General features: G+C 69.0%; 49 protein-coding genes. 38 read left to right on the top strand and 11 right to left on the bottom strand.

Translation table 11 applies throughout. The features are described from left to right. Window positions 1–51: 51 nt before the first annotated feature. The 6 genes from ACWGI8_RS04585 to ACWGI8_RS04560 form a co-directional block, all read right to left on the bottom strand. Window positions 52–825, bottom strand: coding sequence for an SDR family oxidoreductase (locus ACWGI8_RS04585; RefSeq protein ID WP_453658621.1), 774 nt, complete (start codon window positions 823–825; stop codon window positions 52–54). Between the two features lie 16 nt (window positions 826–841). Beyond that, complete coding sequence (fabG, locus tag ACWGI8_RS04580; protein ID WP_453658620.1) at window positions 842–1,603, bottom strand: 3-oxoacyl-ACP reductase FabG; 762 nt, start codon at window positions 1,601–1,603, stop codon at window positions 842–844. Between the two features lie 164 nt (window positions 1,604–1,767). Then, a complete protein-coding gene (locus tag ACWGI8_RS04575) occupies window positions 1,768–2,151 on the bottom strand; it encodes a DUF3037 domain-containing protein (protein ID WP_453658619.1) in 384 nt (127 codons plus the stop codon). Continuing rightward, window positions 2,148–3,002 carry a HipA family kinase gene (locus tag ACWGI8_RS04570; protein ID WP_453658618.1) on the bottom strand — a complete coding sequence of 285 codons (855 nt, stop codon included), beginning with the start codon at window positions 3,000–3,002 and terminating at the stop codon, window positions 2,148–2,150. Before ACWGI8_RS04570 ends, ACWGI8_RS04575 begins: the two co-directional genes overlap by 4 nt. A gap of 76 nt (window positions 3,003–3,078) precedes the next feature. Then, entirely contained in the window at window positions 3,079–4,347 is a 1,269-nt protein-coding gene (locus ACWGI8_RS04565) for a tyrosine-type recombinase/integrase (RefSeq protein ID WP_453658624.1), read from the bottom strand. Window positions 4,348–4,390: 43 nt separating this feature from the next. Then, window positions 4,391–4,702, bottom strand: coding sequence for a helix-turn-helix transcriptional regulator (locus ACWGI8_RS04560; RefSeq protein ID WP_453658617.1), 312 nt, complete (start codon window positions 4,700–4,702; stop codon window positions 4,391–4,393). Between the two features lie 859 nt (window positions 4,703–5,561). Between ACWGI8_RS04560 and cutA the strand changes: the two genes are divergently transcribed. Next, entirely contained in the window at window positions 5,562–5,888 is a 327-nt protein-coding gene (gene cutA / locus ACWGI8_RS04555) for a divalent-cation tolerance protein CutA (RefSeq protein ID WP_361370203.1), read from the top strand. A 66-nt stretch (window positions 5,889–5,954) separates the two neighbouring features. On the opposite strand, the gene ACWGI8_RS04550 is transcribed toward cutA, so the two are convergent. Further along, complete coding sequence (locus ACWGI8_RS04550; RefSeq protein ID WP_453658616.1) at window positions 5,955–7,196, bottom strand: helix-turn-helix transcriptional regulator; 1,242 nt, start codon at window positions 7,194–7,196, stop codon at window positions 5,955–5,957. Window positions 7,197–7,450: 254 nt separating this feature from the next. Here ACWGI8_RS04550 and ACWGI8_RS04545 point away from each other — a divergent pair, with 254 nt between their 5' ends. Continuing rightward, complete coding sequence (locus tag ACWGI8_RS04545) at window positions 7,451–7,837, top strand: ATP-binding protein (protein WP_453658623.1); 387 nt, start codon at window positions 7,451–7,453, stop codon at window positions 7,835–7,837. Between the two features lie 62 nt (window positions 7,838–7,899). Here ACWGI8_RS04545 and ACWGI8_RS04540 read toward each other — a convergent pair whose 3' ends face one another. Both ACWGI8_RS04540 and ACWGI8_RS04535 read right to left on the bottom strand, forming a co-directional pair. Then, window positions 7,900–8,400, bottom strand: coding sequence for an SAM-dependent methyltransferase (locus ACWGI8_RS04540; protein ID WP_329159780.1), 501 nt, complete (start codon window positions 8,398–8,400; stop codon window positions 7,900–7,902). 72 nt (window positions 8,401–8,472) lie between these two features. After that, on the bottom strand, window positions 8,473–9,861 hold the full coding sequence (locus tag ACWGI8_RS04535; RefSeq protein ID WP_453658615.1) for a Tat pathway signal protein: 1,389 nt from the start codon (window positions 9,859–9,861) through the stop codon (window positions 8,473–8,475). Window positions 9,862–10,116: 255 nt separating this feature from the next. Between ACWGI8_RS04535 and ACWGI8_RS04530 the strand changes: the two genes are divergently transcribed. The 34 genes from ACWGI8_RS04530 to ACWGI8_RS04365 all read left to right on the top strand — a co-directional run bounded on the left by ACWGI8_RS04530 (window position 10,117) and on the right by ACWGI8_RS04365 (window position 43,768). Then, on the top strand, window positions 10,117–10,545 hold the full coding sequence (locus ACWGI8_RS04530) for a DUF6415 family natural product biosynthesis protein (protein ID WP_453658614.1): 429 nt from the start codon (window positions 10,117–10,119) through the stop codon (window positions 10,543–10,545). A 233-nt stretch (window positions 10,546–10,778) separates the two neighbouring features. Continuing rightward, window positions 10,779–12,623: a glycoside hydrolase family 15 protein gene (locus ACWGI8_RS04525; protein ID WP_453658613.1), complete on the top strand. Its 1,845-nt coding sequence runs from the start codon at window positions 10,779–10,781 to the stop codon at window positions 12,621–12,623. Further along, on the top strand, window positions 12,623–14,086 hold the full coding sequence (locus ACWGI8_RS04520; protein WP_453658612.1) for an ATP-binding protein: 1,464 nt from the start codon (window positions 12,623–12,625) through the stop codon (window positions 14,084–14,086). The genes ACWGI8_RS04525 and ACWGI8_RS04520 overlap by 1 nt, the downstream gene beginning before the upstream one ends. Then, window positions 14,083–14,493 (top strand): roadblock/LC7 domain-containing protein, encoded by a 411-nt coding sequence (locus ACWGI8_RS04515; protein WP_329159790.1) that lies wholly within the window; start codon window positions 14,083–14,085, stop codon window positions 14,491–14,493. The genes ACWGI8_RS04520 and ACWGI8_RS04515 overlap by 4 nt, the downstream gene beginning before the upstream one ends. Continuing rightward, entirely contained in the window at window positions 14,490–14,846 is a 357-nt protein-coding gene (locus ACWGI8_RS04510) for a DUF742 domain-containing protein (RefSeq protein ID WP_453658611.1), read from the top strand. Before ACWGI8_RS04515 ends, ACWGI8_RS04510 begins: the two co-directional genes overlap by 4 nt. After that, window positions 14,824–15,426 carry a GTP-binding protein gene (locus tag ACWGI8_RS04505; protein ID WP_175309475.1) on the top strand — a complete coding sequence of 201 codons (603 nt, stop codon included), beginning with the start codon at window positions 14,824–14,826 and terminating at the stop codon, window positions 15,424–15,426. The genes ACWGI8_RS04510 and ACWGI8_RS04505 overlap by 23 nt, the downstream gene beginning before the upstream one ends. Next, window positions 15,423–16,601, top strand: coding sequence for a cytochrome P450 (locus ACWGI8_RS04500; RefSeq protein WP_453658610.1), 1,179 nt, complete (start codon window positions 15,423–15,425; stop codon window positions 16,599–16,601). Before ACWGI8_RS04505 ends, ACWGI8_RS04500 begins: the two co-directional genes overlap by 4 nt. A 13-nt stretch (window positions 16,602–16,614) precedes the next feature. Continuing rightward, complete coding sequence (locus ACWGI8_RS04495) at window positions 16,615–17,847, top strand: cytochrome P450 family protein (protein WP_453658609.1); 1,233 nt, start codon at window positions 16,615–16,617, stop codon at window positions 17,845–17,847. A gap of 24 nt (window positions 17,848–17,871) precedes the next feature. Next, window positions 17,872–18,351, top strand: a complete 480-nt coding sequence (locus tag ACWGI8_RS04490; protein WP_453658608.1) for a LuxR C-terminal-related transcriptional regulator — start codon at window positions 17,872–17,874, stop codon at window positions 18,349–18,351. A 143-nt stretch (window positions 18,352–18,494) separates the two neighbouring features. Further along, window positions 18,495–19,088 (top strand): HAD family hydrolase, encoded by a 594-nt coding sequence (locus tag ACWGI8_RS04485; RefSeq protein ID WP_453658607.1) that lies wholly within the window; start codon window positions 18,495–18,497, stop codon window positions 19,086–19,088. After that, window positions 19,085–20,932, top strand: a complete 1,848-nt coding sequence (locus ACWGI8_RS04480; protein WP_453658606.1) for a hypothetical protein — start codon at window positions 19,085–19,087, stop codon at window positions 20,930–20,932. Before ACWGI8_RS04485 ends, ACWGI8_RS04480 begins: the two co-directional genes overlap by 4 nt. Beyond that, on the top strand, window positions 20,929–21,885 hold the full coding sequence (locus ACWGI8_RS04475; protein ID WP_356050328.1) for a thymidylate synthase: 957 nt from the start codon (window positions 20,929–20,931) through the stop codon (window positions 21,883–21,885). Before ACWGI8_RS04480 ends, ACWGI8_RS04475 begins: the two co-directional genes overlap by 4 nt. A gap of 8 nt (window positions 21,886–21,893) precedes the next feature. Further along, window positions 21,894–23,612, top strand: coding sequence for a carbamoyltransferase family protein (locus ACWGI8_RS04470; RefSeq protein WP_453658605.1), 1,719 nt, complete (start codon window positions 21,894–21,896; stop codon window positions 23,610–23,612). Beyond that, window positions 23,609–24,661, top strand: coding sequence for a glycosyltransferase family protein (locus ACWGI8_RS04465; RefSeq protein ID WP_453658604.1), 1,053 nt, complete (start codon window positions 23,609–23,611; stop codon window positions 24,659–24,661). Before ACWGI8_RS04470 ends, ACWGI8_RS04465 begins: the two co-directional genes overlap by 4 nt. A gap of 96 nt (window positions 24,662–24,757) precedes the next feature. After that, window positions 24,758–25,267, top strand: a complete 510-nt coding sequence (locus ACWGI8_RS04460) for a P-loop NTPase family protein (protein ID WP_385040530.1) — start codon at window positions 24,758–24,760, stop codon at window positions 25,265–25,267. A 31-nt stretch (window positions 25,268–25,298) separates the two neighbouring features. Next, entirely contained in the window at window positions 25,299–26,144 is an 846-nt protein-coding gene (locus ACWGI8_RS04455) for a class I SAM-dependent methyltransferase (RefSeq protein WP_453658603.1), read from the top strand. Next, window positions 26,141–26,908, top strand: coding sequence for a phosphotransferase (locus ACWGI8_RS04450; RefSeq protein WP_453658602.1), 768 nt, complete (start codon window positions 26,141–26,143; stop codon window positions 26,906–26,908). The genes ACWGI8_RS04455 and ACWGI8_RS04450 overlap by 4 nt, the downstream gene beginning before the upstream one ends. After that, window positions 26,905–27,561 carry a histidine phosphatase family protein gene (locus tag ACWGI8_RS04445; RefSeq protein ID WP_453658601.1) on the top strand — a complete coding sequence of 219 codons (657 nt, stop codon included), beginning with the start codon at window positions 26,905–26,907 and terminating at the stop codon, window positions 27,559–27,561. Before ACWGI8_RS04450 ends, ACWGI8_RS04445 begins: the two co-directional genes overlap by 4 nt. Beyond that, on the top strand, window positions 27,558–28,394 hold the full coding sequence (locus ACWGI8_RS04440; protein ID WP_453658600.1) for an aminoglycoside phosphotransferase: 837 nt from the start codon (window positions 27,558–27,560) through the stop codon (window positions 28,392–28,394). The genes ACWGI8_RS04445 and ACWGI8_RS04440 overlap by 4 nt, the downstream gene beginning before the upstream one ends. A 37-nt stretch (window positions 28,395–28,431) precedes the next feature. Next, window positions 28,432–29,430, top strand: coding sequence for an NAD-dependent epimerase/dehydratase family protein (locus tag ACWGI8_RS04435; protein ID WP_385040521.1), 999 nt, complete (start codon window positions 28,432–28,434; stop codon window positions 29,428–29,430). A gap of 31 nt (window positions 29,431–29,461) precedes the next feature. After that, window positions 29,462–30,583, top strand: coding sequence for an adenosylhomocysteinase (locus ACWGI8_RS04430; protein ID WP_453658599.1), 1,122 nt, complete (start codon window positions 29,462–29,464; stop codon window positions 30,581–30,583). A 4-nt stretch (window positions 30,584–30,587) separates the two neighbouring features. Beyond that, window positions 30,588–31,136, top strand: a complete 549-nt coding sequence (locus ACWGI8_RS04425) for an NUDIX hydrolase (RefSeq protein ID WP_453658598.1) — start codon at window positions 30,588–30,590, stop codon at window positions 31,134–31,136. A 33-nt stretch (window positions 31,137–31,169) separates the two neighbouring features. Beyond that, window positions 31,170–32,006, top strand: a complete 837-nt coding sequence (locus tag ACWGI8_RS04420; protein WP_453658597.1) for a 3-deoxy-manno-octulosonate cytidylyltransferase — start codon at window positions 31,170–31,172, stop codon at window positions 32,004–32,006. A 386-nt stretch (window positions 32,007–32,392) separates the two neighbouring features. After that, window positions 32,393–32,860 carry an NUDIX domain-containing protein gene (locus ACWGI8_RS04415; RefSeq protein ID WP_453658596.1) on the top strand — a complete coding sequence of 156 codons (468 nt, stop codon included), beginning with the start codon at window positions 32,393–32,395 and terminating at the stop codon, window positions 32,858–32,860. Next, on the top strand, window positions 32,857–34,839 hold the full coding sequence (locus tag ACWGI8_RS04410) for an ABC transporter ATP-binding protein (protein ID WP_453658595.1): 1,983 nt from the start codon (window positions 32,857–32,859) through the stop codon (window positions 34,837–34,839). Before ACWGI8_RS04415 ends, ACWGI8_RS04410 begins: the two co-directional genes overlap by 4 nt. Window positions 34,840–34,860: 21 nt before the next feature. Beyond that, the gene (locus ACWGI8_RS04405) at window positions 34,861–35,817 is read left to right on the top strand and encodes an NUDIX hydrolase (protein WP_453658594.1); all 957 of its coding nucleotides are present in this window, start codon (window positions 34,861–34,863) and stop codon (window positions 35,815–35,817) included. Window positions 35,818–35,907: 90 nt separating this feature from the next. Then, window positions 35,908–38,247, top strand: a complete 2,340-nt coding sequence (gene fxlM / locus ACWGI8_RS04400; RefSeq protein ID WP_453658593.1) for a methyltransferase, FxLD system — start codon at window positions 35,908–35,910, stop codon at window positions 38,245–38,247. Then, window positions 38,240–39,109, top strand: a complete 870-nt coding sequence (locus ACWGI8_RS04395) for an NUDIX domain-containing protein (RefSeq protein WP_453658592.1) — start codon at window positions 38,240–38,242, stop codon at window positions 39,107–39,109. The genes fxlM and ACWGI8_RS04395 overlap by 8 nt, the downstream gene beginning before the upstream one ends. 26 nt (window positions 39,110–39,135) lie before the next feature. After that, window positions 39,136–40,344 (top strand): bifunctional class I SAM-dependent methyltransferase/NUDIX hydrolase, encoded by a 1,209-nt coding sequence (locus ACWGI8_RS04390; protein WP_453658591.1) that lies wholly within the window; start codon window positions 39,136–39,138, stop codon window positions 40,342–40,344. Beyond that, window positions 40,341–41,591: an MFS transporter gene (locus ACWGI8_RS04385; RefSeq protein ID WP_453658590.1), complete on the top strand. Its 1,251-nt coding sequence runs from the start codon at window positions 40,341–40,343 to the stop codon at window positions 41,589–41,591. Before ACWGI8_RS04390 ends, ACWGI8_RS04385 begins: the two co-directional genes overlap by 4 nt. 113 nt (window positions 41,592–41,704) lie before the next feature. Further along, the gene (locus ACWGI8_RS04380) at window positions 41,705–42,172 is read left to right on the top strand and encodes an NUDIX domain-containing protein (protein WP_453658589.1); all 468 of its coding nucleotides are present in this window, start codon (window positions 41,705–41,707) and stop codon (window positions 42,170–42,172) included. Window positions 42,173–42,233: 61 nt separating this feature from the next. Further along, entirely contained in the window at window positions 42,234–42,869 is a 636-nt protein-coding gene (locus ACWGI8_RS04375) for a M15 family metallopeptidase (protein ID WP_453658622.1), read from the top strand. A gap of 101 nt (window positions 42,870–42,970) precedes the next feature. Beyond that, window positions 42,971–43,204, top strand: coding sequence for a hypothetical protein (locus tag ACWGI8_RS04370; protein WP_453658588.1), 234 nt, complete (start codon window positions 42,971–42,973; stop codon window positions 43,202–43,204). Window positions 43,205–43,282: 78 nt separating this feature from the next. Then, window positions 43,283–43,768 (top strand): hypothetical protein, encoded by a 486-nt coding sequence (locus tag ACWGI8_RS04365; RefSeq protein WP_453658587.1) that lies wholly within the window; start codon window positions 43,283–43,285, stop codon window positions 43,766–43,768. A gap of 31 nt (window positions 43,769–43,799) precedes the next feature. Here the strand turns inward: ACWGI8_RS04365 and ACWGI8_RS04360 are convergent, their stop codons facing one another. Beyond that, entirely contained in the window at window positions 43,800–44,210 is a 411-nt protein-coding gene (locus ACWGI8_RS04360) for an NUDIX hydrolase (protein ID WP_453658586.1), read from the bottom strand. Window positions 44,211–44,363: 153 nt separating this feature from the next. On the opposite strand from ACWGI8_RS04360, the gene ACWGI8_RS04355 reads away from it, so the two are divergent. Continuing rightward, the gene (locus ACWGI8_RS04355; RefSeq protein ID WP_453658585.1) at window positions 44,364–45,047 is read left to right on the top strand and encodes a phosphotransferase family protein; all 684 of its coding nucleotides are present in this window, start codon (window positions 44,364–44,366) and stop codon (window positions 45,045–45,047) included. A gap of 233 nt (window positions 45,048–45,280) precedes the next feature. On the opposite strand, the gene ACWGI8_RS04350 is transcribed toward ACWGI8_RS04355, so the two are convergent. Continuing rightward, window positions 45,281–46,009 (bottom strand): hypothetical protein, encoded by a 729-nt coding sequence (locus ACWGI8_RS04350; protein ID WP_453658584.1) that lies wholly within the window; start codon window positions 46,007–46,009, stop codon window positions 45,281–45,283. A 191-nt stretch (window positions 46,010–46,200) separates the two neighbouring features. Here ACWGI8_RS04350 and ACWGI8_RS04345 point away from each other — a divergent pair. Further along, on the top strand, window positions 46,201–46,597 hold a 397-nt coding region (locus tag ACWGI8_RS04345), incomplete at its 3' end, for a hypothetical protein (RefSeq protein ID WP_453658583.1).

Here is a 46,597-nt window from a genome sequence, read left to right as displayed (position 1 = left end):
GGTCCGGCGGGGCACTTAAGTTAATCCCTGGTCATTCAGGCATAAACCGGTTCAGTGAACTCCGGCATTCAGGAAAATACCGCCATCGACCACGAGCGTCTGTCCCGTGATCCAATCCGACTGGTCGGACGTGAGAAACGCGGCCGCTCCTCCGATGTCCGCCGGAACACCGAGCCGGGCCAGCGGATAGGCCGCCGCCGCTTCGGCCTCCCGGCCCTCGTACAGCGCTTCCGCGAACTTCGTCTTGATCACGGCGGGGGCGATGGCATTGACCCTGACGGCCGGGGCGAATTCGTGCGCCAGCTGGAGGGTCAGATTGACCATCGCCGCCTTGCTCATGCCGTACGCCCCGATGAAGGGGGATGCGGAGATACCGGCGACCGACGCGATGTTCACGATCGCACCGCCGTTCTCCTTCTGCCAGGCCTTCCAGGTCTGCTGGGCGAAGCCGAGCGCGGAGATCACATTGGTCTCGAAGACCTTGCGGGCCACGTTGAGGTCGAGCTCCGCGATGGGGGCGAAGACCGGGTTCGTGCCGGCGTTGTTGACGAGGAAGTCGACGCGGCCGAACGCCTCCATGGTGCGCTCCACGGCAACCGCCTGGTGCGCCTCGTCATGGGCCTTGCCCGCGACGGCGATCACACGGTCCCCGCCGAGCTTCTCGACGGCCTCTTTGAGGGCATCCTCGCCGCGGCCGGTGATGCACACCCGGTCGCCGCGCGCGACGAGCGCCTCCGCGATGCCGTAGCCGATGCCCCGGCTGGCGCCCGTGACCAGGGCGACCTTTCCGGACAGCGGGGGAAGTTCCTGCTCCTGAGCGGTCATGTCAGTCACCTCCGGTTCAGTTGAGCGGGCCGCCGGCCACGTACATGACCTGGCCGGAGACGAAGCCCGCATCGTCGCCCGCGAAGAAGGCGATCGCGTTGGCAACGTCCTCCGGCCTGCCGACCCGCTGCACCGGGATCTGCGTGGCGGCCGCGGCCTGGAACTCCTCGAAGCCCATGCCGACGCGCGCGGCCGTCTGGGCCGTCATCTCCGTGACGATGAAGCCGGGCGCGACGGCGTTGGCGGTGATGCCGAACTTGCCGAGCTCCTTGGCGAGGGTCTTCGTGAAGCCCTGCAGGCCGGCCTTGACCGCGGAGTAGTTGGCCTGGCCGCGGTTGCCCAGGGCCGAGCTGGACGACAGCGAGACGATCCGCCCGAAGCCCGCGTCCACCATGTGCTTCTGGCAGGCCTTGGCCATCAGGAACGCGCCCTTGAGGTGCACGTTCACCACGGTGTCCCAGTCGGACTCGCTCATCTTGAACAGCAGGTTGTCGCGGAGCACGCCCGCGTTGTTGACGAGGATCGTCGGCGCGCCGAGCTCGGCGGCGACGCGCGCCACAGCGGCCTCGACCTGGGTGGAGTCCGAGACGTCACAGCCGACGGCGATGGCCTTCCCGCCGGCCGAGGTGATCTTCTCGACGGTGTCCTTGCAGGCCGCCTCGTCGAGGTCGAGTACGGCGACGGCACGGCCCTCGGCCGCCAGGCGTACGGCGGTGGCGGCGCCAATGCCTCGCGCCGCTCCCGTCACGATCGCGACGCGCTGCTCGGTGGTGGACATGGTTGGTTCTCCTCGCCCTTGGATCCCGTTGGAAGCGGCCGCCCGGCACGGCCCAGATGGATGAGCGACCGCTTAGTACCTTCCGTGGACGAGACGCTAGAAGCCCTGGCACCCGGTGTCAACGTGCCCCCCTCTTTCCAGGGCCCGGTTCACCTCCGGGGCGCTCATCGCACCAGCACATCCAGCAGCCGCTCGACCTCGGCCTCCGGGTCGGCCGTGAGTCCGGTGTGTACGGGGCCGGGCTGGACTACCGTCGAGCGCGGGGCGATCAGCCAGCGAAAGCGCCGCCCGGCGTCGTCGCGCGCGGCCTGGCCGGCGTCCTCGCCGCCCCGGCAGACGCCCTCGACGGCGTGCAGCGCGGCCCGTACGCCCAGGACATCGGCCTGCGGGTCGAGCGCCCTGAGCTTGCTCTCGTCGAGGTGGGTGCGGGCGGCCACGTAGGACTTGGCGCGGCAGTACACCACCACGCCCGCGTTGAAGCACTCGCCCCGCTCGACGCGGGGTACGACGCGCAGCAGCGCGTACTCGAAGACATCGCGCTCGGTCACCGGACGTCGCCCTTCTTGCTCTTCTTGGTCGGGTGCGGCCAGGGCGTGAGGTGCTCGGCCAGCCAGCCGGGTGCCTGGGAGGGCCGGGGCCTGGACGGGGCGCTCAGAGTGATCCGGTCATGGATGGTGGCCGCGCGCGGCAGCAGGGCCTCCACATAGGCGCTTCGCACGGCGTCGGTGGAGTCGAAGCCCGGCTCGTCGACCAGCCACTCGTCCGGGACGTCCGCCGTGACCTCGGTCAGCAGCTCTTCGGTGACCAGCGGAGCAAGCTCGGCGGCAGCCGTGGCGATGTCGGGCCGGAAGGGCGCGAGGGCATGGTCGGAGGCGTCGTAGGGCTTGGCCACGGAGGCCTGGGCACCCGGCCAGTTGTGGTGCCAGATCATGGTGGCGCCGTGGTCGATCAGCCACAGGTCGCCGTGCCAGACAAGCATGTTGGGGTTGCGCCAGGACCGGTCGACATTGTTGATGAGCGCGTCGAACCAGATGACCCGGCCCGCCTCCGCCGGACTCACTTCGTACGCGAGCGGATCGAAGCCGAGGGAGCCGGGCAGGAAATCCATCCCCAGGTTCAGCCCACCGCTGGCCTTGAGCAGCTCCTGCACTTCCTGGTCCGGCTCGGAGAGCCCGATGACGGGGTCGAGCTGGATCTGGACGAGCTCCGGGACCCGCAGCCCCAGCCGGCGACCCAGCTGTCCGCAGATGACCTCGGCGACCAGGGTCTTGCGTCCCTGTCCTGCCCCGGTGAACTTCATGACGTACGTACCGAGATCGTCGGCCTCGACGATGCCCGGGAGCGACCCGCCTTCACGTAGGGGTGTGACGTAGCGGGTCGCGGTGACCTCATTCAGCATATTCCCAGGCCACCCATCTCTACAGCCTTGCAATCCACGGTCAACCCTGGAGGGGCGTAACAGCGGGAATCACCCGTCAACGGGCCTGGGGAGAATCTGGGGAGTTTCGGCTGGCATCCCGATCTCCCCGCTCCCCCAGCAGTCCGTCGATGGCGATGCGCCCCTTGCTTCCGGCCTCCGGCATGAAGTGAGCATAGTAACCGAGGGTGATCGCGGGCGAGGAGTGCCCGAGCCACCGTGCCAAGGTCACGACGGACTCTCCAGCCTCCAGCATGAGCGAGGCATAGGTGTGCCGCAGCACATGGAAGCCGTCCTTCGGGGCCGCCGCCCACTGCCAGGGTTTCGCTCTCTCGGCGCGCGGTGGGATGATGCCGGCCTCTGCCAGCGCGGGCTTCCAGGTGTAGGTGTTCCACGTGTTCACCGCGATGGCGTTGCCGAATCGTGTGGTGAGCAGCAGCGAGAACTTCCTCGCCTGACCCTCCGGCTTCCCCCACGGAAGCTCCACTTCCACCGGTGGGAACGCTTCGACATGACGCTTCAACTCCTCGGCCACTGCGGTGGGCATGTCGACGGTACGTGTCTTCTTCCCTTTCGGCAGTGCGAAGTACAACCTTCCACGGATCACCTGGATTTGGCGGCGGACGTGCAGGACGCCTCGCGCGTAGTCGATGTCCTCCGGGCTCAGCCCAAACACCTCGCCCTGACGGAGCCCGCATCCCAGGCCAACTACGACGGCTATCCGGTTTCGTGGACTGATGACGTCGCGAACTCGCAGCGCCGTCTCCAATCGCCACGCGTCGCGTCGCTCTTGCGGCGCCTTCGGCCACCGCACGGACTTCGCGTGCATCGGGTTCCTGGCCAGCCGCTTGTCGTCAACAGCCGCTTCCAGAATGGAGGAGAGCTCGGACAGAATGCCGCGCTGGTAGTCGACCGAGGAGACGGTTGACTGCAACTTGGCTATGTAAGCGCGCAGATCCGCCGCCGTGATGTTCCTGAGGGGGAATTGACCCAGGTGCGGAATGATGTGAAGGCGCGCTCTCCGCTCCTGGTTGTCTTGGGTCTTCGGAACTCCGCCCCTGCCCGGCGCCCAGTGCATCGCGATGTAGTCGGCAAGTGTTATGGATCCGTCGCGCGGGTCCACAAACTCGCCCCGCTCTTCGTCCGTGGCTGCTCGACGAAGCCACGCCTTGGCGTCCTCCAACGTGTCGAAGGAGCGATCCCGGACTCCGGGGATACCGGCGACCTTGTACCGCTTCCCCTTGCCGTAGCGAGCGGTTCTTTCCCTCTGCCCGGTTATCGGGTCCTTCTTCTTCTTGATCCAACGATCTTCGATGTAGCCGGCCAGGTGATACTCCTTGTCGAGGGGGGCGCTCTGAGGCGTGGGAGCGTCAGGCGTTGGGGATTCGGCTGGGCCGTTGCTGAGGAGTGGCGCTCAGCGGGCTCAGGACGGCGTTGGAGCGGGAGTCGGCCTGCTCCTGTTCACGGATCCAGGCGTCGACGGCTTCTCGGCGGTACATGACGCGACCGCGAGGACCCATGCGGAAGCTCGGCGGCCCCTGCCGCCGGTGCCGCCAGACGTAGAGCGTGTGCGGTGAAAGGCCGAGATACTCGGCGGCATCCTTGACGTTGAAGAATGCGGCGCGTGCGGCGCCAGCAGGAGCGGGTGCGGCAGATGGAAGGAGCAGCGATCGTGCAGGCATGGAAGTAATAGTCACCACGATCAACGGTTTGGCTAACCGGCGATCGTGGCCTATGTTGCGCTCGCGCTCCGCTAGAGGCTTGTCCCGCGCTGCCAGTCACGCCCCCGAGTTTCCCCACCACGAAACGCTCAGGAACCCCGATGGCACGGGGCCACATGCCGAGTTGCAGCTCCGGGTGCACCGCAGCATGTGCGAGGACTGCCCTATCGCGGCGGTAGCCGCATTGCAGCAAGTCCTCGCCGAAGGGGCCGGCAGTGCGTACGCACAGCCCGGTGGAGACGGCGCCATAGTCGCCCGCCGCCTGGCCGTACCAGGCGTTCAGTGCGCCGAGGGCAAAGAGAGCGGGTGACGTGAAGTGAGCGGATCGAATAGCGGGGTCAGACAGGCGAACCTCCCAAGTAGGGGCCATGCCAGCAAGGCAGTCACACGCTGTGCAGGATTCCGAGATATTTCGCAACCCGGGCCGCAGTGGAGTATCTGCGCAACCTGGCCTGGTGTTTTCGGGGACGTTGTACGTTGACATGGTCCCGGCGGAGGTTTCCAGTCCTGTCGTCCTATTTCTCGTCTGCCGTGAGCGAATGCCCGCCGACCGCCTGCATGAAGTCCTCCCGTCGTGGACTTATGGAGGCGCAAGGAATGCGCCGACGCCTGCATCATGCAGCCGCACCACCTCGTTGATGAGTGGACCTGCCACCGCAGTGCCGAAGCGACGCGCAACCCCGATTGACACGCTGCCGTCTGACTGATCCACGTCGTGGTCGAGCTCCACTCACCTTCACGGCCGTCACCGGCGACCGGCTTTCGGTGTGCCCTGAACGGCTGGGTAGGGTCGCGGTACCCGAGCTGGAGAGGTAGTTGCATGGCCAACGATATTGTGATTGCGCAGACGACCAGCGACGACGAGGATCAGGCGAAGGCACTGGCCCAGGGCGCGGTCGAGAGCAAGCTGGCAGCGGGCGTTCACATCGATGCGCCGATCACCGCCTTCTACTGGTGGAAGGGGAAGGTCGAGGCGGCGCAGGAGTGGCGGATCTCGTACATGACTACGACGGACCGTCTACCGGCGCTGGAAGCGTGGCTGCACGAGAGGCACCCGTACGACGTCCCCCAATGGATCACACTGCCCGTGACCGGCGGGTCGGAGGCGTACCTGTCCTGGGTTGTCGAGGAGACGGCACAGGGCTGAGGAGCGACGGGCCGGACGTACGACAGCATTCGCGTCCCGGGTTTGCCGCGTACCGCCGGAGGGGGCTCAGGATGCGAACTGCCGCAGATAGACGGCGAGTTCTCGCTCTCTGTCGGGGAGCGACGCTGCGATAGTCTCTGCGCGCTCCTTGCCCATCGTGTTGGGCTTGGCCTGTGCCGCTGTAGCGAATTGGCGTGACACGTAGACGCCTTGGTCGACGTCGCCTCCACGCAGTAGGGCCGACGCGAGATCGCCGAGAACCACCACGCCCCCGTCCGGTAGTTCGTCCCCTAGACGGTCGACTGCGGTATCTGCTGTGGACGTGAGTTCGGGACGCCCCAACTGGCCGTAGACGGAGAGGGCCAACGAGTCCATGCGGTACGGGGTCACGAACCGGACCCACGCCTGCTCGCTGGTGTGATCCGCGAAGTCGTAGGCGAAGCGCGCTCGCTCCAAGGCCCGGAGTGCCCCCGTCTCGTCGCCGGCCGCCGCAGCTTCCTCCGCGTGCCTGCCGAGGACCCAGGCGGCAGCAGTAGCGTTGCCGTGACCTCGTACGTCGCTAGCCGCTTGAGAAAGGAACTCCAACTTCGCCTTCGGCGTCGAGGCGCCGTAGCTGGTGTAGGTCAGGGCCAGGGCTCGGAGTGGAGGGTGCCCGGCGGTCGCCGCGCACTGCGACGTGACCTTGTAATAGGCGTCGGCTTTGTCGTGCTCGCCCAGGTCCCAGGCCACCCAGCCAGCCAGAGCGGCAGTTTCTCCGGCGGCGATAGTGAGAGCCCGTTCGTGTTCGCCGGCACGGGGCAGGGCCGCGGTGATCGCGTCAAGATGCGACTCGACCGTGTTTTGTAGTCGCCAGGCACTGAGATTGAGTTCCTGGACATGCAGTTCAGCGGCCCGGTCGATGAGCGCGACGGCGGAGGGCGAATCGATCTTGGACCCCTTACTGAGGGCGAAGGCCAGGCGCCCCCAGGGCTCGGCAGCCGCGCTCACGCCGATGGCGGCACCACCCAGCAGCGTGCGACGCTTCACGGCGTCCTGATCCTCCCCTGCATTGGCATGCCCCTCTCTCTTCCGAGCGCGGGCAGCCTTAGCCTCCCGCTGTAGTTCCTCGAAGGGGACACCGCAGGCCGCCGCGATATGGCCGATTGTGTGATTGGTAGGAATGTTCTCAAAGTTCTCATAGCGGCTGATCTCTCGGCGGGTCATGGTGTCCCGGCCGGAGACAGCGTTGATCGCGTCTGCCTGCTCCTCCTGCGTCCGGCCCGCATCCTGCCGAAGCCGGAGGAGCAGGTCGGCGAACGGATCTGGCATGAGTGTGACCTCTGTTGGTGGGCGGAATCCAATCATGGCCTCAATTCCCCCTCTGGTTCCCCCCCTTGACAGATTTTTCCCCCTCTGGATTCCCCTGGTCGACGGCGTCGCCGCGCGGTGCGATAGCCCCCATGACCAGGCTCCAAGAGGCGACCCCGCCCGGCGGGGGCATCCGTAGTTCTGCGGCCACAGCAGGCACGTCGTGTGTGAGGCCGGCCCAGGAGGACCGACGCAGCACATCGGCACGGGCCGACATACCGGCGGCACCCCATGCCTGTCAGGCGGCCTTTCTCCCAGATCCCACGAAAGCTGGGGAGATGCGGCAGACAACCAGGGCGTTCCTTCGACGGTGCCGCGTTTCGCAGCCGGTGGCGGGGTTCGTCGTGCTGGCCGTTTCGGAGCTGGTCACCAACGCCATGGTTCACAGTGAGGGCGAAGTCGTGCTCCGGATCACGGTGACCGTCGACGTGGTGCGGGTCTCGGTAACCGACCGCAACCCTGCCCCCGCTGTACTCAAGGAAGCCGGACCCGACGGTGAATCCGGTCGCGGGATCCGGCTTGTCCATGCGATCTCAGACGCGTGGGAGAGCAGCGGCGAGGAAACGTGGTGTGAGTTCCGGTACGCGAGGGCTGCGGCTTGAGTCAGACCTCCAGCTGGTCCCCGACCAGCCAAACGACGAGCAGCACAGCTCAGTCACTCCCGTTACGCAGGGCGCTCCGAGGGCCGTTCGCTTGCCTTCGCCCAGTAATTCGGTTCGAGCATCTCGCCAGGCCATGCGGGCTGATGGATCGGGCCCCGAGGCCCCATCTGTTCGAAGTACGGTGCCAGGTCGATCACGGGCGTTCCGTCTACGGCGTCGAGATCGGTGACCAGGAGGTCCCGGCCTTCGACCTTGAGCAACCGCGGGTAGCTGATCGCCAGTTGGTTGGGGCGCCGGTGGTTGCGGTGGACGAACGTACCTGTCGGCGGCCAGTTCTGGTTTCCCCGTGGGCTGCGTGCGTGGAGCTCGACGTCTTCGGGTCGCGCCAGGTGGAAGCGCCACGTCACCGTCAGGTGGGAGAACTCTCCGATTCCCTGCAGCGTTTCGAGGGGGTACGCGTCGTCGAGCCGAATGATCGATTCGACCCCGCCCTGGTAGTCGTCCTGAACGCGGGTGTGGCCCCCGACGACTGTTGCGATCGACTCGACCTCGTACGTCGCCATCGGCGCTCGTTCCTCTCCCTCGGCGTAGCATGCACGGCGGCCCCCGGCCAGCGCCGCGAACCCGCTCTGTGGTCAGCCTATGGTGCGCAGCATGCCCCGTGCCCGGTGGTCCAGTTCGGTGACATGTCGGCCTCCGCGTTGCCGGACGGGCGAGAGGTCGCTCTGGATGCGGACGATGACGTCGCGGGCACGGCCGGACTGGACGCCGGCCATGGCGTCGAGTGCTTGGTTCCAGGTGGCGCATGCCTCGTCGAGGCGGCCTTGCTGGACCTGGACGGCGCCGAGGTAGCCGAGGGTCACGCTGTGCGTGCGGGCGTACTGCTGGCGGCGGCGGGTGGCCACGCTGCGCTTGAAGTGGATCTCCGCGTCCAGCGGCTGGCCCATGTCGCGCAGGGCGCAGGCTGTCTCGTGGGCCAGGGAGGCTTCCTGGAAGAAGCTCACGCGGCTCGGAGCCTCGCTGTTGTCGGCGCGGGAGAGATCCCGCTCCGCGCGGCTGATGGCCGCGAGAGTGCCGGCGCGGTCGCCGTCGGCTGCGAGGGCACGTGCGTGAACGATCGCGAGCAGGGCTTTCTCACGGTGGCTAGCTTGGCCGTAGCGGTCGCGGTTCATGGAGGCGTCGGCCAGGACGAGGGCGCGGCGGGGGTGCCCAAGGTCCACGGCTTGGTGCGCGAGGGCGCGCAGGATGTGGCCGCCGAGCGGCCCGTCGCCCGCTTCGGCCGCTATGCGGGCGGCGAGAGTGAGATAGCGCTGGGCGGTGCGGTGCTCGGAGGCGTCGAAAGCCATCCACCCCGACAAATAGGCCATCTCCGCCACGGCCGAGTAGGTGTCGCGACGAAGCTGCTCCGTGCGGAACCTGCTGCCGAGCAGGGGCACCGCTTCGTCGCGAAGATGGCCGGCGAGGGCCGATCGGCCAGAGGCGCCGCCTCGCTGCTGGTCACGCGCGGAGTAGAAGGTCGTCAGATCGCGGACGTCGTCGATGTCGGCCTGCGTCACCAGCCGGGAGGAGACTGCTGGGCGCTTCGCCGCCGCGGCAGGAGCGGCTGCCCACCAGGAGGCGGTGGGCAAGGCCAGGCCGGCGGCCGAGTACGCGGCGGTCGCCAGCAGCTTACGTCGGTGCATATCGAGGTCGTCGCTTCCCAGCTCGGCCAGCACGGTCAGAGGATCGACGCTCCAGTCGGAACCGCTGTCGGTTTGGCCTGTGCCTTCACTTTCCAGCCCGAGGTCGGCCAGGGTGAGGCGGCGGCCGAGCCTGCGGGACAGCGTCTCGCGAAGGATACGAGGTGCCCGACCGCTCGGCTGCGTGCCCTGCACCCACATGGCGATGTGCGAGCGGGAGATGGCCTCCAGCTCACGCGCCCCGCTCTCCGCGGCTACCCGGGCGACCGCTGCGGCTGCTTGCGGCTGAGACCAGCCCGCTTCGCGCAGAAGTGCGGCGAGGGCGACGTTTCGCACACGGGCCATGGGCTGCCCCTCGGTTCCGAAATGATCTTTGACGCCTTTGACGGCCTCGGCGGTCGCGCAGGCATACCCCCCAGCGGGGATTCACGGTTCGCTCAACGTAGCGACCGGATCACTCACTTTGCACGACGACCGCCGCCCCCGCACGGCGAACCCCAATCAACTTGGCCTGATCCGAACAGGAGTTGTGTCATGCGCCTCTCGCTGGCTCCCCGCCAGGACGCCTGTCAACACGTCGCGTCCAACAGGAAGGGCCGCATGGCTGTCGAGCCGGTTTCACCGCGCAATCAAGCGGTGGCCGCGGCCGAGACAGTGGCGCTCGTGCTGGACGAGGACTCGCCGCTGCCGGAGACCACTGCCGACGTTGAAGACCTCGCGAGGCGTCTGCGCGGTCACATCAATCGACTCGGCGTCATGGTGCCCAAGGAGGAGCCAGCGCTGCGCCGCGCGCAGCAGCTCGGCTCGGCGGGGGTCCCCGACGGCTACATGCCCAGCAGGGCGCATCTGGTCCAACTGGCCGAGGCGGCCCAGGAGCTCGTGGCGACCGTGGAGGCCCACGGCACCGGCCGTGCGATGCGGCAGCGGGGACGGCGTTGGCGGACACCGCCGATCAACCTACTGCGCGGCACAGTCTTCGCGATCGCCTTCGCCTGTCTCGTCCTGGCCGCGTCGGCGCCCCGGACATGACCGCCACCGGGGCGGTTCTGATCGTCCTGATCCTTGGTCCCACGACATGGCTGGTTCTCCGCGGTGATCGCGCAACCAGTTCCCCGTCAGCGGACGAAGAACCCGCACCGGCGCGGAGCGAGTCGCCGCCTCACCGGTGACCACCGGAGTCTCGCCTCACCGGCTGTTCGCCGGCCGTTTCGACGGCCCTAAAGCCCTCCCCGGACTCGCGGGGCCTAACGGAGATCTACACGATGAAACGCCTTCCGCGTATCGAGCACTACGGCCTGATCGGCGACATGCAGACCAGTGCCCACGTCTGCGACGACGGCTCGATCGACTGGCTGTGCCTGCCCCGCTTCGACTCGCCGGCCCCCTTCGCTGCGCTGCTCGGCACGCAGAAGCACGGAGCGTGGCGCTTAGCCCCGGCCGCTGCGTACGAAGAGGGAGCCGGTGCGACTGCCGAGCGGCGCTACGTCGGCGAGTCCCTCGTGCTGGAGACGGTGTGGACGACGCCCTCCGGCAGCGCGAAGGTCACCGACTTCATGCCGCCGCACGACGGGGCACCGCAGGTCATCCGGATCGTGGAGGGAACGGCTGGCCAGATCGCCATGGCTTCCACTCTGCGCGCCCGCCCCGGCTACGGCCGGGTCAGCCCGTGGATCCATGAGCTGGGCGGACGCTTGATCGCTGAGAGCGGCGGGGACGCCCTGTGGCTGGACACGTCCACCGGGCTGGTTGAGAAGGACGGCGCGATCGTCAGCTCCTTCACGGTCACCGCCAGCGAGAGCGTCGCCTTCGTACTGAGCTGGGGGCCCTCCCACGGTGTCGCGCCGGAGCTTCCGGATCCCGAGGCGGCGCTCGTCGCGACCCTCGCGTTATGGGAGGACTGGACGAGCCAGTGCACCTACGACGGCCCGCACCGGGAAGCAGTCGTCCGGTCGCTGATCACCCTGAAGGCGATGACGTACGCCCCCAGCGGCGGCATCGTCGCGGCGCCGACCACGTCGCTGCCGGAAGAGATCGGCGGTCGCCGGAACTGGGACTACCGCTACACCTGGCTGCGTGACGCCTCCACCACCCTGAGCGCGCTGCTTGGTTCGGGGTACAGGCAGGAGGCCGAGGCGTGGCGGCGGTGGCTGCTGCGGGCCGTGGCCGGCGATCCGGAGAACCTGCAGATCATGTACGGGATCACCGGAGAGCGGGATCTGCAGGAGCGGGAGCTGCGGTGGCTGCCCGGCTACGAGAACTCCGGCCCGGTCCGGATCGGCAACGGGGCTGTAGACCAGCTGCAGCTCGACGTGTACGGCTACGTGATCGAGACCCTGTACCTCGCCCACCAAAGCGGGGTGGCCCGCTGCGGCGACACCGCGGTCCTGCACCAACGGCTGGTCGAGCACCTCGCCGAGCGGTGGCAGACGCCCGACGAGGGAATCTGGGGGATCCGAGGTGAGCGCCGCCACTTCGTGCACTCCAAGGTCATGGCCTGGGCCGCGATCGACCGGACCATCCGCCTGGTCGAGGCCGCCGTCCTGGACGCCGACCTGTTCGCCCTGATTGAACTGCGCGAGGCCATCCACCAGGAGGTGTGCACGCGCGGATTCGATCCGGTCCGCAACACCTTCACCCAGTCCTACGGATCACAGGAGGTCGACGCCGCCCTCCTGCTGATCCCCAGGGTGGGATTCCTGCCTCCCGACGATCCCCGAGTGCTCGGGACGGTGGAGGCAGTACGTCAGCAACTGTCCACCCCGGAGGGCCTCGTACGGCGCTACCCGACCGCCGGCGACCGCATCGGGCTCGACGGCCTGAACGGTGACGAGGGGACCTTCCTGCTCTGCTCGTTCTGGTTGGTCGATGCGCTCGCCCTGACTGGCCGCCCGGACGAAGCCCACGCTCTCTTCGACCGGCTCCTGGCCCTGCGCACTGACCTCGGCCTGCTCGCCGAGGAGTACGACCCCGCCACCGGGCGACAACTGGGCAACTTCCCGCAGGCGTACAGCCACATCGGGGTGATCGGGTCCGCGCTCCTGCTGCAGCAGCTCGACTCGGGGGCGCCCGCAGCCGAGGCCGACGTGCTCTTGGCGGTGGGTGTCTGATGAACACGACCGCCACCACCATGGTCATCGTGCTCGCCGCCGCGGCCATCGTCGCGGTGGCAGCGGCCTGGGTTAGCCACCGCCGATGGCAGAAGGCGCGGCGGCGGGCCCACCTCCTGGCCCGCGAACAACAGGCCACCGAGGGTGCCCTGCAGAAGCTGGTCCACGAGACGCTGCCCCAGATCCACCAGTCGGGCGGTCGGATCACGGCGTTAGCCCCCGCACCGGAACTGGCCGGCACCGCAGTCGGTGAGCACCTGACCAACGTGGTCAAGGCCACCGCCAGCGTCGTCCAGGCCGTGATCCGCGACATCCAGTACGCGGCGCACCAGGAGATCGAGCAGGCGAAGACGCTCGGGGCGGAGGAGTTGCGGCGTTCGCACACCGCCGCCCAGGAAGAGATCGCTCGGGTAAGTTCCACTGCTGTGCGGTCGACCGAGGCCGCAGTGCGCAGTGTGTCGTCGGCGCTCGTGGGCATGGCCGCCAAGACCAGCCGCAAGGTCAGCGAGGGCGTGCGCGAGCACGAGGACGACGCCGCGTTCGAGACGCTGACCGATATCGACCACACCGTGCAGCAGATGCTGCTGGTCGCTCAGGGCTGGACCATCCTGGCCGGCGGCAAGCTGACCCGGCACTGGCCCACGACGACGCTGACCGATGTGGTGCGGGCCGCGATGGGCTACGTCGAGGACTACCAGCGCGTACAGCCCCAGGAACTCACCGTCGCGGTGAAGACCCGCGTGGTCGGGCCCGTGGTGCACGCCCTCGCGCTCCTGCTGGACAACGCGCTGCGCTTCTCGCCACCACAGTCGAGAGTGCACGTGTCCTTCGAACAGGGCCACCACGGAGTCACCGTCTTCGTGGACGACAGCGGCCTGCAGATGACGCCGGAGCAGCTCGACAGCGCCCGGGACATCCTCACCGGGCAGCGCACGGACGACATAACGCAGCTCGGCGCCCGCCCGCAGACCGGGCTCCGAGTCGCCGCCGCCCTCGCGCGCGCCTACGGATTCCGGGTCGATGTCCAGGCGCCCAACTCCCTTCTGGGCACCCGCGCGCTCCTCACCCTTCCCCAGGACCTCCTCACCACGGCGCCCCAGGCGCCGCCGGCATCCTCGCAGCCGGTGCAGAAGGATCCGCCAGCTGCTCTCGCCTCTGCCGCGTCCGGCCGGCTCCCTGCTCTCGCCCCGGTTCCGGTAGCCACACAACCCGCGCTCACCCCCGTCCCGCCGACGGCCGGGGAATCCGACCAGGAGCGTTCCACCGCCCGCACGACCGCCAGCGGACTGACGGTGCGCAGCCGCCGCGCCGCACCCGCCTCCGCCCCCGTTCCCCGCCCTGCCAACGCCGAGCCGGGGCGAGCGAGCGTGATCGCCGCCTGGGCCCGTGGCACACAGCGCGCCCGCGCCGAGCAGGGCACCCACGTCCCCACTGCCGACAACGACCAAGGACACGACGCATGACCGACAAGAACATCGGCTGGCTCCTCGAAAGCCTGGAGGAGACCGCTGGCGTGGAATACGCCGTGCTGGTCGCCGCGGACGGCATGAGCCCGGCCTACACCGATCGGCTGCCGCGCGAGCGCGCCGAGAAGATCTCGGCCATCGCCTCCACGCTGTGGGGAGCATCGCGGGCCTACGACCGGGAGACGAACGGCGGGGGCGTCCGCCAGTTCGTCATGGAGTCGGTCGACCACATCTCCCTGCTCATCCCGGCTGGCGAGAACACCATGCTCGCCGTCCGCACCGACAGCCCTCACGCGGACATCGGGGTGATCAGCGAGGCCGCCCTGCGCTTGGCCGCGAGCGTGGGCGAACAGCTGGGTGTCCAAACACGCATCGCCGGCGGCACGGAAGCACCGCTGGCATGAGCAGGCCGCGGCAGGACCCGGATCTGGTCAGGCCCTACGTCCGCACGGGCGGACGTACCCGCCCCAGCAAGGACGTGCGCCTGGAGAGCCTGGTCTTCGCCGCGACCGGCACCCGTCCCGGCCTCAACCCGGACGCACGGCGCGTGCTCGCCCTGTTCGCACCCGCGCAAGGCGGAGGGCTGTCTGTCGCCGAGATCGCCTCCGCACTCGCCCTCCCGCCCTCGACCACCCGGATTCTCGTCGCCGACCTCATCGGACACGGACTGATGACCCTCGCCCAGGGCCAGGACGACGACCGGCCCCCGGTCTTACTCATCGAAAGGGTTCTTCATGGACTCCGCGCTCACGCCTGACCGGTTCGTCGCGCGCACGGTGACGGCTACCGCGAAGATCGTGGTCGCCGGAGCCTTCGGCGTGGGCAAGACCACCTTCGTCGGCAGCGTCTCCGAGGTGCCTCCGGTCCACATGGAGGAGACCATCACCCGGGCGAGCGCCCTAGTCGACGACCTGGCCCGCACGCCTGCCAAGTCCACCACCACCGTCGGCGTGGACTTCGGACGCAAGCACCTCAGCGACGACCTCGTGCTCTACCTGTTCGGTACCCCCGGCCAGGCCCGATTCAGCTTCCTGTGGCAGGAGTTGATCATCGGCGCCCTCGGCGCCCTGGTCCTCGTCGACCCCCGCGACCTGGACGCCTCCCACGAAATCCTCGGCCTCCTCGAAGAAAACGGCGTCCCCTACGCGGTCGCGGTCAACCAGTTCGACGGCGCGCCCCGCCACCCGCTCGAAGAAGTCCACGAGGCCCTCGCCCTGGAGGGACACACGCCGCTGACCGTGTGCGATGCCCGCGAGCGAGCGTCCTGCATGCAGGCCCTGATCCAGCTCACCGAATACCTCGCCCGTCTCGCGCACCGTCTGGAGCCCCGACCGTGAGCACCGCGACCCACCGCATCCCCCTGTACGAACCGGACTTCGCCCAGAATCCGCACGCCGCCTACCAGCGCATGCGCGAGCAGTTCGGCCCTCTGGTCCCCGTGGACCTGGCCCCCGGCGTGCCCGCCACGCTGGTCGTCGGCTACGAGGAGGCCCGCCGCATCCTCGGGGACCCGCAACGCTTCCCCGCCGATCCGCGCCGGTGGCAGACCTCCGTCCCTGACGCCTGCCCCGTCCGGCCGATGATGGAGTGGCGTCCCAACGCCCTGCGCTCGGCCGGCGCCGAGCACGCCCGCTACCGGGCCGCGAACACCGCCGCCCTCGCCGCTGTCGACCAGCACGCGCTGCGCGACCACGTCGAGCTGGTCGCCGAGCAGACCATCAACGCCTTCAAGGCCGACGGCAAGGCGGACCTGCTGTCCCAGTACGCCTGGCCTCTCGCGTTCCAGACGCTCAGTCACCTGCTCGGCTGCCCCGACGAGGTCGGCCATCGGATCGCGGACGGAATGGCGAAGATCTTCGACGGGGTAAATGCCTCTATCGGCAACCAGATCATGGCCCGGGCCGTGGCGGACCTCGTCGCCCTGCGCCGCCGAGAGCCCGGCGACGACGTGACCAGCAGGCTCCTCGTCCATGTCGCCCGGCTGGACGACACCGAGATGGGCCAGCAGCTCATCACCCTGTACGGGGCGGGCATCGAGCCCCTGACCAACCTGATCACGAACACCCTCCTGGAGATGCTCACCAACAGTGAGTTCTCCGGTGACCTGCACGCTGGCGACGCCTCCGTCCGCGAGGCCCTGGACAGCGTCCTCTATCGCGACCCGCCGTTGGCGAACTTCGCCATGTCCTACCCGCCCCGCCCGGCCGACATCGGCGGGTACCTGCTGCCCGCCGACCAGCCGGTGGTCATCAGCTATGCCGCCTGCAACAACGACCCTGCCCTGGGAGCCCACCGGCCACTGGGCAACCGGGCCCACCTCGCCTGGGGCGCCGGCCCGCACGGCTGCCCGGCCAGCACGCACGCCTACCTCATCGCCGAAACCGCCATCCTCCACGTCCTCGACGCCCTGCCCGAGATGGACCTCGACGGCCACCGCGACGACCTCGTCTGGCGCCCCGGCCCCTTCCACCGCTCGCTGGTCGCCCTCCCCGTCACCTTCCCCTCAAGCTGAAAGAGGCCCCAACGTGTCCGAACGGCAGATACTCGTCCTCGACCCCACCGGATCCGACCCGGACGCCGAACACCAGGCCCTGCGCGAGCGCGGCTCCGCCACTCTCGTGGACATCCTCGGCGTGCGCGCCTGGTCCGTCTCCGACCCGGCCCTCCTTAAGCAGCTTCTGACCAGCAAGGACGTCTCCAAGGACGGCCGCGCCCACTGGCCGGCCTTCGCCGAGACGGTCCCCACCTGGCCGCTGGCCCTGTGGGTGGCGGTGGAGAACATGTTCACCGCCTACGGCGGCAACCACAGCCGCCTACGGCGCATGGTCGCCCCCGCCCTCTCGGCCCGCCGTACCGCCGCCCTCCAGGCGGACATCGAGATCCTCGTGAACGGCATCCTCGACGACCTCGACGCCCTCCCGGCCGATGAGGTGGCCGACCTTCGCGAGCACCTCGCCTACCCGCTCCCGATCGCCGTCATCGGCCAGCTCATGGGCGTCCCCGCCGACCGACGCACCGAGTTCCGCACCGTGGTGGACAACGTATTCGCCACCCACCTCTCCGCCGAGGAACAAGCCGCGAACACCGCCACCCTGTACGGCCTGCTGGACGCCCTGATCGAGATCAAGCGCACCGAGCCCGGCGAGGACATGACCTCGCTGCTGATCGCCGCCCGCGACGAGGAGGGCGACGGCTCCGCCCTCAGCGACGCCGAGCTGCGCGACACGCTCCTGCTGATGATCAGCGCCGGGTACGAGACCACCGTCAACGTCATCGACCAGGCCATCACCACCCTGCTCTCCGAGCCAGAGCAGCTGGCCCACGTCCGGGACGGCCGCTGCACCTGGGAGGGCGTAGTCGAGGAGACCCTGCGCCACCAGCCCGCGGTCAAGCACCTTCCCCTGCGCTATGCCCGCACCGACATCGCCCTCCCGGACGGGCAGACGATCAAGACCGGCGAGGCGATCCTCGCCTCCTACGCCGCCGCCAACCGGCACCCCGACTGGCACGAGGACGCCGACCGCTTCGACGCCACCCGCCCCAGCAAGGAACACCTCGCCTTCGGACACGGCGTCCACTTCTGCCTCGGCGCCCCACTTGCCCGACTCGAAGTCGCCACCGCCCTGCGCCTGCTCTTCGAACGCTTCCCCGACGCCCAACTCGCCACGGACAGGCCCGATCTGAAGAGGCTGCCGAGCCTGATCAGCAACGGACACACCTCCGTCCCTGTGCGCCTGCGCCCGACGTCGAGCCGCTGACCGATACCGACGAGGAAGACCACCATGACCGCCCCAGCCCCGACCACACCGCTCACCCCGGCCGAACGGCGCATCGCCCAGCATGTGGTGAACGGCCTACCAACAGGCCAGATCGCCGACACCGAGGCCCTGTCGCACCACACGGTCCGCGCGCACATGGTCTCCCTGCGCAGGAAGCTGCACTGCCCCGAACGCTGCTCCCTTGCCGTAGTCACCCACCGTCTGCTCAGCGCAAACGAGGCCACGGCCCCGGCACCGGACACGCCAGCCGCCGACTTGAGTACCGAGCAGACGAACCTGCTGAAGGCCGTCGCCGAGCACACCAAGCCGCTCGACATCGCGCGCGGCGCCAACATGGCGCCGGCAGACCTCCGCGCGGCGCTCGTCCAGCTGCTCACCGATACCGGGGCACCGGACACCACCCGGCTGGTCGCCCGGGCCCACGGCTGGAACCTGCTGACCGCCCAGCAGACCAGCACGGTGCGGAGCGGAGCGAGCAAGTGACCACGTCACCCGTTCCCACGGCCTCCGAGCAGTCCTCCGCGCCCCTGCACCATCGCCCGAAACCGTCGGCACTCCAGCCTCCCGATGCTGAACGGGCACTCCTTCTTGACCTGGACGGTGTCCTACTGGACACGCGGCCGGTGATGCGCGAGGCGTGGAGGAAGGTCCAGGAAGACCACGGCCTCGCTATCCCGTTCGCCGCGTACGAAGCCCTCCTGGGACGGGAGTTCAGCGACATCATGGAGCGGCTCGGTGTCGTCGACGCTGACGGCGTCCACCGGACCTACGGAGCCGGCTCGACAGCCGCAGCGCATTTGGCCCAGGAGTTCATCGGGATCACGGACGTCCTGCACGCCTTCGTGGCAGCTGGCTGGCGGCTTGGAGTTGTGACATCCAAGCACGTCGATCGGGCCGCGCCCCTCCTGGCGCAGCTTGGTTGCCCCTTCGGCACCGTGCGGACACCCGCGGGTTCCGGGCGGTCGAAGCCGGCGCCGGACCCTCTCCTCCTCGCGTTGGTGGACCTCGGAGTCGACCCTGCGTCGGCCGTGTACATCGGGGACATGCCGGTGGACCGGGAGGCAGCAACTCGTGCCGGCGTCCCCTACATTCATGCCGCCTGGGGGTACGGCGAGCCCGGCTCTCCTGCTGTGGCGGTCGCCCTGTCCCCAACCGACCTGCTCGACCTCCTCCACCAGGCCACGGCATGCACTCCCATTGTCGAAGGGAGCCTGGTGTGACCACCTCGGCATTCGGAGACTTGGGCCTTGTCCGAAGAGAAGACGGCCACCGGCCCGCCTGGGTCCTCGTCGGCGCCGGCCGCTTTGACGTCGCCGACTCCCTCCGCATCAGAACGGGAGATCTGGAGGCGCTGCCGCTGAACCAGCAGGACCTCCGCTCGTTGACCGAACGCGTCATGGCCGCCCTGCACGAGTACGGCGGCGGCCGAGCCCACACGCCCGGCGGAGCTGACTGGCTCCATGTCCAGCACGTACCGGTCCGCCGACTGGTCACGCAGGTCCTGCGGAAACTGCTGGCATTGAGCCTCTGGGAGCCATTCGTCACCGCACCCGGGCCCATCACCCCGATGCCGTACGAAGGTCTTGTCGGTGTGCGGCCGAGCAGCTCTCAGGAGTACCGCACCTACACGGTCACCTGGTCGGGCATTGCCTATCTGCTCGGCGGCACAGCGGCACACAATCCGCCGCACACTGCCGAGTTGAGCACGCTCTTACCCGCCGACGTGGCTATCACCGAGCCGCACCCGCTCCCCACGGGCCTGCACCGGGGCGGAGTCGTGGCCCTTTCTTGGTCGTCCCGCCACGCCGAGACCCTGATGCCGGTTCTTCGGGAGTTGGCGCGCAAGGGGCACGACAGCGTGCTCATCGACCTCGCCACTGATCCCGGTCAGCGCTGCTTGGCCGAGGGCAGCGAGAGCGTGCGGGTGTGTCCTGCACCGGTTGGGCTCTTCCGGCTGTCAGGCGAGGCGGACGGCCTGCGTCCCGCGGATGACGACCGGACCGTCGAGGTCGGTCCGCACGCGATCCGCCTGTCCCGCCTCGTCCGGTTGTTGTCCACGCTGCTGGCGATGAGCGGCGGCTGCACGCAGCCATCCTGGCCTGCTCTGGTCCAGGCGGAGAACTGGCTGGGCCGCGTTCTGAGAGCCGTTCGTCCGCACTCCGTCGTCCTCAGCAACGACACAAGTCCGCTCGGGGCGTTGGCGGTTCACCTTGCTGATCGGCACGACTCCAACACGGTGCATGTCCAGCACGGCGCCTGGACGGAAGAGTCCGTCGCGTGGCCCGCCCTCCACAGCCGGGACGTGGTCGTGATGGGCGAGCGCGACCATCCGCTCGCCCTCGCCTGGGCCAAGCACCCGAAGAGTGAGGTGCACGTCCTGGGGCAGCCCCGCTTCGATGCCCTGGCTGCTTTGGGCCGTGGGGCACAGCGCCGGTACCTGGAAAAGCTGTTGTCGGTCGGCACACGGCGTGCCCCGTCGAAGATCGCCGTGTGGGCCTGCCAGCCCTTCCGGCCCGAGCATCTCGCCCGCCAGGCCGAACTCCTCTTCGGCGGGCTGCGGTCAGTCGGCCCGGACTGGGGACTGGTCATCGCTCCGCATCCGGCTCAGCGCGACAGCGTGTTCGCCCCGCTTCTTGAGCAGGCGACCGGTCTTCCGGTGGCCGTCGCCGACACTCGGGTTGGAGCACGCGGGTGCCTGGCCGGCGCGGATGTGGTCGCGAGCGCCTACTCGACATGCGGCATCGAAGCCGCGCTGCTGGGCGTGCCCGTCCTTGAACTTGCCGCCTTGGGCGAACGGACCCTCGGCCTGGCCGACCACGGCATCGCGCAACGGTGTGGCTCCGCGGACGAAGTCGGCATCGCCCTCGCGGAGCTGCCCCGCTCTCGCCCGCCGGCCGGAGCCGCCGATTCGGTGTGCCGGTGGCGCGGCGACAGCGCCGCCCAGGTCGCCCGCCTCATCGATCACCGCGCCACGCACCCCGAGCTGCCCTTTGACCCCCTTCACGACGATGCCCGCAGCACGCCGCCCGTGCCTGAGCAGGGCGAAGGAGTCCCAGCCTCATGACCCATCTGACCGCCGACAACATCGCCGAGTTGTTCTCCGGAGCCGTCACGCTGACGAAGTCCGGCGATAAGGTCAGCCCGCGCGGCATGCCCACGCGGGAAGTCCGCGACATCCACTTGCTGCTCACGCAGCCGCGGGCCCGCCTGCTGTACGCGCCGCCGGCCAGGATCCTGAACCCGGCGTTCGCCGTGGCCGAGAGCGTCTGGCACCTGTCCGGCTCGGACGATCCGTGGATCTTCGACTACAACGCGCGGCTCCGGCAGTACGCCGATGACGGGGTGTTGCTCGGCGCGTACGGCCCCAGGATGCGGAACTGGGCCGGCAAGGTCGATCAGCTCAGCCGTGTCGTGGAGATCCTCAAGGAGGACCCCGACTCCCGCCGTGCCCTGATCCAGCTCTACGACCCGGTTCAGGACGCCGCCGGGCACAAGGACGTGCCCTGCACCCTCGGCTTCCGCTTCCATCTGCGTGCCGGCCGGCTGCACATGGCGACCATGATGCGGGGCCAGGACGTGTGGATCGGCATGCCGTACGACGTCTTCTTCTACACCGTCCTGCACGAGCTGGTCGCCGGATGGCTCGACGCGGAGCTGGGCGAGTTCCACCTGCACGTGGGGTCGCTGCACATCTACGAGGAGCACCTCGACCAGTCCGAGCAGCTGGCCTCGCTCACGGCGAGCCCCGTCATGCCCGACCTGCGGACACGGTGGAACGGCTTCGCCGGTCTGCTCGATCAGGTCGCGGCCCGGGACGTGACCGGCCACCCCGGCTGGGACGCGATGGCCGGGACGCTGCGCAGCTACCGGCTGTGGAAGGACGGACAGCACCAGCAGGCGTGGCGCGTGGCCGACGGCATCGACGGCCCCCTCGGCCAGGCCCTCACCGCCTGGTATGGCGAGCTGAAACGACGCTCCCGCCAGCCCGCGGCTGCGACGACGGCCGGGGCGAGGTGACGGCCGCCATGAAGCGCACTCTCTCGGTCATCCTCGGCCTGTGCTCCTACACCCACGACTCGTCGGCAGCTCTCCTGGTCGACGGCGAACTCATCGGCTTCGTCGAGGAGGAGCGCCTCTCCGAGCAGAAGCACACCAAGCTCTACCCCGCTCACGCTGTGGACTGGCTGCTCGGCCGGGCCAAGCTCACCTCAGCCGACGTGGACACCGTCGCCTACAACTTCCAGCCCGCCCGCTACCTCGCCGAGTCGCCCGCCGCCCTGCGCATGGCGCTCTCCCCGACAACTCGTGACCGGGCGTTCGCCCGAGCGCACGGGTTCGCCAAGGTGGCCGTGCGCACCCAGCGGCGCCTGCGGCTGATCGGCAGGCAGTTCCCCGCCGCCCGTGTTACCCCGGTGCTGCATCACCGCGCCCACCAGCTCACGGCCTTCGCCGCCTCGGGCTGGGACGAAGCCGCCGTGCTCGTGGTCGACAGCCTCGGCGAGCGGCAGACCACCACCATCGCCCGCTGCCACGACACGCTCCGTCCCCGCGCGCAGACCCTGGAGGCGATCAACGACCCAGCCTCCCTGGGGTACGTGTACGGCGCCGTCACCGAGCACCTGGGCTGGCGCCGGGGCGACGAGGAGGGCACCGTGATGGCGCTGGCCGCCCTCGGCGACCCCGCCCGCTTCCGCTCCGTCTTCACCCAGGCCGTCCACACGACCGCAACCGGCTTCCGCATCAACCCCGCCTACTTCCCCACGCGCACCCTCACGTCGGGATACGAGCGGACGTCTCGCCGCTTCGTCACCGAGACCTGCCCCGAACGGCACCCGGGCGAGCCCCTGGCCGACGTCCACCGGGACCTGGCGGCGGCTCTCCAGGAGCGGACCGAGCAGGTCATGTTGCACCTGGCCCGCCGCGCTCGCGTGCTCACCGGCTCCCGGCGCCTGTGCGTGGGGGGCGGTGTCGCCACGAACTGCGTGAGCATCGGCCGGATCATCGAGGCCGGCATCTTCGACGAGGTCTTCGTGCCTCCTGCGCCCGGTGACGCCGGTACCGCGATCGGCGCCGCCCTCGCCGTGTATGTCGGCGGACGCAGCCCGCGACCGGTGGCCGGCGTCGCCCGCACCTGCTACCTCGGCCCGTCCTACGAGGACCAGGCCCTCGACCTCACGCCCTGGCCCGCCCTTCACCAGAAGACCCTGGGCATCGAAACCGCAGAGTTCCTCGCCGACCAGCTGGCCCACGGCACGATCGTCGGCCTGTTCCAGGGGGCCGTCGAAGCCGGGCCGCGAGCCCTGGGCAACCGTTCGATCCTCGCCTCTCCGCTGGAGCCGGGCGTCGTCGAGCGGCTGAACGCCACCGTGAAGTTCCGCGAGCCGTTCCGGCCCTTCGCCCCCATGGTCCTGGCCGAGCGCGCCCGTGAGTTCTTCACCCTCGGCCAGCAGGCGCCGTACATGTCCATGGCCTCCGGCGTGACCGACAAGACGCGCGAGCGCGTGCCGGCCATCGTGCACGCCAACGGCACCTCCCGCCTGCAGACCGTCACCAAGGCGCAGAACCCGTTCATGCACGCGGTCCTGACCGCCTTCGGCCGCCGGACCGGGGTGCCCGTGCTGATCAACACGTCCCTCAACGTCAAGGGCAAGCCGATCTGCGGAACACCGGAAATGGCCCTGGACTGCCTGGCCAACTCCGGGCTCGACGCCCTGCTCCTCGAAGGGCGGTGGATCACCAAGTGAAGATTGGATACAGCTTCTGGGGCTTCCTCGGCAAAGGGGTCACCGACACCCCGGACGGGGGACGCAGCCATCGTCGCCCCTTCATTGATGCGCTCCTCGACCGCGGGCACGACATCGTGTTCCTGCAAGCCGACCGGGATCGCCTCGAAGCCGGCGACGACCTCGGCAGCAAGTACATCTTCGATGGCGGATTCCCAAACGTCGACGTCCTGTTCCTGGAGTGGCGCTGGGCGATCCCCGGCCGCAACACGACCGCGTGCGGCACGGAGGGCCATACCTGCGACCTGCACCGCCAGGCCCAGCTCATCAACCACTACACCGTGCGGCACCAGACACCCACTGTGATCTGGGACAAGGACCGCACCCTGCCCGCCGAGAGCGTGTGGCGCACCACGTCGCACACCCGTGTCTGCGAGGCCGCCCTCGCCCCGACCCACGGAGCGCACTCGCTACTCTTCCCCGTCGCCGAGAACCTCCTCACCCAGGCGGACTCCGTGGCCCTCGCGGCACAGCGGCGGGACCTCGTGCTCGGCTACGTGGGCAACCAGTACGACCGCGACGAGCCCTTCGACCGCTTCTTCGCCCCAGCCGCCGCCCGCGTCGCGCACCTGGTCGCCGGGAAGTGGACGGAGACCGACCGCTGGCCGCACGTCCACTTCCTGGGCCGGATCCCGTTCGAGGCCGCCGCCGGCGTATACGGCAGGTCCCTGGCCACGGTGCTCATGCTGCCCGAGCGGTACGCCGCGGTCGGGCAGATGACCCAGCGCATCTTCGAGGCCGTGCTCGCCGGGTGCCTGCCCCTGGCCCCGGCGGACATCCGCTACGTCAACCGGTTCGTCCCGGACGAGCTGGTCGTGCGCTCCGGCCGGGACGTGATCGAACGCCTCTCCCACCTCCGCGAGATCGCCGGCACACAGCAGCACGCCGACCTGATCGGCGCGTGCGTGGACCGTCTGCGCCTGTTCGGCCTGAGCAAGCAGGTCGACACCCTGGAATCCCTTCTGCACGGTCTCGTGAGGCCGGGCACGACCGAGCGGGGAGCGGCCTGATGCCGATCGCGCTACAGGCCATGGCGCCTGGATCATCAAAATGTGTCCTGGAGGATGGCTCCGCCGGACATCCGAACCTCTCTACGCTGGAGCACCATGAAGAAGGTAGCCATCGTCGGCTGCGGAGGCAGCGGCAAATCCCACGTGGCCCGCGAACTGGGCAAGATCCTCGACGCCCCGGTGACGCACCTGGACGCCGCGTTCTACGACGACGAGTGGAACGCGCTCCCCATGGACAAGTTCACCGCCGTGCAGCGCGAGCTGGTCGCGCAGCCGCGGTGGGTGATCGACGGCAATTACAACTCGACGCTGCAGGTGCGGCTCGAAGCCTGCGACACGGTGGTCCTGATGGACGTGTCGACCGTGGCAGCGCTGTACGGGATCTTCGCCCGGCAGATCCGGCACGGCGCGGGACACAAGGGCAACGGGGTGCACAACCGCATCCACTGGGGCGTGATCAAGTACGTCGCCACGTACCGCCGCAAGATGCGGCCCCGCGTGATGGCGAAGATCGAGGAGTTCGGCGCGAAAGCCGACGTGGTGCTGCTGGCCAACCGGCGCCAGACGCGCCGCTGGCTGCGGAAGGTGGCCGCCGAGCAGTCCTGAACGACCCGCGCCCCCGGGCAGGGGGTGCGGCATGAACGAGCCCAACGCCTTCCTGGACCCCGCCCGGCAACAGGAGCTGTACGGGAACGCCTCCCGGCTGTCCGGGCGGACCAGCGCCCTGATGCGCGCGAAGACCTCCGGCAACCCCGTGCCCGAGACGATCGTCAGCCTGGTGCAGACCCACCACGCGCAGCCAGACCGGCTCGGCGTGGTGCTCGACATCGGCTGCGGTCGCGGCACGAGCAGCCTGGGCATCGCCGAGCAGCTCCGGCCGCAGCGCGTCGTCGGCCTGGACGCCGCCCCCTCCCTGCTCGCCCAGGCCCGCGAGCGCGCCAAGGAGCTACCCGACATCACGGTGGACTTCGTCGAAGGCGACTTCCACGACCTCCCGTTGCCCGCCGGGTCGTGCGACGTCGCCGTCGCCGCGTTCTGCCTCTACCACTCGCCGCAGCCCAAGGACGTCATCGCGCAGATCGCCAGGGTCCTCTCCCCCGGGGGCCTGGCCGTGCTCGTCACCAAGGCACTCGACAGCTACCGGGAGATGGACCAGCTGGTCGCTTCGGCCGGCCTCGACGCGCGGGGCGATAAGCACGAGAGCCTCTACACCGCAGCGCACAGCGGCAACCTCGCCGACCTGACCGCCTCCTCGCTCGACGTGATCGCCGTCCTGGACGAGGAGCACGCCTTCACCTTCGACGGCCACGACCACATGGCGCAATACCTGGCCACGAACCCCAAGTACCACCTCGCGCCCGGCCTGTACGGCAACCCCGGGGCTATGGCGGCGGCCTTGCACGAATTCCTTCCGGACCAGCCGCTGACCACTCGGTCCCTCATCACCTTCGTCGTCGCCCATCCGAAGAAGGGGCAGGCATGACCCTTCCGCCGTTCACCAAGCACTACGAGACGCCGGAGCGCGCGGCGGCGGCCGTCCGCCACTACCGGTGGATCAACGAGCACGCGAAGCCGCTGCGGCAGCCGGCCCTCAAAGTCATCGGCCCTGCCAGCCTGACTTTCGAGCGGGTCGAGGGGCGCTCCGTACGCCCCGAGGATCTCCCGCGCACAGCGGAACTGCTGGGCCACGCTCACGGTGCCGCCTGGCGCAGTGACCTGCAGGCCGCGTCGTTGAACACTCCGCATCGTTTTCAAGACGGCACGACGTTCGATGACTACCTCGGCCCGCGCAAGGTCGCGCTCCGACGGCGCCACGAACAGGGCTACCTGACGAACAAGGTGTCCTTGCACGCGATGCTCGGCCTGCTGGAGGAGACGGCGCAGGGGCCCTGTGCCTTCTACAAGGACAGCAACCCGCGGAACTTCATCATCACTGCCGCCGGGGACATCGTCACGGTCGACACCGACGATCTCAGTCTCGCGCCCATGGGCTACGACCTCGCGAAGCTGGTCGCCACGCTTCTCCTCACCTACGGCCCCCTCGCGAGCGAAGCGATCGACGACGCCTGCGACATCTACAGCCAGGCGCTCCGCCAGCACGCCCCACAGCTGGACCCCATAGACCGAGAACGCCTGGACGACGGCTTGGCGCTGCACGCCGTACTCACCGCGCCCTACCTCGGCCGGAACGGCTACTGCCACATCTGGCCCGCCCACATCCGTCTCCGCCTTCAAGGAGCATCGTGATCACCACCGAACTCGTCTTCGTGCGGCACGGTGAAGCCCAGTGCAATGCCGACGGACTCGTCGGAGGTCCTCGCACCTGCACGGGACTGACCAACCTGGGGTATGCCCAGGCCGAACAGGCCGCGCGCCGCCTGTCCACCGAGCACCTGAAGAAGTCCTTCGACATGGTCTACGCAGGTCCGCGGATTCGCCTCGTCCAGACCGGCGAGATTATCGCCCAGACGCTCCAGATCCCGCTGCACATCGACGACCGGCTCGACGGCCCCGTCCACGGCGATGCCGATGGTAAACCCTGGGATGCGGTGAAGACGGCCGCCAACGGCGGCCCGCATGCGTACCCCGACACTTCCTGGGCCGCTGGCTCAGACACCTGGAACGGGTACCTGAAGCGCGCCAGCAAGAACCTGAGTCAGCTCATCGAGGAGAACAAGGGGAAGCGCATCGTGTTCGCCGCCCACGGAGAGACGGTGATCACCGCGCACACCCTGCTCCTCGACATCCCGATCGGCTCGCCGGCGGGCTTCACGCACAACCACGCCTCCATCACCCGCTGGCAGCACCACCGCAACCGCCTGGGCCAGACCCGCTGGATCCTCGATCGGCACAACGACACCGAGCACCTCAGTCTCCTCACGCCGGAGCCGACCCCGTGATCGCGACATCGGACGATCCCCGGATCCAACTGGCGCACTGCCTCCTCGGCGCAGTCGAGATCGCGCCGGACCCCTTGCTCCCTCCCCGGGTCGTGCGCGTGGTGGCCGACGACGGGCGTCACTTCGTCGCCAAGCAGCATGCCGAGCACGACCGGTACGCAGGCGAACTCCACGCCTACCGGACATGGGGCACCCAGCTGACCGGCCACGCGCCGAAGCTAGTCGGCCGTGACGACGCCACCCGCACCCTTCTGCTGACCGCGCTCGCAGGCGCTCGGGCGGACACCGCAGCCCCGGGCTCACCCGAGGAGGAACTGGCCCATCACGAGGCCGGGCACGTCCTCGGCAAGCTCCACCGGGCCACCTCCATGCCCCAGGGCGGCGCCGTCGGCGCAGCACTCGCCGAGCGCCTCCAGAGCTGGATCGACCGGGCCGTTCACGCCGACCTGATCGACACGGCCGAGCGAAACCTGCTGAAGCACCATGCGGCCATCCTGGGCAACAGCCTCATGGACGGCGCGGTCTGCCACCTCGACTACCAGCCGCGGAACTGGCTGGTCGGAGACGACTTCGGTGTCTGCGACTTCGAGCACATGCGACGCGACGCCCGCGTCCGCGACTTCGCGCGGCTCGAGTTCCGACGCTGGCAAGCCGCACCCCACCTCCGAACGGCATTCCTCGACGGCTACGGGCGTCCGCTGACCGACGCTGAACGGCGCCTCCTCGAGTCCTTCGGCGCCATCGAGGCGGCCACCGCCCTGGTCAAGGGCCACAAGGAAAACGACCTCACTCTGAGCGCGCACGGCCGAACCGTCCTGTCCCGCCTCGCCTGACCTTCCCCCCCTCGACCACACCTCTCTGGAGATTCCCGTGCCGCAGCACGAGCAGCACCCGACCGCCGCTGCCCCCCGCCGAGCCGTGGTGACCGGCTCCGCCGGATTCATCGGTTCCCACCTCGCCCACGCCCTCGTCCAGGCCGGCACCACCGTGATCGGCGTCGACCGCCGCGACCCGTCCACCGACCACACGGCCGGCGCCAACCTCGCCGCCCTGCGGGGCCTCCCGGGTTACCACCACGTCACTGCCGACCTCCTCCACTGCGCGATCGACCCTCTCCTGATCGACGCGGACGCGGTCTTCCACCTCGCCGGAATTCCCGGCGTACGGCCTTCCTGGGGTCCGCAGTTCGGCGACTACCTCGCGTCCAACGTGCTGGCCACCCACCGGGTCCTGGAAGCCTGCACGCGCATCGGCGTTCCGCGGCTGATCGTCGCCTCCTCTTCCAGTGTCTACGGGCCGACCGACGGCGGCGCGAGCGTCGAAGCCGACCGCCCGCAACCAGCGTCCCCGTACGCGGTGACCAAACTGGCCGAGGAACAGCTCTGCCTCGCCTACGCCACGCGCCCCAACGGTCCCAGCGTCGTCGCCCTGCGGTACTTCACCGTCTACGGCCCCCGCCAGCGCGCGGACATGTTCACCCACCGCGCCCTGCAGGCAGCTCTGACCGGACAGCCGCTGCGCCTGTACGGAGACGGCCACCAGCGACGCGACTTCACCTACATCGACGACGTAGTCGCCGCCACGATCGCCGCCGCCGTCGTGCCGACCGCGCAGGGCGCGATCAACGTGGGCGGCGGGTCGAACGCGTCGCTGCTGGAAGTGATCAACATCGCGACCAGCCTCATCGGCCGCGACATCCAGATCGAGCAGAACCACGCGCGCAGCGGTGACGTCCTCCTCACTCGCGCCGACCCCAGCCGTGCCCGAGAGATCCTCGGCTGGCAGCCGCGAGTCGACCTCCACAACGGGCTGCGCGCTCACATGCAGGCTCTGGCCGCACAGGTCCCCAACTACAGCCGAGCCGCATAGTTCCGCGACCCGGAGCCCGAGAGGAGACGCAATGGAAAGTCCCGAGCGAGCCCGGCTGGACGCCTTCTTCCGGCAGATCACCGCGCAATTCCCCGCGGGCGAGGCGATCACGACGCTGGTCATCACGCATCTGCTCCCCGAGCGGCCGGCGTTCCTGCGCGCCATGACCGAGGTGTCCACGGTCGGCGCCGTACTCCCCAAGCCCCGGTCGATCCACCAGCCGACCCTCGACGACGTTCGCCGCACCCTCCCAGTCCACGACCTCACCCGAGAACGGTTCACCGACGAGACCCAGGCTCTGGACTACCTGGAGGACACGGCCGGCGGCCGGGACGTCGTCCTGGTGGACATCGGCGGCTACTTCGCGGCGAGCCTCGACACCCTCGTGAGCAAGTTCTCCGGCCGCATCCTCGGCGTCGTCGAGGACACCGAGAACGGACACCAGCGATACGCGGCGCTCGACTCCCTGCCGTGCCCGGTCGTCTCCGTGGCCCGCTCCCCGCTCAAGGACTGCGAGGACCACCTCGTGGGTCGCTCGATCGTCTTCTCCACCGAGGCTCTTGTGCGCGGGCGCGGAGATATTCTGACCGGCCGCAACGCCTGCGTCATCGGCTTCGGGAAAGTCGGGCGCGCTATCGCTCAGACGCTGCGGGCGCTGGACCTGCGCGTCACCGTGTACGACAAGGACCCGGTCAGGCAGGTGCAGGCGCACTCGCTGGGCTTCCGTACCTGCGCGTCCGCCGCGGACGCGGTCCGCGAGGCGGAACTCGTCTTGTGTGCGACCGGCAACCTCGCCCTGCAGCAGAGCGACTTCGCTGCCCTGCGCAACGGTGCGTATCTCGGGTCGGTCACCTCCTCGGAGGACGAACTTGAGCTTGGAAGCCTCCACAGTCTCTACCAACGCACGTCTATCAGCCCGGAGTTGACTCGGTACGAAATCACCGGCCACTACTTCTTCGTGCTCGCCGACGGCGGCGCGGTCAACTTCGTGCACGGCGCCGCTGTCGGCTCGTACATCCATCTCGTCCAGGCCGAAATACTCGCCGCCACAGCAGCTCTTAGCCGCGACCAGTTCGAGCCCGGCATGCACGAGATGGCGGCATCCGACCGTCACGCCATCGCCAGGACCTGGCTCGACCACTTCGAAAGGTGATTCCGTGCCCCCTTCCGCACAGCACATCCGCGCCGTCACCGAGACGTACCTCTCCCGTTACCCGCACGAACGCGACGCGCTGGCGCCGCTTTTCACCGCACGCGCCGACGGCGACGACCCCACGAGCCGCAAGACGTTCCCGGCCCACGTGACCTGCAGCGCCATCCTCCTCGACTGCGACCAGAGGATCCTCCATATCCACCACAAGGCTTCCGGAAAGGTTCTCGCGCCCGGGGGCCACAACGAGGCAGAGGACCCCGACCTCCCCACTGCGGCACTGCGTGAACTCCACGAAGAAGCAGGCATCCCGCCAAGCGCCGTTGTCGCTCTTCCCGGATTCGCAGACATCCCTTTCGACATCGACGTGCACGCGATCGACGCAAACCCCTCCAAGGGCGAGCCCGATCACCAGCACATCGATTTCCGCTGGATCTTCCGCCTCCGTTCGGAGCACGAAGTGACATTGCAGGCCGCGGAAGTGGGCGGCTACGAGTGGCGTCCCTTCACCGAGGCCGCCGCGCCCACGGTCCGCGCCAAACTCGCCCTTCTCTGACCTCCGACACCCAGCTGACCGCTAGGAGATCCCGTGGCCGCCACCACAGCCTCACCACCGAAAACACCTGGACGCCGGCACATAGCCGTCATCCCCTGCCGGTGGGGGGCTTCGCGTTTCCCCGGCAAACCCCTGGCCCGTCTGGGCGACAAGCCGCTGCTCTGGCACGTTCACCAGCGCTGTCTGGAAGCCACGTCTCTGGACAGCGCCGTAGTGGCGACGGACGACGAGCGCATCGAGGCAGCGTGCCACGAGCTGGGCATCGACTGCGTACGGACCGGCGAGCACGCCACCGGCACCGACCGCGTCGCAGAGTGCGCCGAGCGTCTCCGCGCGGACGCGTACATCAACGTCCAGGGCGACGAGCCCTTCATTGAGCCGTCAGCCATCGATGCTTTATCCGACGCGCTCGCCAACCTGGACGGCAAGGCCCTGGCCGTTAACGCGTACGCCGAGCTGAGCGACACCGCGGCCGTACTCGACCACAACGTCGTCAAGGTTGTCGTCGGAACCGACAGCCAGGCGCTGATGTTCTCGCGGCAGCCCATCCCTTACCCCCGCAGCAGCCGGCCTTCCTTCCTGCGACAGCTCGGCCTTTACGGCTTCACACGCGAGGCTCTCGAACGCTTCCGGCAGCTCCCGCAGGGCCCTCTCGAACAGGCCGAGTGCGTCGAGATGCTGCGGTTCATCGAGCACGGCCACCGAGTGCGGATGCTGCCCGTGTCCGACAGCGGCATCGCGGTCGACACCCCGGAGGATCTTGCACGCGCCGCCGCGATGCTCGCCCGCCGCACCGCAGCACACCCACGATTTCGGTCACCTACGTCACCTCGGCTCGCCACGGCCGCAGCGCCCTCGCGACCCGCCTGACGGCCCATCACCTCTAACCGCCGCAACCTCCGACACGGCGGCGAAGCCGCGTCGCCCCCCACACGCGTGACGAACTTGAGGCCCGCCTCCCGGAGGAGGCGGGGGCACCTGCCCAAACCCCCAGAACAGCACATGCGTTCCAAGAAATAACCCTTCTGTGCCCCGAACGACTGGCCCAGCGGGCCGTTATTCCGAGCACCTGTCCGAGAGCACGCACACCGAGGAGGCCGTATGCCCCGCCAGATGATCGCCATTGGCGCGCACACCACGCTCGAATTCCATGTGCCCGTGTGCCTCGGACCTCCGCCTGGAGCCTGTCCCCCTCATCCCTGTGCGCCCGTCGGCGCTACGGAGCGCCTCGGAGCAGCATCCGAGGAGGCGTTCGCGTGAGGGACCGCTACACCAGCATCGTCGACGTGCTCATGCTCCCGTACCGCCAGGACGGACGGATGCCGCTTCTACGGCGTGCACAAGATCAGTACGCGCCCGGACAACTCACAGTGGTGGGGGGCCACTTGGAGGAAGGCGAGTCCCCTCTGGAAGGGGCGATCCGGGAGGCCGAGGAGGAGCTGGGGATCCGGATCAGCCCCCACGACGCCGAGTTCTGCGGGCTATTCCAGTTCGTCGCGGCAGACGGTTCTCGGCGGCTCGGGACGGCCTGGGTAACGCGCTCCTGGGAAGGAACCCCGACGAATAGCGAGCCCGACAAGCACTCGGAGCTCCTGTGGGCCGAACCCGGCGACCCGCCCCAGGACTGTCACACCTACACCCAGGGCGTGCTCCGCCACTTCGTCGAAGGGACCCTGTACGCCGTTATCAAAGCCGACCCCACCACTGCGGGTGACGCCGCATGAGGCTTCTGCGCCGTCCCCGAGTGGAGGAGCCCAAGGTCTCCCGTTCCGAACAGGAGCTGTTCGGAGGACCGCTTCGCTATGACATGGGGTGGACCGAACACGAGCACGCTCGGCTCGAGTTGACGCTATGGAGCGCACTTCGTTCCATGCCCCGGCAGGTGTGGGGCACACTGCGGCGAGCCTGGCGGGCCGACCGGGGCGCTCTGCTGAGCGTCGGCGCCTGCGAGATCGGCCAGGGCATCGTCGCCGCGGTGAACCTCCTCGTCCTCAACGCAGTGATGCATGCACTGCTCGGCGCGGGCAGCCCGGCGGACCGCCTCGACGCGGCGCTGCCGGCGATGCTCGTCGGGGCAGGCGCGGCCGTGGTCAATTCAGGTCTGGCCAGTTGGTCAACATCGCGCGCCGGCCGTCTGGAACCGCTCGTCGAGCGGATCGCCACGACCGAGTACCTGGACGCGGCGCAGGCCGTCGAGCTGGAGGCGATCGAGGACCCGGCCTTTCGGCGACTGCTCGACGTGGCCTACTACGGCCCCACGTACGCGCGCCGCATGATCTCCACCTGCGTCGCCGGCCTGAACAGCATGATCGGACTCATCTCCACGGCCGGCATCCTGCTCGTGCTGCACTGGGCTCTCATCCCGATGCTGCTGCTGATCGTGGCCCCACGCGGCTGGGGCGCCATGAGGGTGGCGCAGCGGCGCTACGTGTCGGTGCTGAACTGGGTCGAGCACCTGCGGGCCAGTCGCCTCATCGGCAACTTGCTGACCGAGCGCAGCGCCGCCCAGGAGGTGCGCCTGCACGGCGTGGGCCCCTATCTGCTGGCGCGCTACCGGGACATGGCCGAGAACGCGGAGGAAGAACAGCAGCGGCTGGCCAACGGGAAGGCGGCGACCGAGCTGCTGGCACAGGCGATGTCCGGCCTCGCGACGGCGGCGACCTATGCGGTGATGTTCTGGCTGGTCACGGGCGGGCAGATGAGCCTGGCCGTCGCCGGCACCGCAGTGTTCGCCATCCGCTCCGGCTCGGCCAGCCTCGGCGCCCTCGTGATGAACGTCAACGACCTGCACGAGGAGTCGTTGTACGTGCAGGATCACGAGCGCTTCCTCGTCGAGGCAGCCCGGCGCACCATTCCGGACGGCGGGGACGACCTGCCGGAGCGGATCGACGCGATCGTGCTGGAACAGGTCGGCTACCGCTATCCCGACCGGGATGAACCAGCCTTGGACAAGGTGTCGTTGACCCTTCCCATGGGCAGCGTGACTGCCGTGGTCGGCGACAACGGCGCGGGCAAGTCCACGCTGGTGAAGATCATCAGCGGCCTCCTCGTCCCGACCACCGGCTCGGTCTCCTGGGGCGGCTCCCCGGTCACCCAGCTCAACCGCTTCGGGCTCTTCGAGCGGGTCGGGCAACTGACACAGGACTTCCAGCGGTGGCCGATGACCGCCTCGATGAACATTCGGATCGGCCGTCCCCACCGCCCCTCCACCGATGAGGAGTTGAATCCTTCGGTGCGCTTCGCGGGTGCAGCGTCGGTGCTCGACAAACTCCCGGAAGGGCTCAACACGCTGCTGGCCCGCATGTTCCGAGGCGCGACCGAATTGTCCGGCGGAGAGTGGCAGAAGGTCGGTCTGGCCCGGTCGCATTGGCGCACCGAGACCTCCACCGCGGACAGCCTCCTCATCGTCGATGAGCCCACCTCCGCGCTCGACCCCGAGGCCGAGATCCGCACCTTCGACCGCATCCGAGAGCTGGCCGCGCCCCACCGGGCCGTGGTGCTGGTGACACACCGCATGTCCGGCGTGCGCTGGGCGGATCAGATCTACGTCCTGAACAACGGGCACGTCGTCGAGCACGGCACCCATGACGAGCTGATCGAAGCCAACAGCCAATACGCCTCCATGTTCCGCGCCCAGGCCGCCCAGTACGCCCCCGTCCTGCCCCGCCCCGCCCGGCCCACGGCCGCCTCCGAGTCCGCCTGACCAGCCCTCCGAAGGAGCATCGTGTCCTTTCAGTCCACCGACACCGTGCGCAGCCCCGGCCACGCGGAACTACTCCGTGGAAGTGGCACCGCCGCGCTGCTCGTCAACGACAACGGCGAGTACCTGCTGCACCTGCGCGCGGCCAACAGACCAATCTGGCGCGCCGGCCACTGGTGTCTGCTCGGAGGCCGCCTAGACGCCGGAGAGAGCAACGACGACTGCATCAGGCGTGAACTACAGGAGGAGATCGGTCTTGCCGTAGAGGACCTCGTCCCGTTCCGGACCCGGGACACCGTCGATGCCAACGGTGTCCTGACCAACCGCGTGCATGTCTACCTCGGCACGCTCAACCGGGCCGTCCACGAGATCGACCTGCGCGAAGGCATCCAGTTGCGGTGGACGCGCATCGACGAGACGGCCGAGATGACGATGGACCCCGCCACCATGGCGACCCTCGATGAACATCGACGCCATCCACAGCCTCTCCTCGACGACTCGGGCATGCCCGCGATCGTGAAGGTGACGGAGCCGGACAAGCACCGAGATCGCAGCATCGTCGGAGCGCATCTCGTCCTCGTACGCGACGGCGCGGTGCTGCTCGGCCACCGCCACCCCGACAGCGCCTTCGCCCCCGGCGCCTGGCATCTGCCGGCAGGACACCGAGAGGCCGGCGAGTCCGCCCTGGCCTGCATGGTCCGCGAAACGGCCGAGGAGGCAGGGCTCGCCATTGCCGCTGAAGATCTCCGCCTGGCCCACACCCTGGATCTCCTCGATCACGGCAGCCCCACATCGCGTATCCAGCTGTTCTTCACCGCCTCCCGTTGGAGCGGCGAGCCGCGCGTGCTCGAACCCGAGCGGTGCACCCAGTGGCGGTGGTGGCCGCTCGACGCCCTGCCCGAGTCCCTCGTGGGGTACACCCGCGTCGCGCTGCGAGCGATCGCCCGCGACGAGCCGTACACGGCGATGGGGTGGAGCTGACCCATTCCGCGACGGCCCCGCCGTTCCCGACCCCGCCGGCTCTGGCAGACGCCCCCCCAGCCACCCCTCTCAGTAAGGATGTGCCCCTCCTTGTTCACCTCGCAGGATGAATGGAACAGCGGCTACGCCGAGGGACGCCGCTACCGGCCTCTCGACAACGACGAGCGCGCGCTGCTCGCCCAGCACGTGCCCGCTCCCGATGGAGGCCGAGCACTCGACGTGGGGTGCGGGACCGGCGAACTCTCCCTGCACCTCGCCTCCGTGGGCTACGCCGTCGATGCCGTGGACTGGGCCGATGCCGCCTTCCCCAGCACCGACGCGCACCCGGAAGATCCCTCGCACGGAGCCGTTCGCTGGCTGCGCCTGGACATCGAGCGCGCCAACCTCTCGAAACTGCACGCAGACGGTTACGACCTGATCGTCCTGCGGATGGTGTACGCGTTCCTGCGCGATCGCACGCGCATGACCCGCACGCTGGGCCGGCGGCTGCGCAAGCACGGTGCCCTCGTCGTCATCACGCCACTCGCCGCGACCACCCCCGCCGAGCGCCGGGGCATCGCCCTCGACGAGGACGAGGTCGCGCACCTGATGAGCATGTGGGAGCAGGCACAGCGCTTCGACGCGAACGGCATGGCGGTCCTGGTCCTGCGCGGGCTGAAGAAGCCCGCCGTGCAGATCACGAACACCCCGCTCCCGCAGCCGAGTTCGGTGACCGCGGTGCAGGTCGTGGGCACCGACGCCCTGGGGCGCGTTCTGCTGGGGCGCTCGCAACAACAGGAGTGGGAGCTGCCCGGCGCCATGGCCGAGCCCGGGGAACGATTCGAGCAGACTGCGGTGCGCGCCCTGGCCGAGCAGACCGGCGTGATGGCCAACTCCGCCGACGCGCACGTCCTCGGACTGCACCTTGATGCCCCGGACGGCCTTTTGCGGACGAGCGTGGTGGTCCGCGTCACGTCTCACACCGGGCAGGCCCAGCCGCTGAAGCCGGACAGGTTCGGGCACGTGGACTGGCGACCGCTGCACACCTTGCACCGTCTGGACCGGCTGTCAGCCACCTCAGCGCGGGCGCTGGACCTGGTCTGGCCGGGAGTCCTTCCGTACGTGCCGTCCGCGCACGCGTATCCGGTCGACAACAGCTGCCCGCCGGTGCCCGGCGAGCCGCCAGAGGCGATCGAGCGGCGCGAGCAGATGACTGACCGGGTCATTGCCGGCGGCTGGGCCCCCTCCCTGCCGATCCAGCAGGCGCTCCGCTCGGTCCCGCGGCACCGCTTCACCCCCGAGAGCCCTCTGCGGACCGCGTACCACAGCAACCTGGCCGTGGTCACCGAGCACAACGACCTAGCTCAGGCGACCAGTTCCGTGTCTGCGGCCTGGCTCCAGGCCGACATGGCCGAGCACCTGCATCTGGCCGAGGGGATGACGGTATTCGAGGGAGGCTCGGGCGGCTACAACGCCGAACTGATCGCACACGTCGTCGGGCCGACCGGCCGCCTGATCACCGTCGACCTCGCGCCGTATGTCGTGCGCCGCACGCGGCGGCTGACCGCCGAGGCCGGCAGCGGTCGCGTCACAGTGCTGCTCGGTTCTGCCAGCGACGGCGCCGTCGAGCACATGCCCCGCGACGGCTTCGACGCCTCGGTGATCACTTACAACTGCTGGGATATCGCTCCCGCTTGGCGTGACCAGCTTGCCGACGGCCGCTATCTCGTCCTCCCACTGGAAGTCCATGACTACACCCGCGCCATCGCCTTTCAAAAGCACGGCCCGGTGCTGCGTGCTACGGACTTCACGTTCTGTGGGTTTATCCGCGACCGCGGACCCGCGGCCCGCGCCGTCCCCACCGTCGACCTCGCCGACGGCGAACTACAGCTCCGTTTCCCCGACGGCATCCCCGCCGAGACCACCGGTCTGGACGATGCCCTCGCGGGCCCTCGCCACGAAGTGGCCACCGGCGTGACCGTGGCAGGCAACGAGTCGTTCGAGACCCTGCAGCTCTTCCTCGCCACCACGCTGCCCGGCTTCTGCCGCCTCGCCCGCAACCGTGATCAGAACAGTGGCATCACCGCGCTGCCCAAAGGCTCGGACGCCGCCGCAATCACAGCGGACGGCTCCCTCGTCTACCTGACCCACATCCTGGTCCAGGACGGCCCCACGGCCGAACAGCGCCGCTCGGAGTTTCTGGCTCACGGCTTCGGGCCATCCGGGCCTGCTCTTGCCGAACAGCTCGCCTCCGCCGTGCGCCGCTGGGACGTCCACGAACGAGCCCACGGCTACCCGGAGTTGGAGATTCATCCCGCCGGAACCCCTGACACCGAACTACCCGCAGGCCACGTGCTGGACAAGACCCACAGCCGGCTCGTGTGGACATGGCGCTCCGACACCGCCGACGCCCCGGCCGCGCAGCCAGAGAAGGTGAGCGCCCATGACTGAACCGGTACCCGACCGGGTCGGGCCACAGCACCGGCTGGGCCTGTACGAGCGCTACTACGCCCAGGTGGAATCCGGCCGCAAGACTATCGAAGTCCGGGTGCGCACGCCCCGGATGATGGACGTCGCGGTCGGCGACGTGCTCGTATTCCACGGCGAGGACTCCGATCGCGAACTCGACGTAAGGGTCGCGCGGATCACGCCGCACGCCTCGTTCGCCGAGCTGCTCGCCGCGGAGGACACCTCCCGCATCGACCCTGACGCCACAGAGGCCGAGCAGCTCGCCAACCTGCGCCGCATCTACCCACCAGAGAGGGAGGCTCTGGGACCGCTCGCGATCGAGTTCGACCACCGGCCGGCACTCGCGGGGCGGCCGATGCCCATGTCCCCCGAGGCGTGCGTACAGACCGTTCCGCACCACACGGTGTACAGCTGCTTCTACGTACGCGACGACCGCGATCGGCCCGCCATGCTGCGTTCGGTGTACGGCGGTCGACCCTGGCAGTTTCCAGGCGGGAACAGTGACGCCGGCGAGTATCCCCTGCAGACCGCGCGCCGCGAAACGGCCGAGGAAACCGGGCTCGAGCTCGGTCAGGGCCAACCCCGTCTGCTGCTCACGCACTACCTGCACCCCGGGCCCCGCTGGCCCATGGGCAAGATCGGCTTCATCTTCGACGGCGGCAGCCTCAGCCCTGAACAGCTGCGGCAGATTCGCGTCGACCCGGCAGAGCACGACATATGGGCGATCCACGGCCTCGACGAGTGGCGACCTCTGCTGGCCGAGGGAGCGTTCGCCCGCCTGGAGGCCATCGAACGGGCCCGCACCGGCCGCGGCCCGCAGTACCTCGTCACCGATCACACCTAACCCCGGCCCTCCCCTTTGGAGTTCTCATGTCCGTCGAGGCGTCCCCCAACCCCGAGACCTGGACTGCCTATGGCCAGTTTCAGCTCGACCGGTCCTACATGCCGCCCGCACCTGAACAGCTGCGATGGGGCTTCTGGGACGGTGTCGGCCCCGGCGACGACGTCCTCGGCCCCCTGGCCGGAAAACGGGTCCTGGACATCGGCTCCGGCGCCGGCCACTACGCCGTCCACATCGCACAAGCCCACGGCGCACTCGTCGACGCGGTCGAACTCTCGCCCACCCAACACCGCCGCGCCACCGGACACTTCGGCGACGTACCCGGCGTCCGGTTCCTGCACGCGGACGTGATCGAGCACCTTAAGCAGGCTCAGCCGTACGACGCGGCGTACGGCATCTGCACACTCGCCGGAATCGACCCCCACATCTCACTGCCCGCGCTGCGCGACGGACTACTCCCCGGAGCCCCGCTCGTCTTCTCCGTTCTGCACACCAACTGGCACGGCCATGGCCCCTCCGACACCGTGGCTCCACGCGCGGAGACGGTCGGGCTCAAGGGCATGGACCCACTGCCGCTGCAGACCTGGGTGCTCACCGCCCAGGTGTGGGAAGACCTCCTGACGGACTACGGATTCACGGTGGAGGCCATCACCCAGCTCCACGCACCCGACCCGGACAACCCCGTCACCTGCCAGCTCATCCAGGCCCGGCGCAGGACCGTCCTACCTGCGCGGATCACCAGCCGCCCCCGCAGCCGACGCCCGCCCATCCCGCACGCCGCGATCGGCGTGGGCGCCATCGTCCTCGGCGACCGCGGTCTGCTCCTGGGCCGCCACCGCCGCGGCACTCTCGAACTCCCCGGCGGATCTCTTGAGATCGGCGAACCCCTGGAGAAGACAGTCGTGCGCGAGCTGGCCGAGGAGACCGGCCTGTCCGCGCGCCCCAAAGACGTCACCCTCCTGGGCACCCTCGTCGATCACGTCGGCGACGTCGTACGCGTCACCGTAGGCGCCCTCGTCACCACCTGGCAGGGCGAACCCACCACCCAGCCAGACGAGAGCGTCGGCGACTGGGCCTGGTGGCCGCTCGACGAGCTGCCCGACGGTCTCTTCGAGTGCAGCGCACAGATCCTCACCGCCTGGCGCCCCGACCTGCCCATCGACCACCCCCCGGCCCACTTCACTCCCTACGACAGCCGAACGGCACCGTCATCCGCTCCAGAAAGCGCAGGTGCATGAACTCGCCCCCGCGTACGACCCTGTGGCGGCACCGCGACTTCCGCCTCTACTGGACCGGGCAGGCCATCGACGTCCTGGGCTCCTCGCTCAGCTCCGTCGCCATCCCCCTGGTCGCGGTCGTCACCCTGCACGCGAGCGCCTGGCAGGCCGCGGTCCTCGCCGCCGCGCAGAAGACCCCGCCGCTGCTGTTCTCGCTCCCCGCCGGCGCCTGGGCCGACCGGCTCCGGAAACGGCCGCTGATGATCGCCACGAACCTCGGCTGCGCCATCGCGATGGCCACCATCCCGCTCGCAGCGTCCCTCGGCCGACTCACACTCCCGCAGTTGTGGCTGGTGGCCTTCACCATCGGCTCCTGCCAGGTCGTCGGCATGGCGGCGAGCCTGTCGTACATCCCGCATCTGGTGCCTTCCGACCAGCTGCTCCAGGCCAACTCGAAGCTGGCCAGCGCCAACACCCTGGCGGACATCGGCGGCCCGGCCCTCGGCGGCGTGCTGATCGGCCTCGTCGGCGCAGCCCGCGCGGTCACCCTCGACGCTGTCTCCTACCTCGTCAGCGCCTGGTGCGCCCTCCGTATCCGCACCCCCGAACCACCACCACAGCCGAGAACGACCGAACGCTCCCTGCTTAGAGAGATCCGCGAAGGGCTCGCCTACACCTGGAAACACCCGGTGATCGGTCTGCTCGTCACCACGAACGCGATCACCTCTACCGTCCTCGCCGGCACCAACGCGATCTGGATCGTCTACCTCGTCCGCGAACTCCACTGGCCCCCGCAGACATTCGGCTACGTGATGGCGATCGGCGCGAGCGGCGGCTTCCTCGCCTCCCTCACCGCCGAGCGGCTGACCGATCTCTTCGGGGCCGGCCCGGTCATGATCAGCGCCCTCGCACTGGCCCCAGCAAGCCAACTCCCCCTGCTACTGGCAAAACCCGGCCTCGGCGGCCAGATTGCCGTTGGCTGCGGCCTCTTCGTTCAGCTCTTTGGGGCCGTCACACACGGACTGACACAGCGCACCGTCCGTCAAAGCGCCTGCGACCCACAGATGCAGGGCCGCATGCAGGCCACCGGCCAGTGGACCGCCTTCGGGCTGCGCCCCTTCTCCACCATCCTCGCCGGGGCCGCCAGCACGCGCATCAGCCTGCACACCATCTTGACGATCGGCGCGTGTCTGCTTGTCCTGCCACCGGTCCGGCTCGCGCTGACACCCTTGCGATCCCTTCGTCCCATCGCCGAACCCGCACGGTGACGTATCCGATCCCGCGAAGGAGGCAGGTCCTCGACCGTATCGAATCACCCACGTCATGGTCAGCCGCACCCTGCTGAACATCCCGCCTCTGTCGCGCAACGGAGTCCTCCCTGATGCCCCTCGCCATCCGCAATTCGGCCAAAGCAGTCGTCCTCCACAACGATCAGGTCTTGCTGCTCCAAGCAATCTGGAACGACGGCCTCGGCTACTTCCTGCCCGGGGGCGGACAAGACCCCGGTGAAACCCTCGGCGAAGCCGTGGTCCGCGAGGTGCGCGAGGAGACCGGTCTCGATGTCGACGTCGTACGGCTGCTGTGGGTCCGCGAGTACATCGGCCCGCGTCACCCCAGCGTCGAAGAGGACGCCGACACCCACCGAGTCGATGTGATCTTCCTGTGCCGCCCGGTAGGCGAGCCTGGAGCGCTCGGCGGTCATGCCGAGGACGAGGCCCAGATCGGCATCGAGTGGGTGGACGTTGCGCGCGTGCCTCAGCTCGCCTTCTACCCACGCCCGTTGGCCCCGATGATCGCTGACCTCACCACCGCGGACGGCCGCAACCCCTACGTCGGCGAGGTCGAATGAGCTCACCGATGCCCCAGCCACGCGTTCTACCACCAGGGAGATCCACGTGAACGTCATCTTGATGTCCGACCCGCGCGTGGCCGCCATCCCCATCGGGGAGTGCGGCGAACCACTCGTCGATGCCCGCGCCCATCGCGACCTGCTGGTTGGCGACGACCGGTCCGACGCAGCCGGTCATTTCGCGCACATGCGCCAGGGCGTCCTGGATCGCCTGCTGCACGCCCAGTCGCACCTTCCGGCCGGGCTCCGGCTGCTGATCGTCGAGGGCTACCGACCGCCACAGCTCCAGAGATCGTACTTCGAGGAATACGCGGAAGAACTGCGGGCCGCCAACCCGAACTGGTCCGAGGAGCTGATCCACACGGCCGCCAGCCGCTACGTGTCCCCTCCCGAGATCGCCCCACACAGCGCCGGCGCCGCTGTGGACCTCACGCTCACCGGGGAGGACGGCCACGAACTGGACCTGGGGACACGCATGAACGCGAGTCCCGAGGAGAGCGGCGGCGCGTGCTACACGCTCAGCGAGAAGATCAGCGAAGCCGCGCGGGACAACCGAGACACTCTCTGCGCCGCGATGGCGAAGGCCGGGTTCGTGAACTACGGAACGGAATGGTGGCATTTCAGCTACGGAGATAGGTACTGGGCGCTCATGACCCATCAGCGAGCGGCCCTGTACGGCCCTCTTGATCGAACTTGACCAACCCCACCTCGGCACCACCGAAGCGACGAACCAGAAAGGCTCACGACATGGCCCATGCCGTGTTCACGCCCCCCAGCAACCGTACCGACCAAGACCGCATGGTTCGCGCCCATGCCACCGCCGCCCGTCAGCTCAAGGACGACGCGACCGGTCCGAGCGTGTGGGGCTGGCAGGGGCGCACGCTCGGCAGGCGCGCCGGCCGGTGGTGGCTGCGACTACTCTGCGCCCCCTTGGAGAAACGCGGCGGCCACCTCTGGGATGGCACGACAAGCGCCGAAGAAGCCCTGCCCTCCAGCATTCCGCGTCCCCGCCTGCACGACCTCCTCGACTGAACCACGAGCGGCCACGCCTATCGAGCCGAGCTGACCGAGTACGTCCCCATTCCCACACTCCAATCCGAAGGCCCCGTGTTGACGCGGGAGTTGAACCTCACCGACTCGTGGTGGCACGACCTGAAGACAGCGCTCGCCTCCGCCGCGACCGTCCACACCGATCGGCGGTCCGTCCGACAGCAGTGGGTCGACAAGAGCTTCGCCCGCTTCCTGGGCATCCCCGCCGTCGAGATCACCGCAACCCAGACCGGCCACGGCGACCTCCACTGGGCCAACCTCACCGAAGCCCCGCTGGTGATCTTCGATTGGGAGGGCTGGGGGCGCATGCCCGTCGGCTTCGACGTCGGCCTCCTCCACGCCTACAGCCTCACCTGCCCTGCCACCGCGCGACGGATCCGCCACGAGTTCGACATCACGCTGAACTCACCTGACGGCCGTATCGGCGAACTGATCGCCGTGGGCCAACTCCTGCAAGTCGTCCACCGCGGCAGCCACGCAGAACTGGCGGCTCCGCTTAAACAGCACGCCGAGCACCTCACTGGAATTTGTGTTCCCGTGCCCTGAGCCGCCGCCTGCTCGGCGGGCCAATGGACAGCTAGCTCAGCACGCTGTCGAGATGCGCCTGTACCGGCTCGAAGAGGCCGTATGGGACGAGTTCCGGGATGTCGGCAAGCGCTACCCACTTCAACTCGGCCAGCTCGTCCTTGTCGGCCACGTGAGCGGTGCCGGAGGTGACCACGCAGGCGGTGTAGGACATGTTCCTTCCGCTCTTGGGGTGGACCCGTTCACCGAGGGCCTTGACTGCGGACACATTCAGGCCGACCTCTTCCTGCGTCTCGCGTACGGCCGCCTGCTCGGAAGTCTCCCCGTCTTCGATCTCGCCAGCGGGGAACTGCCAGGACAACTGGCCCTCGGAGATCCTGCGCCGCACCATCAGGACGCGGTTCTCGTGGACCACGATCGCGGCGGAGATACCCGGCCGCGCTGCTGCCGTCTGCTCGGTCATGCGTCTTCCTCCGGTGCTTCCAGGATCGGCGGGTAAATGTTGTCGACTGCGCAGCTCGATCAGCATGGAGCCGGAGCCCCATAACGGTGCCGCTAGCATCACCCCATAGGGGGCCCAGGGCGAATAGCCCACAGATGCGTTCGGAGGCGCCAGGTGGAGTTCCGGCCGATCAAGCGCGCTGCCGGCACGTTCCAGCAGTCCGCGAGCGCCGACGAGATTCAACAGGTCGTCCGCCTCGTCTTCGGCCGCGATGCACGGGTCACATCCGCCGTCGAGCTTGGCGTCGGCATGTACAACAACGTCTACCGTGTAGCCCTGGCCAGCGAAGGCCAGCCGGTAATTCTGCGCGTGGCACCAGAAGAGGACCTGCAGTTCCGCAGCGAGCGGCACCTGATGAGGAACGAGTTCGACACTCTGCCGTGGCTGACGCCGATCACGCACCTGATGCCGAAGGTGATCGCCGCAGACTGGACGGGCCAGGTAATCGGGCGCGACTGGATGATCCAGACCCATCTGGACGGTGTTCCGGCTCCAGAGCATCTGGGCACGTACTCCCGAGACATGTGGCCGGTCTTCTTCCGACAGATGGGCGCGATCACCCGTTCCGTGCACGACGTGCGGGGGCCGCACTTCGGGCCAGTGGCTGGGCCGACATATGTCCGGTGGAGCGACGCAACGATCGCATCGTTGGAGGACATCGCCGCCGACCTGGACGGTTCGGGTCTGGACTCGTCGGACGTACGTAAGGTCGTCGCTGTGGCCAGCCGCAACCGGACAGTGCTTGACCAGGTAGCCGAACCTCGGCTCCTCACCGGCGACCTCTGGACCGTTCACTAGGCAAGTCCCTTGTCGGAATTGAAGTTGTCGGAGCCCGCGGGCATGCGCTGATGCTGCTACAGGACCAGGCGGATCGGGCACGGCGGTTACTGCCTGCTCCCCTTGGAGAACGCCCGCCCTGCCCGGACGCGACATCGGGGCGCTCGAACCGCGGACGCCTTCGAGGCGCTCAAGGAGAAGCACACCAAGCTCCAAGCCCACTGCCGGACCTGGAATTAAAGCTTGCCGAGGCCTCACTCCTCCTCATTCGCCAAGCTCTGTCCGGTCAGGGAGGCAAGGGTGCGGGCGAAGGCCAGGCAGGCCGCGTTCACATTCTTGCCGTTGAACCACACCGGCTCGGTCATGGGGAACGCTGCGGTCCACTGGCCGGGCACCGGGATGTCCAGACCGGGCACCAGCAGCCGCACGTCGTCGATGCGGTGCATCTCCAGCGCCCGCTGCCCGGCGACACCAGAGTTCGGGAGATCGGTCAGCTGGGCATCTGACAGCAGCACCAACGCCACCCGGCAGCCGGTGGACGGCATGCCGCTGGCCGTCCGCAGCACGGGGTGGAGCCGGGTATCGGAGCGGTCGAGCAGTGCGGCGGCCGGCAGGGAGCCCGTGAAGTGTTCGAGCGGAGTGGGAGACAGCCGCAGCGCGCTGGTGGTGGCGAAGTCCACCACGGCCAGCTCGTCCCCGGACCGCAGATTCGCCGCCGCCCAGGGCACGAACCTGCGCAGCGCGGCGTCGCGGGCGCTGGTGCAGTCCTCCATCGAACCGGAGCCGTCGATGGCCAGGATCAGCCGCAGGTCCTCCGGGCCGCGGGCGCCGGCCAGGTAAAGACGGCCCAGGGGGGAGCGGCCCGCCGATATCCGCAGCCGCTCCTGCAGGGCTGTCAGCCACCGGCGGAGGCGCGGTTCGGTGGGGGCCGGGCCGGTCAGGGGCGCCAGGGTGCGCAGCGGTGCCAGGGGGTGCAGGGACATGGGGTGGCCTCCGGGAAATGGTGTGAAGCGGTCTCAGTCCCCTTAGCGGATCCCCCGCCTTGCGCTGGGCCGACGCCGCCCGACCGTTCGCCGCCCGGTCTGCCTCTGGCGGGCCACCGGTCCGCGTCCCCGGATCGCCGGCGCCGTTGGGCTTCTGGGGGATCCGTATGTCTGGCAGCGGGAGACGACGGATGTCTCCTCGGACATGGATGGGTGAACACGTGCGGATCTTCACGACAGATACCCGGGCGGTGGGCGGAGGCGATGTTCAGGCGCTGCGGCGGTTTCTCCGGCCGCTGACCCCGCTGTCCGTGGCGTTGGGGCTGCTGCTCGCCGGGTGTGCCGGGACGACCGGAGAGCAGGCGGGACCGCAGTCGGAGGCGGCGCCGACGGCGGCCGAGTGTGCCCAGGTGGCGGCGGTGCCGCTCCCGGCCGGGGCCCGGTCGGTGGCGCTGGTGGTCGACAACACCGCCTCGCGGGCCCGCCAGGGGATGCCGCCGGCGGTGGCCGAGCGGCTGCAGGCTGCGCAGCGTGGCGGCGAGGTGCTGACGATCCTGGCGGTCAACGGGGCCGGCGCCGCGCCGCGAC

Source organism: Streptomyces sp. NPDC054841 (assembly GCF_053611045.1).
Note: the sequence above shows the minus strand (reverse complement) of the source record. Positions and strands in the feature narration are given on the sequence as shown.

Coding starts and splice junctions, on each gene's coding strand:
- ACWGI8_RS04460 (WP_385040530.1), top strand. CDS start 24,758: ATGAAGAAGGTAGCCATCGTCGGCTGCGGAGGCAGCGGCAAATCCCAC.
- ACWGI8_RS04395 (WP_453658592.1), top strand. CDS start 38,240: ATGACTGAACCGGTACCCGACCGGGTCGGGCCACAGCACCGGCTGGGC.
- ACWGI8_RS04360 (WP_453658586.1), bottom strand. CDS start 44,210: ATGACCGAGCAGACGGCAGCAGCGCGGCCGGGTATCTCCGCCGCGATC.
- ACWGI8_RS04430 (WP_453658599.1), top strand. CDS start 29,462: ATGGAAAGTCCCGAGCGAGCCCGGCTGGACGCCTTCTTCCGGCAGATC.
- ACWGI8_RS04375 (WP_453658622.1), top strand. CDS start 42,234: ATGTCCGACCCGCGCGTGGCCGCCATCCCCATCGGGGAGTGCGGCGAA.
- ACWGI8_RS04540 (WP_329159780.1), bottom strand. CDS start 8,400: ATGGCGACGTACGAGGTCGAGTCGATCGCAACAGTCGTCGGGGGCCAC.
- ACWGI8_RS04455 (WP_453658603.1), top strand. CDS start 25,299: ATGAACGAGCCCAACGCCTTCCTGGACCCCGCCCGGCAACAGGAGCTG.
- ACWGI8_RS04525 (WP_453658613.1), top strand. CDS start 10,779: ATGAAACGCCTTCCGCGTATCGAGCACTACGGCCTGATCGGCGACATG.
- ACWGI8_RS04535 (WP_453658615.1), bottom strand. CDS start 9,861: ATGGCCCGTGTGCGAAACGTCGCCCTCGCCGCACTTCTGCGCGAAGCG.
- ACWGI8_RS04570 (WP_453658618.1), bottom strand. CDS start 3,002: ATGCTGAATGAGGTCACCGCGACCCGCTACGTCACACCCCTACGTGAA.
- ACWGI8_RS04380 (WP_453658589.1), top strand. CDS start 41,705: ATGCCCCTCGCCATCCGCAATTCGGCCAAAGCAGTCGTCCTCCACAAC.
- ACWGI8_RS04385 (WP_453658590.1), top strand. CDS start 40,341: ATGAACTCGCCCCCGCGTACGACCCTGTGGCGGCACCGCGACTTCCGC.
- ACWGI8_RS04550 (WP_453658616.1), bottom strand. CDS start 7,196: ATGCCAGATCCGTTCGCCGACCTGCTCCTCCGGCTTCGGCAGGATGCG.
- ACWGI8_RS04470 (WP_453658605.1), top strand. CDS start 21,894: ATGAAGCGCACTCTCTCGGTCATCCTCGGCCTGTGCTCCTACACCCAC.
- ACWGI8_RS04510 (WP_453658611.1), top strand. CDS start 14,490: ATGAGCAGGCCGCGGCAGGACCCGGATCTGGTCAGGCCCTACGTCCGC.
- ACWGI8_RS04560 (WP_453658617.1), bottom strand. CDS start 4,702: ATGCCTGCACGATCGCTGCTCCTTCCATCTGCCGCACCCGCTCCTGCT.
- ACWGI8_RS04410 (WP_453658595.1), top strand. CDS start 32,857: ATGAGGCTTCTGCGCCGTCCCCGAGTGGAGGAGCCCAAGGTCTCCCGT.
- cutA (WP_361370203.1), top strand. CDS start 5,562: ATGGCCAACGATATTGTGATTGCGCAGACGACCAGCGACGACGAGGAT.
- ACWGI8_RS04490 (WP_453658608.1), top strand. CDS start 17,872: ATGACCGCCCCAGCCCCGACCACACCGCTCACCCCGGCCGAACGGCGC.
- ACWGI8_RS04450 (WP_453658602.1), top strand. CDS start 26,141: ATGACCCTTCCGCCGTTCACCAAGCACTACGAGACGCCGGAGCGCGCG.
- ACWGI8_RS04585 (WP_453658621.1), bottom strand. CDS start 825: ATGACCGCTCAGGAGCAGGAACTTCCCCCGCTGTCCGGAAAGGTCGCC.
- ACWGI8_RS04520 (WP_453658612.1), top strand. CDS start 12,623: ATGAACACGACCGCCACCACCATGGTCATCGTGCTCGCCGCCGCGGCC.
- ACWGI8_RS04505 (WP_175309475.1), top strand. CDS start 14,824: ATGGACTCCGCGCTCACGCCTGACCGGTTCGTCGCGCGCACGGTGACG.
- ACWGI8_RS04515 (WP_329159790.1), top strand. CDS start 14,083: ATGACCGACAAGAACATCGGCTGGCTCCTCGAAAGCCTGGAGGAGACC.
- ACWGI8_RS04475 (WP_356050328.1), top strand. CDS start 20,929: ATGACCCATCTGACCGCCGACAACATCGCCGAGTTGTTCTCCGGAGCC.
- ACWGI8_RS04390 (WP_453658591.1), top strand. CDS start 39,136: ATGTCCGTCGAGGCGTCCCCCAACCCCGAGACCTGGACTGCCTATGGC.
- ACWGI8_RS04370 (WP_453658588.1), top strand. CDS start 42,971: ATGGTTCGCGCCCATGCCACCGCCGCCCGTCAGCTCAAGGACGACGCG.
- ACWGI8_RS04530 (WP_453658614.1), top strand. CDS start 10,117: ATGGCTGTCGAGCCGGTTTCACCGCGCAATCAAGCGGTGGCCGCGGCC.
- fabG (WP_453658620.1), bottom strand. CDS start 1,603: ATGTCCACCACCGAGCAGCGCGTCGCGATCGTGACGGGAGCGGCGCGA.
- ACWGI8_RS04350 (WP_453658584.1), bottom strand. CDS start 46,009: ATGTCCCTGCACCCCCTGGCACCGCTGCGCACCCTGGCGCCCCTGACC.
- ACWGI8_RS04485 (WP_453658607.1), top strand. CDS start 18,495: ATGCGCGAGGCGTGGAGGAAGGTCCAGGAAGACCACGGCCTCGCTATC.